This is a genomic window from Kribbella sp. CWNU-51 (assembly GCF_054073265.1).
The window spans coordinates 1-57,671 of record NZ_JBSXMZ010000008.1 but is presented as its reverse complement, the minus strand read 5'-3'; the positions used below and the strand labels follow the sequence as shown (position 1 = coordinate 57,671).

Annotated in this window: 41 protein-coding genes, 1 tRNA gene and 1 other RNA gene (1 of these 43 running past the window's edge); 18 read left to right on the top strand and 25 right to left on the bottom strand. The window is 69.7% G+C overall.

Annotated elements, in window-relative coordinates; translation table 11 throughout:
• From ACXC9Q_RS13430 to aceE, 6 genes are all read right to left on the bottom strand, one after another.
• On the bottom strand, positions 1–849 hold the 5' portion of the coding sequence (locus ACXC9Q_RS13430) for a DUF222 domain-containing protein (RefSeq protein WP_457056813.1). 750 nt of this gene lie to the left of the window's left edge; the window shows 849 of its 1,599 coding nt (coding positions 1–849); its start codon is at positions 847–849; its stop codon lies off the left edge, out of view.
• Between the two features lie 610 nt (positions 850–1,459).
• Positions 1,460–3,079: a LuxR C-terminal-related transcriptional regulator gene (locus ACXC9Q_RS13425; protein WP_457056812.1), complete on the bottom strand. Its 1,620-nt coding sequence runs from the start codon at positions 3,077–3,079 to the stop codon at positions 1,460–1,462.
• A gap of 34 nt (positions 3,080–3,113) precedes the next feature.
• On the bottom strand, positions 3,114–4,199 hold the full coding sequence (locus ACXC9Q_RS13420) for a flavin-containing monooxygenase (protein WP_457056811.1): 1,086 nt from the start codon (positions 4,197–4,199) through the stop codon (positions 3,114–3,116).
• On the bottom strand, positions 4,196–4,501 hold the full coding sequence (locus tag ACXC9Q_RS13415; protein ID WP_457056810.1) for a hypothetical protein: 306 nt from the start codon (positions 4,499–4,501) through the stop codon (positions 4,196–4,198). The genes ACXC9Q_RS13420 and ACXC9Q_RS13415 overlap by 4 nt, the downstream gene beginning before the upstream one ends.
• Positions 4,502–4,600: 99 nt before the next feature.
• Positions 4,601–5,122, bottom strand: a complete 522-nt coding sequence (locus tag ACXC9Q_RS13410) for a GNAT family N-acetyltransferase (protein WP_457056809.1) — start codon at positions 5,120–5,122, stop codon at positions 4,601–4,603.
• Positions 5,123–5,231: 109 nt separating this feature from the next.
• Positions 5,232–8,003, bottom strand: coding sequence for a pyruvate dehydrogenase (acetyl-transferring), homodimeric type (aceE, locus tag ACXC9Q_RS13405; RefSeq protein ID WP_457056808.1), 2,772 nt, complete (start codon positions 8,001–8,003; stop codon positions 5,232–5,234).
• Between the two features lie 254 nt (positions 8,004–8,257).
• On the opposite strand from aceE, the gene ACXC9Q_RS13400 reads away from it, so the two are divergent.
• The 3 genes from ACXC9Q_RS13400 (at position 8,258) to ACXC9Q_RS13390 (ending at position 9,260) form a co-directional block, all read left to right on the top strand.
• Complete coding sequence (locus ACXC9Q_RS13400; protein WP_457056807.1) at positions 8,258–8,701, top strand: DUF3052 domain-containing protein; 444 nt, start codon at positions 8,258–8,260, stop codon at positions 8,699–8,701.
• A 1-nt stretch (position 8,702) separates the two neighbouring features.
• On the top strand, positions 8,703–9,167 hold the full coding sequence (locus tag ACXC9Q_RS13395) for a peroxiredoxin (protein ID WP_457056806.1): 465 nt from the start codon (positions 8,703–8,705) through the stop codon (positions 9,165–9,167).
• Between the two features lie 21 nt (positions 9,168–9,188).
• Positions 9,189–9,260 (top strand) — tRNA-Val (locus ACXC9Q_RS13390).
• On the opposite strand, the gene ACXC9Q_RS13385 is transcribed toward ACXC9Q_RS13390, so the two are convergent.
• A complete protein-coding gene (locus ACXC9Q_RS13385) occupies positions 9,220–10,743 on the bottom strand; it encodes a carboxylesterase/lipase family protein (RefSeq protein WP_457056896.1) in 1,524 nt (507 codons plus the stop codon). The genes ACXC9Q_RS13390 and ACXC9Q_RS13385 overlap by 41 nt on opposite strands.
• A gap of 379 nt (positions 10,744–11,122) precedes the next feature.
• Here ACXC9Q_RS13385 and ACXC9Q_RS13380 point away from each other — a divergent pair, with 379 nt between their 5' ends.
• A complete protein-coding gene (locus ACXC9Q_RS13380; RefSeq protein WP_457056805.1) occupies positions 11,123–21,973 on the top strand; it encodes an amino acid adenylation domain-containing protein in 10,851 nt (3,616 codons plus the stop codon).
• 130 nt (positions 21,974–22,103) lie between these two features.
• On the opposite strand, the gene ACXC9Q_RS13375 is transcribed toward ACXC9Q_RS13380, so the two are convergent.
• From ACXC9Q_RS13375 to ACXC9Q_RS13360, 4 genes are all read right to left on the bottom strand, one after another.
• Positions 22,104–22,640: a hypothetical protein gene (locus ACXC9Q_RS13375; RefSeq protein WP_457056804.1), complete on the bottom strand. Its 537-nt coding sequence runs from the start codon at positions 22,638–22,640 to the stop codon at positions 22,104–22,106.
• A 485-nt stretch (positions 22,641–23,125) separates the two neighbouring features.
• Positions 23,126–24,055 (bottom strand): ROK family protein, encoded by a 930-nt coding sequence (locus ACXC9Q_RS13370; protein WP_457056803.1) that lies wholly within the window; start codon positions 24,053–24,055, stop codon positions 23,126–23,128.
• Between the two features lie 10 nt (positions 24,056–24,065).
• Positions 24,066–24,701 carry a DUF7158 domain-containing protein gene (locus tag ACXC9Q_RS13365; protein WP_457056802.1) on the bottom strand — a complete coding sequence of 212 codons (636 nt, stop codon included), beginning with the start codon at positions 24,699–24,701 and terminating at the stop codon, positions 24,066–24,068.
• Positions 24,698–29,032 (bottom strand): glycoside hydrolase family 38 N-terminal domain-containing protein, encoded by a 4,335-nt coding sequence (locus ACXC9Q_RS13360; protein WP_457056801.1) that lies wholly within the window; start codon positions 29,030–29,032, stop codon positions 24,698–24,700. The genes ACXC9Q_RS13365 and ACXC9Q_RS13360 overlap by 4 nt, the downstream gene beginning before the upstream one ends.
• A 230-nt stretch (positions 29,033–29,262) precedes the next feature.
• Here ACXC9Q_RS13360 and nagZ point away from each other — a divergent pair, with 230 nt between their 5' ends.
• On the top strand, positions 29,263–30,783 hold the full coding sequence (nagZ, locus tag ACXC9Q_RS13355) for a beta-N-acetylhexosaminidase (RefSeq protein WP_457056800.1): 1,521 nt from the start codon (positions 29,263–29,265) through the stop codon (positions 30,781–30,783).
• Here nagZ and ACXC9Q_RS13350 read toward each other — a convergent pair.
• A complete protein-coding gene (locus ACXC9Q_RS13350; RefSeq protein WP_457056799.1) occupies positions 30,764–31,978 on the bottom strand; it encodes an ROK family protein in 1,215 nt (404 codons plus the stop codon). The two genes, nagZ and ACXC9Q_RS13350, sit on opposite strands and share 20 nt — an antisense overlap.
• Before the next feature lie 111 nt (positions 31,979–32,089).
• Between ACXC9Q_RS13350 and ACXC9Q_RS13345 the strand changes: the two genes are divergently transcribed.
• From ACXC9Q_RS13345 to ACXC9Q_RS13325, 5 genes are all read left to right on the top strand, one after another.
• Positions 32,090–33,718 (top strand): glycoside hydrolase family 13 protein, encoded by a 1,629-nt coding sequence (locus ACXC9Q_RS13345; RefSeq protein WP_457056798.1) that lies wholly within the window; start codon positions 32,090–32,092, stop codon positions 33,716–33,718.
• A gap of 18 nt (positions 33,719–33,736) precedes the next feature.
• Positions 33,737–34,870 (top strand): Nif3-like dinuclear metal center hexameric protein, encoded by a 1,134-nt coding sequence (locus ACXC9Q_RS13340; protein ID WP_457056797.1) that lies wholly within the window; start codon positions 33,737–33,739, stop codon positions 34,868–34,870.
• Positions 34,848–35,654, top strand: a complete 807-nt coding sequence (locus ACXC9Q_RS13335; RefSeq protein ID WP_457056796.1) for a zinc ribbon domain-containing protein — start codon at positions 34,848–34,850, stop codon at positions 35,652–35,654. The genes ACXC9Q_RS13340 and ACXC9Q_RS13335 overlap by 23 nt, the downstream gene beginning before the upstream one ends.
• 76 nt (positions 35,655–35,730) lie before the next feature.
• Positions 35,731–36,858, top strand: a complete 1,128-nt coding sequence (locus tag ACXC9Q_RS13330) for a bifunctional RNase H/acid phosphatase (RefSeq protein ID WP_457056795.1) — start codon at positions 35,731–35,733, stop codon at positions 36,856–36,858.
• Positions 36,859–36,893: 35 nt separating this feature from the next.
• The gene (locus ACXC9Q_RS13325; protein ID WP_457056794.1) at positions 36,894–38,327 is read left to right on the top strand and encodes an RNB domain-containing ribonuclease; all 1,434 of its coding nucleotides are present in this window, start codon (positions 36,894–36,896) and stop codon (positions 38,325–38,327) included.
• Positions 38,328–38,331: 4 nt separating this feature from the next.
• On the opposite strand, the gene ACXC9Q_RS13320 is transcribed toward ACXC9Q_RS13325, so the two are convergent.
• Positions 38,332–38,901: a TetR/AcrR family transcriptional regulator gene (locus ACXC9Q_RS13320; RefSeq protein WP_457056793.1), complete on the bottom strand. Its 570-nt coding sequence runs from the start codon at positions 38,899–38,901 to the stop codon at positions 38,332–38,334.
• Between the two features lie 51 nt (positions 38,902–38,952).
• Here ACXC9Q_RS13320 and ACXC9Q_RS13315 point away from each other — a divergent pair, with 51 nt between their 5' ends.
• The gene (locus tag ACXC9Q_RS13315) at positions 38,953–39,438 is read left to right on the top strand and encodes a GNAT family N-acetyltransferase (protein ID WP_457056792.1); all 486 of its coding nucleotides are present in this window, start codon (positions 38,953–38,955) and stop codon (positions 39,436–39,438) included.
• A 1-nt stretch (position 39,439) separates the two neighbouring features.
• Here ACXC9Q_RS13315 and ACXC9Q_RS13310 read toward each other — a convergent pair whose 3' ends face one another.
• Entirely contained in the window at positions 39,440–40,336 is an 897-nt protein-coding gene (locus ACXC9Q_RS13310) for a hypothetical protein (RefSeq protein WP_457056791.1), read from the bottom strand.
• A gap of 57 nt (positions 40,337–40,393) precedes the next feature.
• Positions 40,394–41,551, bottom strand: a complete 1,158-nt coding sequence (locus ACXC9Q_RS13305; protein WP_457056790.1) for an alpha/beta hydrolase family protein — start codon at positions 41,549–41,551, stop codon at positions 40,394–40,396.
• 88 nt (positions 41,552–41,639) lie between these two features.
• On the opposite strand from ACXC9Q_RS13305, the gene ACXC9Q_RS13300 reads away from it, so the two are divergent.
• A complete protein-coding gene (locus ACXC9Q_RS13300; protein ID WP_457056789.1) occupies positions 41,640–41,744 on the top strand; it encodes a DUF899 family protein in 105 nt (34 codons plus the stop codon).
• An 82-nt stretch (positions 41,745–41,826) separates the two neighbouring features.
• Here ACXC9Q_RS13300 and rnpB read toward each other — a convergent pair.
• An RNA gene (gene rnpB, locus ACXC9Q_RS13295) (RNase P RNA component class A) lies at positions 41,827–42,225 on the bottom strand.
• A 9-nt stretch (positions 42,226–42,234) separates the two neighbouring features.
• Positions 42,235–42,597: a DUF952 domain-containing protein gene (locus tag ACXC9Q_RS13290; RefSeq protein WP_457056788.1), complete on the bottom strand. Its 363-nt coding sequence runs from the start codon at positions 42,595–42,597 to the stop codon at positions 42,235–42,237.
• A 44-nt stretch (positions 42,598–42,641) separates the two neighbouring features.
• Between ACXC9Q_RS13290 and ACXC9Q_RS13285 the strand changes: the two genes are divergently transcribed.
• A complete protein-coding gene (locus ACXC9Q_RS13285; protein ID WP_457056787.1) occupies positions 42,642–44,120 on the top strand; it encodes a S10 family peptidase in 1,479 nt (492 codons plus the stop codon).
• A gap of 161 nt (positions 44,121–44,281) precedes the next feature.
• Here the strand turns inward: ACXC9Q_RS13285 and map are convergent, their stop codons facing one another.
• Positions 44,282–45,130, bottom strand: a complete 849-nt coding sequence (map, locus tag ACXC9Q_RS13280; RefSeq protein ID WP_457056786.1) for a type I methionyl aminopeptidase — start codon at positions 45,128–45,130, stop codon at positions 44,282–44,284.
• Positions 45,131–45,183: 53 nt separating this feature from the next.
• On the opposite strand from map, the gene ACXC9Q_RS13275 reads away from it, so the two are divergent.
• Positions 45,184–45,372: a hypothetical protein gene (locus ACXC9Q_RS13275; protein WP_457056785.1), complete on the top strand. Its 189-nt coding sequence runs from the start codon at positions 45,184–45,186 to the stop codon at positions 45,370–45,372.
• Positions 45,373–45,550: 178 nt separating this feature from the next.
• Here the strand turns inward: ACXC9Q_RS13275 and ACXC9Q_RS13270 are convergent, their stop codons facing one another.
• Entirely contained in the window at positions 45,551–46,087 is a 537-nt protein-coding gene (locus ACXC9Q_RS13270; protein ID WP_328522092.1) for a histone H1-like repetitive region-containing protein, read from the bottom strand.
• A gap of 295 nt (positions 46,088–46,382) precedes the next feature.
• On the opposite strand from ACXC9Q_RS13270, the gene ACXC9Q_RS13265 reads away from it, so the two are divergent.
• Positions 46,383–47,129 carry a helical backbone metal receptor gene (locus ACXC9Q_RS13265; RefSeq protein WP_457056784.1) on the top strand — a complete coding sequence of 249 codons (747 nt, stop codon included), beginning with the start codon at positions 46,383–46,385 and terminating at the stop codon, positions 47,127–47,129.
• A 63-nt stretch (positions 47,130–47,192) separates the two neighbouring features.
• Positions 47,193–47,369 carry a hypothetical protein gene (locus tag ACXC9Q_RS13260; RefSeq protein WP_457056897.1) on the top strand — a complete coding sequence of 59 codons (177 nt, stop codon included), beginning with the start codon at positions 47,193–47,195 and terminating at the stop codon, positions 47,367–47,369.
• Positions 47,370–47,385: 16 nt separating this feature from the next.
• Here ACXC9Q_RS13260 and ACXC9Q_RS13255 read toward each other — a convergent pair whose 3' ends face one another.
• Positions 47,386–47,883 carry an NUDIX hydrolase gene (locus ACXC9Q_RS13255; RefSeq protein ID WP_457056783.1) on the bottom strand — a complete coding sequence of 166 codons (498 nt, stop codon included), beginning with the start codon at positions 47,881–47,883 and terminating at the stop codon, positions 47,386–47,388.
• A 90-nt stretch (positions 47,884–47,973) separates the two neighbouring features.
• Here ACXC9Q_RS13255 and ACXC9Q_RS13250 point away from each other — a divergent pair, with 90 nt between their 5' ends.
• Positions 47,974–48,873, top strand: a complete 900-nt coding sequence (locus ACXC9Q_RS13250; protein WP_457056782.1) for an aldo/keto reductase — start codon at positions 47,974–47,976, stop codon at positions 48,871–48,873.
• 377 nt (positions 48,874–49,250) lie between these two features.
• On the opposite strand, the gene ACXC9Q_RS13245 is transcribed toward ACXC9Q_RS13250, so the two are convergent.
• Genes ACXC9Q_RS13245 through pdhA form a run of 3 tightly spaced genes read right to left on the bottom strand, consistent with a single transcriptional unit; the run spans position 49,251 to position 52,602 of the window.
• A complete protein-coding gene (locus ACXC9Q_RS13245; RefSeq protein ID WP_457056781.1) occupies positions 49,251–50,537 on the bottom strand; it encodes a dihydrolipoamide acetyltransferase family protein in 1,287 nt (428 codons plus the stop codon).
• The gene (locus tag ACXC9Q_RS13240) at positions 50,534–51,535 is read right to left on the bottom strand and encodes an alpha-ketoacid dehydrogenase subunit beta (RefSeq protein ID WP_329484885.1); all 1,002 of its coding nucleotides are present in this window, start codon (positions 51,533–51,535) and stop codon (positions 50,534–50,536) included. The genes ACXC9Q_RS13245 and ACXC9Q_RS13240 overlap by 4 nt, the downstream gene beginning before the upstream one ends.
• A 5-nt stretch (positions 51,536–51,540) precedes the next feature.
• A complete protein-coding gene (gene pdhA / locus ACXC9Q_RS13235; RefSeq protein WP_457056780.1) occupies positions 51,541–52,602 on the bottom strand; it encodes a pyruvate dehydrogenase (acetyl-transferring) E1 component subunit alpha in 1,062 nt (353 codons plus the stop codon).
• A 57-nt stretch (positions 52,603–52,659) separates the two neighbouring features.
• Between pdhA and ACXC9Q_RS13230 the strand changes: the two genes are divergently transcribed.
• Complete coding sequence (locus ACXC9Q_RS13230) at positions 52,660–53,244, top strand: TetR/AcrR family transcriptional regulator (protein WP_457056779.1); 585 nt, start codon at positions 52,660–52,662, stop codon at positions 53,242–53,244.
• Between the two features lie 30 nt (positions 53,245–53,274).
• On the opposite strand, the gene panB is transcribed toward ACXC9Q_RS13230, so the two are convergent.
• Complete coding sequence (panB, locus tag ACXC9Q_RS13225; RefSeq protein WP_457056778.1) at positions 53,275–55,335, bottom strand: 3-methyl-2-oxobutanoate hydroxymethyltransferase; 2,061 nt, start codon at positions 55,333–55,335, stop codon at positions 53,275–53,277.
• Between the two features lie 185 nt (positions 55,336–55,520).
• Positions 55,521–57,293, bottom strand: coding sequence for an NAD+ synthase (locus ACXC9Q_RS13220; protein ID WP_457056777.1), 1,773 nt, complete (start codon positions 57,291–57,293; stop codon positions 55,521–55,523).
• Between the last annotated feature and the right edge of the window lie 378 nt (positions 57,294–57,671).

Genomic DNA, 57,671 nt, shown 5'->3' with positions numbered 1-57,671 from the left:
CGTGTAGGCGGCCGCGGGCGTGGTGGCGCCTGCGGGTGCGGTGGTGGCGCCTGTGTGGCCTGGGGTGGTGAGGAGGGTGGTGAGGGCGTCGGCCTGGCGTTTGGTGCGGGGCCGTGGGTCCAAGGCGCCGTCGATGGTTTTGTGGGGTTTGGCGTGGGTGTGGATGAGGGTGCGGAACAGTTCGGCGTTCTCGTTGGCCAGGTACCCGGTGAACGCGACGCCGTGGTCGGCGTTCTTCAGGGTGAGCGACTCGCGGTCGTAGGCCTTCTGCTCGTCTGGTTCGGGGCCGTCGGTGTCGAGCCGGTCGCGGACGAGCCGGCCGGCCCGGCGCAGGTCGAGCGGGCCGTGGGTGCGGCCGAGTTCGACCAGTTGCTGCTCGGCGACCCGTAGGTCGTCGGCCGCGACGGTGGTCGGGACCTTGTCCAGCGCGGACACGATCGCCTCGGCCTGCGCCGGATGCAACAACACCCCCGCACCCGCACCACCCTCGCCCGCACCATCCACACCCGCACCATCCACACCCGCGCCGTGCTCGTCGTCGTGGGCGGTTTCTGCCGAGTGTGGGCTGGGGTCGGGCAGGGCGGCGGCGACGGCGGGGTACTTGGGCAGGGCGGTGGCGAGGTGGACGTCACGGCGGGCCTTGGTGGCGTCGATGCGGTAGCGGAAGGTCAGCAGCCGGGCGGTGGTGCCCGCGCCGAGTTCCTGGGCGTGGCCGGTGGTGTCGAGGCCGGCGATGAGGTGCAGGGCGGAGGTTTCCAAACGGGCGATCTCGGCGTAGGTGGCGTCGAGGGTGGACAGCATGTCGCTGCCGCTCATCGACCACACCGGTCGCTGTCCGAGAATCTCCATACACACACTGTAGGCGGCGCCACCGACAGTTTTCAAACCCGGATGCCCTTGTTTTCAAGGGATTCCGTTCACAAAAGGGTTGTCCACAGCGGTGCCGGGTTGTGGACAACGCGGCCCGGGAGGTGAGCCGTTGTGCTACCCACCCCGAGCGGATGGTTCAGGACCGTTGCTGTCAGCAACGACTGCGCTCGATGAGCCGCCGTCAGCGCAGAACGACCCCCGGCGAACGGCAGGCGGTGGACCCGGCGCGCGAACACGAATCCGGGCGATCGGCGCAGGGGTAGGCGATGCGACACCCAGGTTGTCCCCGCGGATCACCGTCGTTCGTGAACCAGGCCCCACTCACCAAGCTCTGTCGATCATCGGAGTCAGCCGTCGGCTGAGCGTGGGTTGGCCGAGCTGTGAGGGGCCTTGGTGAGTGGCTCACGTCCGGCCGCGCCGTGCGACCTTCGAGGTCCCAGACGCGAGCAAGCCTGGCGATTGTGCAGCATGCCGGCCGCATAGAGCGTCGAGAGCCTTCGCCGGGTTCGACGTCTCGGGGTGCCGGGCGCAGTAGGGCGTACCGGCTGAGCGCACTCGAGGTTGTCATGTAGTGCGCGGCGCAGGGATCTCAGAGGAGGTCGTGGTCGTGGGCGTAGGCGGCCGCGGCGGTGCGGGAGGGGACGTCGAGCTTGCCGAAGATGTTGGTGAGGTGACGGGCGACGGTCTTGTCGCTGAGTACGAGCTGATGGGCGATCTCGGTATTGCTGTTGCCTGCAGCAACCAAGCGGAGGACCTCGAGCTCGCGCCCGGTGAGACCGCCTGCCGTCTCGCGTTGCAGCAGTCGCTCCACCTCCTGCCGGGCCGGGACCGCGCCAAGCTCGCCGAACGTCCGGGCGGCCGAGGTCAGCTCGGCGGTCGCGGAGTCCTCGTCGCCGAGCAGCCGGAACGACCGTCCGACCAGCACCTTCGCCCGCGCCACCTCGTACGGCGCCTGAAGCCCACTCCACTGCTGCGTCGCCGCCCGAGCCTGGGGCAGGGCGTCGTCCGGATCGCCACCCGCCAACGCCACAGAGGCCAGGCAGTACGCCGCCGACGCACGCAATCCCCCACACCCGAAGCTGGTGGCGATCGCAGCCAACTCGGCCGCGGCCGCCGAGGCCTCGTCGGGGTACCCTCCGGCGAGCAGCACCTCCACCGCTCCCGCGAGCAGCCGCGACCGGTGCACCTCGCCACCGGTCTCACCGAGCAAACGCCGTACGGCGGCGACGGCACCGGGCACGCGACCCCGGGCCAGCAACAGCAGGGCTCGACCCGGCTGCGGCTCGTAGCCGAACCCCGCCGCCTGGTCATAGGCCGTCTCGGCCGACGGGAATTCGCCACGGATCCGCAGTACGTCGCCGCACTCGCTCAACGCGAGCCCAGCGGCGGTCTGCGCCCCTGACGCCGCATAGCGACGGCACGCGTCGTCGAACTCCGCCAGCGCCTCCCCATAGGCGCCGTGCAGTCGCAGGATCTGACCTCGATGTACGGCGCACTGCCCGGTGAACGGAACCAGATCCGGCTGGGTGTCGCACCAGCGGGTCAGCGCAGCCGTCCACGCCGACGCGCGAGCGAAGTCCTGCACCTCCTGGCAGCCTTCGATCATCGCGCAGTACACGTTCCCCGCGAAGATCGGCGAGAGTTCACCCGCTGCGACCCCGACCATCGCCTCGTCCAGCAGGGCCAGCCCTTCCGGCACCCGGCCGGAGTACATCAGCAGCCGCCCCTGACAGACCAGCCCCTGCGCGAGCAGGTCGGGATCGCCGAACCGGCGCGCCACCTCGACGATCTGCTCGCCGGCCCGCAACGCCCCGGGGAAGTCACCCTGGTCCAGGCGCCGGAAGAAGTCGTGGATCCGGAGATAGCCCCGCTCCACCACGTCCTCGGGCTGGTCCGCCAGCAACCGTTCGGCGCGCGCCGCCCAGCCGGTGCCGATGGCCACCTCACCCCTGGTGTTGAGGACCAGTGCGAGCCAGAAGGCGAACCGGACCGCGCCCAAGGTGTCGCCGTCGTCGACCTGGAGGCGGTAGCCGCGCTGGAGCGCGCGGATGCAGGCGTCGTTGTCACCGACCAGGTAGGCCGCGGTGGCGAGGGTTTCCAGATCGCCGGCGCTCAGGCTGGCGTTCGACGACAGCCGGTCGTAGGCGGTCGCCCAGTCGCGCCGTTCGAACGCCGCCCGGGCCCGCTCCAGATCGTCGACGATCCCCATCAGATGCCCCTCTCCGCGAGCATGCACGCTGCGCTCAGGCGGCGGCAAGGCTTCGGTCCGCGCGGGAGCTGGCCGCGATGCGGTTGGCGACGTACGCCGCGTCCCGGCCGACCCCCGGCAGCGTCATCGAAGCGAAGGCGTACTGGAAGGACAGACCACAGAAGTACAGGCCTGGGACGTCCGCGGCCACACCGCGCAGCTCGCGCGGCCAGCCGTCCTCGCCCGTGACCGGGGCCTTGATCCAGTCGAATACCTGGCGGAAGCCGGTGGCCCAGACCACGTTCGCCACGTCCAGCACCCGGCCGTCGCCCAGCACCGGCAGGCCGTCCTGGACGCCTGTCACCCGGTCGTGGACCCTCTCGACCCCTCGCGCGAGCAGGTCCGCCCGCTTGACCCTGATCATCGGGCCACCGTGGAAGCGCAGTTCCTCCATCGCCGCGCGGGCGATCGGCGACCGCCGCGTGACCAGATGCCGGCCGATGAACAGGAAGACCGGCCAGAAGAGGCCCTGACCCCGCTGGCCAGGCCGGACCGGGAGCTGTCCGGGGTCGCGACCGCAGAGCACGGTGTCGTGCGTCTCCGCGACCTCGTAGGCGATGTCGCAGCCCGAGTGCGAGGCGCCGACCACCAGCACCGGTCCGGGCTTCAGCTGCCCGGGCCGGCGGTACTCGCTGGAGTGCAGTTGCCGGATCGCCGGATCGAGATCGACCGCGAAGTCCGGCAGGCTCGGTGTCCGGCCGAAGGTTCCGGTCGCGACGACGACGTTGTCGGCCAGGATCCGCTCGCTGCCCACGTCCACGGCCCACTGGCCGTTCACTCGTTCGAGCGTGTCCACCCGGATGCTGGACCGGATCGGCAGGTCGAAGTGGGCGGCGTACGACTCGAGATAGTCGGCAACCTCGTCCTTGCCGGGGTAGTTCCACCGGTTACCGGGGAACGGTAGTCCGGGCAGGCCGTCGTACTTGGCCGGGGTGAAGAGCCTGAGAGTGTCCCACTGGGCCCGCCACTGGTCGCCGACCCGGGCGTTGCCGTCCAGGATGACGAAGGGCTGACCGAGCTTGCGCAGGTGGTAGCCGGTGGACAGTCCGGCCTGTCCGGCGCCGATGACGATGGTGTTCATGCGAGCCTCCGCTCGTCTGGTACGACGCCGCGCGGGCCAGTGCGGTAGCGCAACCACCACAGCAGCATCAGCGCGGACGTCACGACGTAGAAGCCGTGCAAGGCCCAGATCGGCCCCGCCGGCAGGTGCACCACGTAGATGCAGTAGACGGCGTTGCCGACGTTGGCCAGGACAAGGTTCGCCGGGCTGTACGACCTGAGGTCGCGGGTCCGGAGCGCCTTGATCACCATCGGCAGCGCGCTCGACGCGAAGAGGATGGTGGACACCGTCCCCGCGAGCAGAGCAACGCTTGCGCCAGTCATGCCACCGACGCTAAGGATCCGTCCCCGCCTGCCGCGTCGGACGGACTACCCAACCTGCCCAGGCCCGCTCCTACGAGGTTTGTCGTACGCGCGAGGTTGTCAGAGCTTGATCCAGTACCGGCGGGTGGTGCCCAGCCAGGTCTCGCGGATGTCCTCCAGGACACCGCTGTTGCGCTCGATTGTCTTCGCCGACGCGGGGTTGTCGTCGTCGCAGGTGACCAGGATCCGATCCATGCCACGCTTGCGGGCTCGGTCCAGCACCTCGCCAAGTGCCCACGCCGCCAGCCCGCGACCCCGTGCCGACGGACGGACGCCGTACCCGATGTGACCGCCGCCCTCGAGCAACTTGCCGGACAACGCGTGCCGGAGCGTGATCGCGCCAAGGTAGTTGCCGTCCTCAACGATCCACCAGTACGTCGCGTGCACCCGATCGGGGGCGAGCGCCCGGGAGTCGTCGCTCTGCCGGCGCAACCGCTCGACCCACACGGCGAACCCTTCGACCGTGGTCAGGTCGTCGGCCTCCCCCACTCCGGCGCCGTCCTGGGATGCGTCGCCCCACTCGTGCGACGACTCCAGCCAGGAGTCCCGCAGTTCGACGGTCGGCTCGATCAGTTCAGGCATGGTCCGAGGGTAGGACCGGTCCAGGCGACGATCCCACCGAGTTTCTCCGCGGAGAAGACGAGGGCCGCTCACCCCAGTGGGGTGAGCGGCCCTCAGGAAGCCGGCCGAGTCAGGCGCCGGCGCCCTCCTGCTTGACGCCGGCGACCGCGGTCGGGTCGTCGATGCGGTACTTGCGGGCCGCCTCGGCGGCCACCTCCGGCTTGACGTCTCCGCGCTTGGCCAGGATCTCCAGCGTGGCCACGACGATCGACTCGGCGTCCACCTGGAAGTGGCGCCGCGCCGCGGCCCGGGTGTCGGCCAGGCCCCAGCCGTCGGTCCCGAGCGAGGTGTAGTCGTTCGGCACCCAGCGCGAGATCTGGTCCTGCACCGCGCGCATGAAGTCGCTGACCGCGACCACCGGACCCTGGGTGTCCTTCAATTGCTCGGTGATGAACGGCACCTGCTCCGGCTCCTCCGGGTGCAGCAGGTTGTGCTGCTCGGCCGCCACGGCGTCCCGGCGCAGCTCGTTCCACGACGTCACCGACCAGATGTCGGCGGCCACCGAGTACTCCTCGGCGAGGATCTGCTGGGCCCTGCGGACCCACGGCAGCGCGACACCGGACCCGAGCAGCTGCACCCGCGGTACGTCGTCACCCTCGGCGGTCTCGTACTCGTTGAAGCGGTACATGCCCTTGAGCAGGGCCGCGACGTCGAGGTTCTCCGGCTCGGCCGGCTGCGGGACCGGCTCGTTGTACACGGTGAGGTAGTAGAAGACGTCCTCGCCGAACGGCTTGTCCTTGTCCAGACCGTAGCCGTACATCCGGCGCAGGCCGTCCTTCACGATGTGCGCGACCTCGTAGGCGAAGCCCGGGTCGTAGTGCACCGCCGCCGGGTTGGTCGAGGCGAGCAGCGGCGAGTGGCCGTCCGCGTGCTGCAGTCCCTCACCCGTCAGCGTCGTACGGCCGGCGGTGGCACCGATCAGGAAGCCGCGGCCGAGCTGGTCGCCCAGCGCCCAGAGCGAGTCACCGGTCCGCTGGAACCCGAACATCGAGTAGAAGATGTAGAACGGGATCATCGGCTCGCCGTGCGTCGCGTACGCCGTACCGGCCGCGATCATCGAGCCCATCGCGCCGGCCTCGCTGATGCCCTCGTGCAGCAGCTGGCCCTGCTCGGACTCCTTGTAGGACAGCAGCAGGTTGCGGTCGACGGCCTCGTACTGCTGCCCGTGCGGCGAGTAGATCTTGGCCGTCGGGAACATCGAGTCCATGCCGAACGTGCGGTACTCGTCCGGGGCGATCGGGACGATCCGCTGGCCGATCTCCGGGTCCTTCATCAGGTCGCGGAACAGCCGGACCAGCGCCATCGTGGTCGCCACCGGCGAGTTGCTGCCCTTGGCCAGCGGCTTGTAGACGTCGTCGCCCGGCAGCTTCAGCGAGGTCTTCGGCGCCACCCGCCGCTGCGGCAGCGAACCGCCGAGCTGCTGGCGCCGATCCATCATGTACTGGTACTCCGGCGAGTCGGTGCCGGGGTGGAAGTACGGCGGGTTGTACGCGTCCTCGAGGGCGGAGTCCTCGATCGGCAGGTAGAGCCGGTCGCGGAACGCCTTCAGGTCGTCCGAGGTCAGCTTCTTCATCTGGTGGGTCGCGTTGCGGCCCTCCAGCGCCTCGATCGTCCAGCCCTTGATGGTCTGGGCCAGAATCACCGTCGGCTGCCCGACGTGCTCGGTCGCGCTCTTGAAGGCGGCGTACACCTTGCGGTAGTCGTGACCGCCGCGGGGCAGCTTGCGCAGGTCCTCGTCGGACAGGTTGCTGACCATCTGCTGGAGCCGCTGGTCGCCGCCGAAGAAGTTGTTCCGGATGTACTCGCCGGACTCGACCGAGTAGGTCTGGAACTGACCGTCGGGCGTGGTGTTCATCTTGTTCACCAGCGCGCCGTCGTGGTCCTGCGCGAGCAGCGCGTCCCACTCCCGGCCCCAGATCACCTTGATGACGTTCCAGCCGGCGCCGCGGAAGTACGCCTCCAGCTCCTGGATCACCTTGCCGTTGCCGCGGACGGGACCGTCCAGCTGCTGCAGGTTGCAGTTGATCACGAAGGTGAGGTTGTCCAGCTCCTCGCGGGCCGCCAGGCCGATCGCGCCGAGCGACTCCGGCTCACCCATCTCGCCGTCACCGAGGAAGGCCCAGACGTGCTGCTGGCTGGTGTCCTTGATGCCGCGGTGGTGCAGGTACCGGTTGAAGCGCGCCTGGTAGATCGAGTTCAGCGCGGCCAGACCCATCGAGACGGTCGGGAACTCCCAGAAGTCCGGCATCAACCGCGGGTGCGGGTACGACGACAGGCCGTTGTGCGGACCGCGGGACACCTCCTGGCGGAAGCCGTCCAGCTGGTCGGCGGACAGCCGGCCCTCGAGGAACGCCCGCGCGTACATGCCGGGGGAGGCGTGACCCTGGATGAAGATCTGGTCGCCGCCGCCGGGGTGGTCCTTGCCGCGGAAGAAGTGGTTGAAACCGACCTCGTACAGGCTGGCCGCGGACTGGTAGGTGGCGATGTGGCCGCCGACCTCGAGGCCCTTGCGGTTGGCCTTGCTCACCATCACCGCGGCGTTCCACCGGATGAAGGCCCGGATCCGGCGCTCGACGTGCTCGTCGCCGGGGAACCACGGCTCCCGCTCGGGCGGGATCGAGTTGATGTAGTCGGTGCTCCGCAGCGCGGGCACCCCGACCTGTCGCTCCCGGGCCCGCTCGATCAGCTTGAGCATCAGGTAGCGCGCTCGCGCCTTGCCCCGTTCGTCCAGGACGGCGTCGAGCGATTCGACCCACTCGCGCGTCTCGTCGGGGTCGATGTCGGGGAGCTGGGTGGGCATCCCCTCGGTGATGATGGCTGGTGGTTCGTGTCCGGAAGCCACGGTGTCCTGCCGTTCTCTCTGGTTGTCTTCACCGCAATCCTGTCACCTGTTCGGAATGCGTTCTACTTCGCCTTCCACAGGGGCCTGATTACAGTCTCCCGCGCGTGATGTGAGCGGACACGGTCCGTACCCACCACGCGGATACCGGACACGTCACGGATCCCTGGTGCATACTTGCGCGACGCGGTACGTCACGATGGACTATCGCTACTGAAACCTACCCCCGGGCAGACGGGGACCACGGAGGAGGACACGTGAGCGCGACCGCGGACCACGCGGACGGCAAGAGCGGGGTGCCGAACATGGCGTCCCGGCTCGGCCTGGAGGCCGGCTGGGTCGTTCAGGAGATCGGGTACGACGACGACAGCGACGACAACTTCCGCGATGCGATCCGGGAGATCACCGGGGAAGCGTTCGTCGACGACGAGACCGACGAGGTCGTGGACGTCGTACTGCTCTGGTTCCGCGAGGACGACGGAGACCTGGTCGACGCCTTCTTCGACATCCTCACCGACCTGAAGGCCGGCGGGGTCGTCTGGCTGCTGACGCCCAAGGTCGGGCGGGACGGCTACGTGGAGACCAGCGACATCGCCGAGGCCGCTCCGGTAGCCGGGCTGTCCACGACGAGCACGCTGAGCGTGACGGACGACTGGTCGGCGACCAAACTGGTGGTGCCGAAGTCGGGCCGCCGAGGCTGAGGTGGCCGCTGCCGTCGGCAGCCGGGCACCGGACTTCACCGCCCGCAACCAGCACGGCGAGCAGGTCCGGCTGAGCGACTACGCCGGGCGGGACGTCGTACTGGTCTTCTACCCGTATGCCTTCAGTCAGGTCTGCACGAGTGAGCTGGCCGCGCTGCGGGACCGGCCGGAACTGCTCGCGGCGGCCGAGTTCCTGGCGATCTCGTGCGACCCGATGTTCACCCTGCGGGCGTACGCCGACGCGCAGAAGCTCGAGTTCGGTCTGCTCAGCGACTTCTGGCCGCACGGGGCGATCGCCTCGGCGTACGGCGTCTTCGACGCGGACCGCGGCTGCGCCGTCCGTGGCACCTTCGTGGTGGACCGGACCGGTGTCATCCGCTGGTCCGTCGTCAACCCGATCCCGGAGGCCCGCGACCTGGACGCCTACGCCGAGGCACTGGCAAGTCTGGGCGGCGACCTCGGGTAGACTCCTCCGGTCGTTTGATCCGGGCGGATAGCTCAGCGGTAGAGCGCTTCCCTTACAAGGAAGATGTCGGGGGTTCGAATCCCTCTTCGCCCACCTCCAGCAGCGGCAGGGCGGCGAAAGAAAGCCCGGCCCAGAGGCGGCGGGACAGCTCCTCGGGGTACGGCGTGACGGTGAGTTCCAAGCCGACGACCGCGACCAGCCGTCGGGTCACGTCGTACGCCGCCCAGCCTGGATCGCCGGTGTGGGCGAAGGCGGTCCACGCCGTACGGAAGTGCCGCGAGACCTGCTCCGCGGCAGCGAGTGGTTCGGCGTCGAGCAGGAAGCCGAGCAAGGCTCCCTGCGTGGCGCCGAACACCAGCGGAGAGTCGAGGCCGTGGCACGCGCCGAGCCCGGCGTCCGGCCAGGCCAGCTCATAGGCGTACGCGCGGCCTCCGCCGGCGACCTGTGCTTCGGCCAGCCGATGGCTCGGCATCCGGAACAGCCAGTCGGAGTGGACCAGCTCGTAGAGCCGCTCCGCGCCGGCGTTCGGGTAGGCGTCGCGGTAGCCATCCGGCGCGAGCATCCGCAGGGCCGTCGCGGCGTCCTCGTCGGTGAGGTTGCCGAGGCGGCCGTCGGCCGCGAGGAGCAGGCGGTACTCGTCCCGGGTGTGGCCCGCGATCAGATCGACGTCGCGACCGGCGCCGGCGGCCAGGGCGTCGAACGGCGTCCGGGGCAGGACGTCGCCGTCGACGACCGGCGCGAACGGGATCTTCGTGTAGGCGGCCGTGCCCCAGCGTTCGACCTGCGGGACCATCGCGGTGTTCATCGCGTCCCCGGCGGCGACGATGTCGGCCGTCGGGACCCCACGCAGGTCGTCGGCGGTCGGCCTGCGGCCCAGCCGGGCGGCGATCGCCGTCATGAGGTCGGCGGCCAGCGGTGCCGAGAAGTACGTCCCGGGCGCACTCTGCGCGATTGCCCGGCGGAACAGACCGGCCGTGCGGGGCATCGCGAGGAGCGCGGCGATCGAACCGGCGCCGGCCGACTGTCCGAACACGGTCACCTGAGCCGGGTCGCCGCCGAACGCGGCGATGTTCGCGCGCACCCACTCCAGCGCGGCGACCTGGTCGAGCAGACCGCGGTTCGCCGGAGCGCCTTCCAGCAGCCCGAAGCCGTCGACACCGACCCGGTGGTTGAACGTCACCAGGACGACCCCACCCTCGCCGGCCAGCCGTGCTCCGTCGTACGTCGGATCGCCGGACTGCCCGAACTGGTAGCCACCGCCATGGATCCACACCATCACCGGGAGCGCGGCGTCCGTCCCGGGTTGCGGAGACCAGACGTTCACTGTCAGCCAGTCGTCGCCGGCGACCGGGTTCGACGACAGCCCGAAGATCATCGACTCCGGCGGCGGAGGCCCGAACGAAACCGCCGCGCGGACTCCGTCCCAGCCCTCGGCCGCCTGCGGGGCTGCGAACCGCAGCTCGCCCACCGGGGGTTTGGCGAACGGGATGCCACGGAAGACCGCGAGGCCGTTCTCGATGCTTCCCCGCACCAGTCCGGTGGTCGTGCGGACCACGTCCGGGCCCCTGTCGATCATGGGCCTCATGCTCTCGCGTGGCCGCACGATCCGTCGCGGAGGTTTTGGGCCGCGGGCCGTATCGGAACCGGCCGGCACTCGTTGTGATCGGTGTCGGTGATCGATGGAATTCTTAACCATCGGCTGGTGAGAACGGACTCCACCTGGGCCGGTCGCGGCTGGTAGGGTTCACGGCTGTCGGTCGGCGCGATGACGCACCGGGTCCGCCCCGGACACGGCATCGTTCCGGCAGGCGGAAACGGGGCTTGTCGTCGGTGAGAGCGAGACGGGTGTGCCCTGAGCCCGGCTCCGTCCAGTTCGGGAGGCGCGTGTCCGTGGGTCGCCAACTGGCTGGCGCCACCGTTGTTGCTCACCGTGTCGTGGTGGTGGGACCGGAGTGGTGAGGAGCAGTGTGGACCGGCCGGCGATCTCCACCGGGCCGGCCCTGATGATTCCCGCTGGGTACCCCCGCGACCTGCCGAGCGCGCTGCTGCGGGCCGCCCGCGACTTCGCCGGCGCCGGCGTGGTCGAGATCGGCCCGGACGGCCGCGAGACCAAGCTCGACTTCCCGACCCTGCTCGAGCTGGCCGCCCGGATCCTGGCCGGCCTGCGGGCGAACGGCGTACGCGCCGGGGACCCCGCGGTCGTGCACTGCACCGAGCCGGTCGGATTCTTCGCCGCGTTCTGGGCCTGCACGCTCGGCGGCATCCGGCCGCTGCTGATGGCCCCGAGCCCGGACGGCGACCGGACCGAGGCCGGCCGCGAGCGGCTCCGCAAGGTCACCGACCTGCTCGGCTGGACCGTCCTGATCGGCCGGCCGTCCGACCTCCCGAACGACCTCGGCCTGCCCGTCCTCGACCCGGACGCGATGGCCGGCCACGAGCCGACCTCGGACTTCCACCGCCCGGCCGCCGACGACGTCGCCGTACTCATGCTGTCGTCCGGCTCCACCGGTGCGCCGAAGATCGTGCAGCTGACGCATCGCGGGCTCGTCGAGTTCGCCGCCGGTACGCCGGCGATGCTGCCGGTCCGGCCCGGTCAGACCACGCTCAACTGGCTGCCGCTGGATCAGAGCGGCGCCTTCCTGCTGTACCACCTGCTGCCCGTGTTCACCGGCTGCACGAACATCCACGTGAACACCGGCTGGGTGCTCGCGAACCCGCTGCGCTGGCTCGACCTGATGGACCAGCACCGCGTCAACCACTCCTGGTCGCCGAACTTCGGCTACCGCCTCGCCACTGCCGCGATCGCCAGTGAGCCCGATCGGCACTGGGATCTGTCCGCGTTGCGCAGTCTGGTCAGTGGTGGCGAGCAGATCACGGTCCCGGTGGTGTCGGAGTTCCTCCGGCTGACGAACCGGTTCGGCGTCGTACCCGAAACCTTCGTCGCGGCGTGGGGGATGACCGAGACGGTCACCGGGATCACGTTCGCCCGCCCCGGCCTGACGCCGAACGTGCACCGCGTCCGGATCCCACCGACCGGTGTGGTCGAGTGGGTCGACCAGCGGCCCGCGACCGGGAAGGTCGCGGTCGCGCGCCCGGGCAAGCCGCGGGCCGAGGCGCCGGGCGTGCTGAGCCTGGTGTCGGTGGGTGCGCCCGCGCCCGGGACGACCGTGCGGATCGTCGCGCCGAACGGAGCCGTCCTGCCGGAGGGGCGGATCGGTCAGCTGCAGGTCGCGTCAGCGCGGGTGACGCCCGGGTATCTGGGCAACCTGGAGGCCGACCGGGCCGCGTTCCCGATCGGCAACTGGCCGGCCCGCAAGTGGCTCGCGACCGGTGACCAGGGCTTCGTTACCGGCGGGCAGGTCGTCATCACCGGCCGGGACAGCGAACGCATCATCATGTCCGGGAAGCTGTACTACGCGCACGACATCGAGTCCGTCGCCGCGACGGCCGTCGGCGCCCAGCACGGCCTGGTCGCGGCCTGCGGCGTTGCGGACGCCGAGAGCGGGACCGACCGGCTGGTCGTCTTCTACGCGCTCACGCTGGAGTCGATCCCCGGCATGGACCAGGCGATCCGCAGCCTGATCCAGGGCCGGCTCGGTCTGTCGGCCGAGGTCGTCGGCGTACCGCGGCGCGACTTCCCGACCACCCCCGGCGGCAAGATCCTCCGCCCACTCCTCAAACAACGCTGGATCGACGGCACCCTCGAATCCCCACCCGGCGCGTACGTCGACCCCGCCGGAGCCAGCTCCTACTCCGGCCCCGCCGGCGAAGGCCCCCTCGCCGACCCCGCCCAACTCATCACCGACGAGGACCCCTCCGAACGCACCACCGAACTCCCCATCGTCCGCCTGGCCTGGAAACGCACCCTCCAGCAATCCATCCCCACCCCACCCCAACGCCCCACCCTCGGCGCCCACCCCCCTGAGTCGACCGCACCCGAGCCCGAGCCAGCCCCCGAGCCTGACGCACTCACCGCGCCGCCCACGAACCCCGATCCGGCCGACCACACTGCGCCCGACACGGACCACGTCGCCCCCGAGCACAACCCCGAGCCGACCGACGAGCCAACGCCCGCCGGCGAACTGGCACCTGCGGACGACCAGCCAGCGGAGCCAGCCACCGAGCTGACCGGGCCCACGGCCACCGAGCCCGAGCTCGCCGACAAGCCAGCACCCGCCGACGAGCCAACACTCGCCGAAGAGGCAGCGCGAGCAAAGGAGTTGGCGCCTGCGGATGCCCAGCCGGCCGAGCTTGCAGTTGACCTGGCCGAATCCGAGGCGACCGAGCAGGAGCCTGAGGCCACCGAGCTGACCGAGCCGGGTCCTGCAGGACTGACTGAGTCCGAGGCCACCGAGCCCGCACTCGTCGAAGGCGAGGCACCCGAGGACGAAGCGGTCTCGGACGGGCACCAGGGCCTCGATGAGCCCGAGTCCGCCGAGGAACCAGCGTCCGCCGACCCGCAGCCAGCGCGGCAAGCCGCCGAGCAAGAGCCCGAGGCCGCTGAGCCCGAGACCGGGGTCCGGGACGACCAGGCCGAGACCACCGAGCACGAGCCCGACGCCGCTGAGGCCGGGACTACCGAGGACGAGCCAGACGCCGCTGAGGCCGGGACTGCGGAGCACGAGCGTGAGGACGCTGAAGCCGAGGCGGCCGAGGCCGAGCCCGCCGAGGAACCAGCGCCCGCCGACCCGCAGCCAGCGCTGCAAGCCGCCGAGCAAGAGCCCGAGGCCGCTAGGCCCGAGACCGGGGTCCAGGCCGGCGAGACCGAGACCACCGAGCACGAGCCCGACGCCGCTGACGCAGAGTCCATCGAGCACGAGCGCGAGGCTGCTGACGCCGAGGCAGCCGAGACCGAGGGCCAGGCCGCCGAGACAGAGGTGGCTGAGGCCGAGCCCGCCGACATACGAGCGGCTGCCGAGAGTCAGCCTGACGAGCACGCGGCGGAGCTCGCTGGGCCGGACCCGAGCACGGACGCGGAGCCGATCGCGGCGGTAGAGCCGGGCACGGAGATGCGTCCGGAGCAGGTCGCGCAGGTGCAGCCCGAGCCGATCACCGGCCCGGAGTCAGAGCCGGTTGCGGAGGTTGACTCGGAGCCGATCACCGACCGGGAGTCAGAACCCGTTGCGGAGGTCGACCCGGAGCCGATCGTCGACGGGGAGTCAGAGCCGGTCGCGGAGGACGGCCAGGGCCCGATCGTCGGCGTGGAGTCGGAGCCGGTTGTGGTGGTCGAGCCGGAGCACGTTGCCAAGGTGGAGCCGCAGTCGGTTGTCGAGTCTGCCGAGGCGCCGGAGTCTGCCGACGTACCGGAGTCTGCCGAGGCGCCGGAGTCTGCTGAGGCGCCGGAGCGTGCCGACGTACCGGAGCTCGTGGGCGGGCTGGCTGGTGAGTCGGAGGCCGACATTCCGGGCGAGGCTGCGTCAGCGGAGCCTGAGCCAGCTGGGCCTACCGCAGAGTCCGGCGAGCACGCCGAGTCGATCGACGCTGAGCCGATTGGGGAGGTCGAGGCTGACGCCGCCCCTGAGCATGTTGCAGCTGTGGTGGAGCGGCAGGCGGGTGACGTACCAGCTGAGGCCGCGGCAGTTGCCGAGTCCACCGAAGCGACCGCGGACCAGGCTGAAGCGGAAGTAGGCGCCGAGTCCGTCGCGGCGTCCCCGGAGTACACCGAGTCCGAGCCGGCGCGTGAGTCTGAGTCGGTTCCCGGGAACGTCGCGCCGTCTACACAAGCCGCCGAGCCTGAGCCGGTGCGTGAGGCTGCGTCGGTTTCGGAGAGCGTTGCGGCGTCTGCGCAAGCTGCCGAATCCGAGCCGGTGCATGAGACTGGGTCGGCCCGCGAGAGCGTTGTGGCCTCCGCGGAGGTAGCCCAGCCGGAGCCTGCGGGGGTGCGGCAGGGTGTGGTGAAGGCTGCTGTGGTGGTGGAGCCGGTGGCTGTGGTGGGGGTGGCTGGGCGGTTCCCGGGGGCGGAGACGCTGGAGCAGTTCTGGGACAACCTTGTGGGTGGGGTGGAGAGTGTTCGCCGGTTCTCGCCTGAGGAGGTGAGTCAGGCGGGCGGGCAGGTCGGCGACGGGATGGTCGCCGTGAGCGGGGTGCTCGACCATGTCGAGTCGTTCGACGCGAAGTTCTTCGGGCTCAGCGATCGTGAGGCCGAGCTGATGGAGCCGGCCCAGCGGCTGTTCCTCGAGGTCTGCCACCAGGCGCTCGAGCACGGCGGGTACGCCGGCACGTCGAGCCGCGTCGGCGTCTTCGCGGGCTCCGGCATGAACCTCTACAACCGCCAGCACCAGTCCCGCGACTCGCTCGCCACCCGGCTCGCCTACAGACTCGGCCTGACCGGGCCCGCGATCGGCGTCCAATCCGCGTGGTCCTCGTCGCTGGTCGCCGTACACCTCGCCTGTCAGGCTCTCCGCTCCGGCGACGCGGACCTCGCGCTCGCCGGCGCCGCCGCCGTACAGATGCCGCAGGCAACGAGTTACCACCCGGGTCCGGAGTCGATCCTGTCGCCGAGCGGGCAGGTCCGCGCGTTCGCCGGGGACGCCGACGGCACGGTCGGTGGCAACGGTGTCGCCGCCGTACTGCTGAAGCGCCTCGACCAGGCCATCGCCGACGGAGACACCGTGTACGCCGTGATCCGCGGCACCGCGGTCAGCAACGAGGACGCTCCGGCGGGCAACCAGGTCGAGCTGATCGAGCGCGCCCTGGAGCGGGCCGGGTTCGCGGCGGACTCGCTCAGCTACATCGAGGCCAACGCGATCGGCAGCACCACCGGCGACTCCGCCGAAGTCAAGGCCCTCACGACCGCGCTGCGCCGGCACACTGACAAGGTCGGCTTCTGCACGATCGGCTCGGTCAAGCCGAACATCGGCCACCTCGACAGCGCCGCGGGCATGGCCGGCCTGATCAAGACCATCCTGATGCTGCAGCACCGGATGCTGGTCCCGACGATCAACTACACCGCGCCGAACCCGGGGCTCGCCCTCGACGGCAGCCCGTTCGTGATCGGCACCGACGTACGCGACTGGGAGGCGGGTACGACGTTGCGCGCGGGTGTCAGCGCCCTCGACGCCGGCGGCACCCACGCGCACGTGATCCTGGAGGAGGCCCCGCGGCAGATCCGCCGTGGCGACGACGGCCCCGTCGTACTGCCGCTCTCCGCCCCCGACCCGGACGCATTGGCCGACCTGGTCGAGCTGTACCGCACGGACCTCGGCCATGGCACCGGTCACCGCCTTATCGACCTCGCTGGTACGGCGGCGCTCGGCCGCCCCGCGCATCGGCACCGGATCGCGGTCGCGGGCTCGTCCGAGGCCGAACTGGTCGACGCACTTGGCTCAGCCCAGGCAGCCGAGGTGCCGCGCGGTGGACCCGGCCCGCTCGGCTATGCGTTCACCGGACAGGGCGCTGCGCGTCGAGGGATGGCTGCTGGGCTCGCTGCGCGATTCCCGGCGTTCCGGTCGGTGCTGGACGAGTGTGACCGCGTCTACCACGAGGAGACCGGCGGAAGCCTGCTAGAGCTGTTGCTGACGCCTGCTGGTACGTCGGAGGGCGTGTGGCCGACCGAGACCGCGCAGCCGGCGCTGTTCGCGTTCGAGCTGGCGTTGGCGCGGTTGTGGCAGTCGTTCGGCGTGCAGCCGGCGTTGGTCGTCGGTCACAGCGTGGGGGAGTACGCCGCGCTGTGCGTGGCGGGCGCGTTGTCGTTGGCGGACGGCGTACGCCTGACCGCGAAGCGCGGCCAGCTCATGCAGCGTGGCACGGTTCCGGGCGCGATGGTCGCCGTACGCGCGGACGCCGACCGGGTCCGCGAACTCGCGCAGACGACCGGTGTGGAAGTTGCCGCGGGCAACGGTCCGCAGTCGTTCGTGCTGACTGGGTCCGAGGTGATCGTCGGGCAGCTCGCGGCGCAGCTGGATCGGCTGGAGGTCGCCTGGCAGCGGCTGGATGTGGATCGGGCGTTCCACAGTTCGTTGGTGGATCCAATACTGGCCGACTTCGCGGAGATCGTCCGGGAGATCACGCTCAAGCCCTTGCGTACGCCGATGGTGTCGAGCTGGTCCGGCGATCTGCTCGAATCCGGGACTGTGCTGGACGGCGATTATCTGGTCGGGCAGTTGCGGCAGCCGGTGCTGTTCGGCGACGCGGTCGAGGCGGTGACGGCGGCCGGTTGCCGGCGCTTCCTGGAGCTCGGGCCGGATGCGGTGCTCAGTCCTGCCGGACGCCGGATCGCGCCGAACAGCACGTGGATCCCGGCGCAACGGCTGGGCCAAGACCCCGTCCTCGCGACGATGAACGGCCTCGCCGAGCTGTACGAGCAGGGCACGGAGATCGCCTGGTCGAAGGTGTACCCGGACGGCGGCCGCGTGCCGCTGCCGACGTACCCCTTCCGCCGCGTGCACCACCCGGTCGACGCCTCCGTGACGGTCGTCGCTGGTACGACGTCTGCCGGGGACGCGAGCACTGGTGGGGCGCGGCAGCCGAATGCTTTCGAGCGTGCAGCTCGCGCGCAGATGGTGTTCGCCCCGCCGTCGAGTGCCGCGGTGAAGCGGATCCCGCTGGACCCGCCGGACGAATCGGCTCCCGCCGAGGTCGAGCCGGTGGATGATGTCGCCGAGCGTTCGCCGTTCGCGCTGCCGGCCGAGACACATCAGATCGACGCGGACTATCTGGCCCAGGCCGGCTCGCTGTCCGGCGACGAGGTATCAGCCGAACGCTACCGCGATGCGCTCAACGCAGTCCTCGACCTCACCTGCGCCGAACTCAGGCTCGATCCCTACGACCTCACCGTCGACCACACCTTCGCTGAACTAGGCGCAACCCCCGCCTCCATGGCGCCAGTCATCACCCAGATCAACAACCGCTTCACCGTAGAACTAACCCCCGACGAACTCTTCGCCACCTACACCACGCCCCACAAACTAGCCACAGCCGTAGCCATCCACACCGCAAACGTTGCCGAGAGCACCGAGTCGGTGAGCGTTTCTGCCGAGCCCACAGGCGTCGCTGCGGAGGCCGAGGACGGTGCGACGCCGGAGGCCGCCGCGCAGTCCGACGACAACGCCGCAGACGCGGCCGCACCTCAGGTCGAGGGTCGTCCTGCGACCACCGTACGCGCGCAGGACGACCCCGCCGCCCGGGACGCCCGTGCCGCAGCCGAGGCGGGTGCTGCGACAGCCGACCGTCCCACCACGCACGCCGAGGACGGTGCGACGCCGGAGGCTGCCGCGCAGTCCGACGATGGTGCTGCGGAAGCGGCTGTCGCGCGGGTCGAGAGTGGTGCTGCGGCGAGGACCGTCGTTCGGGCTGAGGGCGGTGTCGCGGGAGAGCGTGCCGAGCAGGTCGTGGATGGTGGCGCGGAAGCGGCCGCCTCGCGGGTCGAGGGCGGCGCCGAGGGTCGCGCTGGCTCGCAGGCAGAGGACGGTGCTGCGGCCGACGAGGCAGTCGGCGAGATAGATGCCGGGACGGCCGCGGAAGCTGGTTTGCAGACGCCCGCGGAGCCGGTGGAGCAGGGTCTGTCGACAGCGGAAGTCGCTGCTCGGACCACCAATGGTCCGGTGGCCGAGGCTGACGCGGAGGCGGAAGCTGCTGCGGAGGCGGCTGGTTCGGAGGTGGCGGCTGACGCGGAGGTGGCGGCTGGTTCGGCGGCGGGGGCTGGGGCGGCGGGGGTAGTTGCCGATGCGGCGGTCGGTGATGGGGCTCGGGGTGAGGCGGGGGCGCGGGATCCGCGGGCTGCGTTGGCGGTGCTGGGGTCCGGGCTGGCTGAGCTGGCGGCGAAGGTCGACGAGGCCGCGGCCGCGACGAGTGAAGCCGAGTTGCCTGGGAGCGGGATGGCCGCGCTCATGTCGCAGCAGCTTCGGGTCGCAGGTCAACTGGTCGACGGCGTCACCAAGCTGATGCGCGAGCAACTCGCACTCCTCACACCCGAGGTCACTGAGGACATCGACACGGATGTGACCTCAACTGAGCCCGTCGCACAACTGGTCGACGCCGGCGACACCGCACCCGCTGCAAACAACCCCGGTGATGCCGCGTTCACTGCAGATAAGCCCGGCGAAGACACGTCCGCCGCCGGCCGGACCGGCGAAGGCGCGTCCGCAGACGAGGCCGGCGTATCGCCGGAGTCCGAGCCAGCGGTCGATGAGTCCGTCGTACCGGCCGCCGAGCTGAGCGGCGATGAGGCCGTGGTGCAGTCGACGGAGCTCGGCGGTAGTGAGCCCGCCGCGGCGTCGGCCGTGGTCGGCGGCGATGAGTCCGGCGTAGCTGCGATCGAGCAGGCCGTTGAGGAGTCCGGCGAAGGTGCGTCCGCCGCCGGGTCCGGTGAAGCTGCGTCGGCCGCCGGGTCCGGTGAAGCTGCGTCGGCCGCCGAGTCCGCCGTACGGCGGGAGTTCGAGCCGAGTGGTGAGGAGTCGTCGGCGACCGCTGAGGAGGCGGGCGAAGGTGCGGCCGGCGCCGACGAGGGTGGCGTTGCGGCCGAGGGTGAGCCGACCACCTACGAGCCCGCTGTGGCGGGTGGGGACGGGGCTGGCGGTCGGGTGGGTCGGGCTGTCGACGAGGGTGCGGCTGAGGGGGAGGTGTGGCGGCGGGATTTTGGGTATTGGAGTTTGGCGTTGGCGGGGGGTGAGCCGTTGGTTCTGTCGTCGGATCGGGGGCGGCCAGCGGGTGAAGGAGCGGTTGCCTCGGTCAAGAAGGAGTTGGCGGACGAGCTCGGGGACGCGGTGTTCGTGTTCAGCCGGGAGCGCAAGGTCAGCCCGCTGATGACGATGCTGGCGGCGGTCGGGACTGTGCTCGGCCGGTTCGCGGCGCAGGACGACGTCACGATCGGGTCGGCGTTGATCCGGCCGCAGGGGGACACCTCGACGACGATCCGGCGGCCGCTGCCGCTGCGGATCGATCTGTCCGGGGAACCCGACCTCGGCGAGCTCGCGCAGCGGGTGCGCGACGTGACCACCGGCGCGTTCGACCACGCCGGCACCAATCTCGCCCTACTGCAACGCGACCCGCTCTTCCAGATCCTGGTCGAGTTCGAGGACGGCGACGACGAACTCCCGGACTCCATCGACCTGCGGCTGCGGCTGACCCACCACGGCGCCGGCATCACCTGTACGGCGGACTACCGGTCCGGGCTGTTCGACCAGACCACCATCGACCGCCTGCTCGCCTACCTGGAAGCAGTGTTGCGCCGGGCAACGACCCAGCCATACCTGCGTCTGCCTGAGCTCATGCTCCCGATCGAATCCGATCTGGAAACACTCCGCGAGCTCGAAGGCGACCTCGAGCCCACCGGCCCGGTCGGTCGGGTACGACGCGATGCCGTCGTCGCCGGCGAACTCAGCGGACTGCACACGCTCTTCGAGCAGCAGGTCGCCCGCACCCCCGACGCGATCGCGCTGATCCAGGGCGAGCGCGAACTCACGTACGCCGAATTGGACCGCCGGTCCAACGCGGTCGCGTGGCAGCTGATCGACCTCGGCGTGAAGCCCGGGCAGCTGGTCGCCGTACGCGTTGCCCGAGGCACCGAGTTGGTCGTCGCGGTGCTCGCCGTACTGAAATCCGGCGCGGCATACCTGCCGCTGGACCCCGGCGTACCGGAGTCGCGCTGGGGGTTCATGATCCAGGACGCGTCCGCGGTCGCGTTGGTCGGTGACGACGCGGCGCTGGCCGATCGGCTCGGGCTGCGGCTGGTTCCGGTCGCCGCGACGGATGGCGACCCGCGGGCGCGACAGGCGCCGCCGGTGCGAGCCGCGGCGGATGACGTTGCCTACTGCATCTACACGTCGGGCTCGACGGGGAATCCGAAGGGCGTCGTGGTCCCGCACCGCGGCCCCGTCAACCTGGTCCGGCACTACCTGCGGACCCGGCGGTCGCTGCGGACGTTGCAGTGGACGTCGTTCGGGTTCGACGTGCACGTGCAGGAGATGTTCACCACGCTCGCGTCAGGCGCCGCGCTGGTGCTGATCGGCGAGGACGACCGGTACGACCCGGACGCGGTGATCGCGGCGCTGCGGGATCACCGGGTCGAGCGGTTGTTCATGGCGTTCAGCCCGTTGACGGCGTTGCTCGCGACGATGCGCCGGCTGCCCGAACTGCCCGCGTTGCGCGAGATCGTCGCCGGTGGTGAGGCGATGGTGCTCACGCACAAGGTGCGGGACTTCCTCGAGGCGCATCCGGAGTGCAGGCTGTTCAACGAGTACGGGCCGGCCGAGGCGTCGATCGTGACCACGATCCACGCGGTCGACCCGGCCGAGGACCGGCCGTCGATCGGGCGTCCGGTCGAGGGCGTCGTCGTACGCCTACTGGACGAGGCGCTGCGGCCGGTGCCGGTCGGTGCGGTCGGCGAGATCCACCTCGGTGGTTCGGCCGTTGCCCAGGGCTACATCGGGCGGCCGGAGGAGACCGAGCGGGCGTTCGTGCCGGACCCGGGTCATCCGGGCGGGCGGCTCTACCGCAGCCGTGATCTGGGTCGTTGGCGCGTGGACGGGACGCTGGAGTACCTCGGCCGCGCGGACGACCAGGTGAAGATCCGCGGTCACCGCGTCGAGCCGGGCGAGACCGAACACGTGCTGGCCGACCAGCCTGGTGTGGTCGACGCGGTGGTGGTCGCGTGTGCGGACCCCGGGGGAGACACCTGCTTGATCGGGTACGTCGTCCTGGAGGACAGTGACCCGGCGGTGCTGGCCCGGTTGATGCTTGACCTGGGCAAGGAACTCCCGATCTACCTGGTCCCGGCGGATCTGATCCCGATCGAAGAGCTCCCGCTCGACGACAACGGCCGGCTGGACCGCGATCTCCTCCCCGAGCCGGAGTGGCTCAAGGCATAGCAGTACCGCGTGACTCGAGCCCTCGCAGTACGGCGGTCAGACCTGTTCTGCACCGTGGACGGGGTTGTGGCGGTGGAGGCCCTCCCGCAACCACCGCCCACCGTCCACGGTGCAGAACCCGCGACGATCCTCATCCCTCCTGAGGATCGATCGCACTCCGCACCCGTCGGCGGAACAGTGATGAGGCACTGATCACGCAGACGAGCAAGGAGTAGATCGCCAGCGCCGCCCCGGCACTGCCGGCCGTGGATCCGACGCTGTCCGGACTGGATCCGTTCCCACCGGATCCGAGTGCTACCACCGCTGTGACCACGACCAGCGCGATCAACGGGCCGCTCCACCCGAGCACACCCATCCGCATCCCGTGCCCGTCGTCACTCGGTACCCGCAGGGCGCCGTGCAGCGAGGCGAGACCGCAGGCGGCGGCAACGTTCAGCAGCAGCAGGCGGGCGGCGACGTCCTGGAGCGACGCGCCGGCTGGGCCGGTCGCGTCGTACCCGAGCGCGTACAGGTCGACCGGGACGATGATCGCGGCGGCGCCGACGGCGGCGAGCTGGAACACCCGGGGTCGCCGGATCGAGTCGCGCAGGACGTCGTACTTCGACGTTGTCGTGACGACCAGAGCGGTGAAGAAGAGCGCGAAGAGGGGGAGTACCGCGACGTCCATCGGGACCGAGTCTCTCTGGTCGAGCGTTGCCCCGGACAACGCTGGCGGACGGTGGTGCCTCTTCTGCTGTACTCGGTGGTGCTGCGAGGGCGGCGGGCGAGTTTCCTCGCCCGTCGCTCACGCGTTCGGTTGGTCAGGCCCCCCTCTACCAACCGCTTCCGGCCGATCCAAGGCCCCCCTTGACCGACCGTGGATGACGTGCCCCCACCCCATCCATCCGTTGCATCGCGTGGAACGGGGTCGTCGTTACACGGATTCGGGTGATTGGGTAAGAATTGCGCAAAGGTGCGCGAGACAACCTTTTCCGAGCGCAAACACTGTGTGCCAAGTCTGAGAACCCCGGCTCGCGGGTCGGGGCGGCCGAGGTGAGGGGGATAGGCGGGGGGTGGAGGGGGCGGCGTGGGGGGTGAGGGTCGGCCGGAGCGGCTGGTGGTGCCGGGGCGGGGGGCGGTGGAGTGGGGCCGGGGCGGTGGAGTGGCGCGGGGCTAGGGGAGGGTGGACCAGGCTTGGTGGGCGGCGCCCAGGAGGCCGGCGTTGGCTAGTTGGGCGGGTTCTACGGTCAGGTCGGCGACGAAGGGGAGCTGGGCCAGGCGCTTCACCCAGGCTTGGACCGGGTCGAAGAGGACTGGGCCGGCCTTCGCCACACCGCCGCCGATGACGACTGTGGTGAGGTCGACCGTGACCGCGGTGGCGACGATGCCGGCGGCCAGTGCCTGGGCGCCGTCGTCGAAGATCGCCAGCGCCAGCTCATCGCCGGAGGCGGCGTCGGCGGCCAGTACGGCGGCGTCCACGTCCTCGTCCGCCCGCCAGCCGCGGCGCTTCGCCCGGGCAACCATCCGGGGCCCGCTCGCGTACGCCTCGACGCACCCGTACGACCCGCACGCACACGCCTCGCCGTCCTGGTCGACCACCATGTGACCGATGTGCGCGGCGTTGCCGGACTGCCCGATCAGCGGCTTGCCGTCAACGACCAGCCCACCGCCGACCCCGGTCGACACCACGATGCCGAGCAGCGTGTCGACGTCCCGCCCGGCCCCGGTCCAGTACTCGCCGAGCGCGAAGCAGTGCCCGTCCACTCCCAGCGTCACCGGTACGTCGCCGGCCAACGCCCGTACCCGCTCGACCAGAGGGAAGTTCCGCCAGCCGGTGATGTTCACCGGCGAGACCAGCCCGTGCTCCTGGTCCAGCGGTCCGGCCGAACCGATCCCGACCGCCAGCGGAGTGGCGTCGCCCCGGACGCGTTCGATCAGCTCGGCGAGCGCGGCGAACACCTTGTCCGCACCGCCGGGCGGCGTGAGGATCCGGTCGCCGGTGCGGATCGTGCCGTCCGCGGACACCAGAGCGGCGGCCATTTTCGTGCCGCCGATGTCGATCCCGAGGACCGTGCCCTGATTCATCTCTGCCTCGTCGCTCATGGTCCCCCAGTCAGTGCCGGTGCAGGTTGTCAGGTTGGCTGCTGTCGCCCGGGTGCTCGAGCCCGTGGACCAGCTGGACTCGGTCGTGCATGGCAGCGTTCAGCCAGCGGGCGAACGCTTCCAGCCGGGCGCTCTGCAGAAGCTCGCGATGCCAGTCCGCCACCGGTACGGCAGGATCGGCCGGCGGCTCCTGCCCGAGGACGTCGGCCGCGTACGCCAACTGCTCCGCCGGGATCCGGACGTCCGCGGTCACCAGGGCAGCGACCCGACGTACCGCCTCAGAACCAGCCAGCGCCGCTGCCGTGATGGACCCGACGGCGATCGCGGTCGACACGTCGATCGGATCCGGCTCGCCGGCCGGCGCGAAAGGAGTCGCAGGAACGGCGTCCGCGCGGCGGCGGAGCTCGTCGAGGCACAGTTGCTCGGTGAGCACGACCTGCGCGACCCACCGGGTGAGCTGGCGGCCTTCACGACTGTCGGGCCGGGGGAGCACGCAGGCGGCGTCACCCGCACGCAGGACCGCGAGCCGATCGTCGAGCAGCTCGCGGAGCACAGGTTCCCCGTTGAGGTACGCCATCACCTCCGGCGGCGCCACCGGCGCGTGCCTGTGCCCATGACCGTGGCCCATGGTCAGAGCCGCCGTCATCGGATCTCCAGGCGGACGGTGGGTGCGTACTGCGCGCGGCCGAACCACATCACCTTCGGCAAGACCCATGCGTGCGCCGGCGTCGCGTCGGCGGGTGCGTGGATCGGCACGGCGACGGTGACGGACGACTTCGGAGGTACGACGACCGGGCGGACGGGGTCAGGCAACCAGGACCAGGTCCCGTACGGCGATGCCAGCTGGAGCTCGGCGCGGATCTCGGCGGACGTGTTGTTGGTGAAGACCAAGTCCAGCGTCTCCGACGTACCGGGTGTCAGCCGGATGTCCTGGGTGGATGGCGCCACAGTGAGGCCGGTGGGGCGGCCGGGCTCGTTGTCGGGTGCACCAGAGCCGTGATCCGGCGCCTCGGACGGCGGCATGCCGAAGCCGAGGGTGGCAGTGAGCTCCGGGCTCTCGCCGACGAAGACCGTGACGACGTCCTCGACTGCTGTCACACCTGCGCCGCCGGCGAGGTCGTCGGTCTGGGTGAGTACCCGGGCGGCGACGAAGTACTGGCCTGGTGCGCAGTTCTCCGGTGGGGTGACGTTCGCGAGGTGGCGGACGTAGCCGCCGGGCTCGAGGTGCAGTTGACGATCGGATTGATCTGTTGTCCAACCATCCGGGAGCTGGATTGTCAACAATCCTGCGGCCGGGCTGTCGGCGTACTGGTTGGCGATCACCATCGAGAGCTCGATCCGCTTGCCGGCGGTCCGCGCGACCGTGGGGGAGACGGACAGGCTGACCGGGAGGAAGCCCAGCTGGGCGGGTCCACGGTTGTGCAGCCAGTAGCGCGCGTACGACGGCTGGGCCAGCTCGGCCGGTTGACCGAGTACGGCGGGGTTGGCGGGCTCGGTGTGGTCGAGGCCGAGGACGAAGGTGTCGACGGCGGAGCCGGGCAGGTCGATCGTGAGGTTGCCATCGGCAACGTCGATCGGGGCGCCGCGGTTCTCCAGCAGGTCGGCGTGGTGGGCGGCGGTGATCGGTAGTGCCGAGGAGATCGTTGCCGTCGAACCCAGACCTGTTGCTTCGATCAACCGTACGGTGACACCGTCCCGCGGGTCGGCCGGGACACCCGACCCGCGGGCGATGGCATTGCCGGCCGGCTTCACGGTGGAAACCAGCACGTCTCGCTCGGGCGTGACCTGCAGCAGGCTGTGCGTGGGTGGCAGGGTCCCGTCGTGTGCGGTGGTGGTTGCCGCTAGCAATGGCGAGGAGAACTCCTGGCCGCGGCTCGGCAGTTGCTGCTTGCGCCAGTCGCCGTCACCACTGGTCAACGCGTACCGGAACTCGTGCGTCCAGTGCTGCAACTGGAACGCCGACCCGTCCGGCGCCGTACGCCGTGGCGGGTCGATCCAGATCCCCGACGGCCAGCCGGTGCACGACCGCAGCAGTGATGCGTGCAGAGCGCCGGTCGCGTCGACCGCGAATCCCGGCAGACCGTAGGTGAGCAGTGCGACGGTCCGATCCTCGAACTCCTCGACGACGCCCTCACCAACCACGGTCGCGCTGATCCGGGCCTGTCCCAACTCCACGACAGCAGCCGCAACAGCCTCCGCCGTGGGCAGCACCACGGCCGGAATAGCCCGCACATCCCGCACATCCGCATTCGGCTGCCAGACATCCGCCAACGCAGTCCGCGGCGGAACAAACACAGCGCCGCCTGCGGCGGCGGAAGTGGTGGTGGTTGGCTGTTCTTCCTCAGCGTCCTGCAGTAGTGAAGCTGCTGTGCCGATCAGGATGCGGAGGTCGGGGAGGTTGGAGTCGACCTTGAGGTGGCCGTAGCGAGAGCCACCGGCCAACGACGTGGTGGCGGTTACGCCTACTCGGGCCAGGGCGCCGACCAGGTCGCGAACGTCGGCGGGCTCGGAGTCGTCGGGGACCACGATCTCGGCGATCGCGAGGGGGCGGGTGCCTACGTGGTTGCCGTCGGCATCCAGCAGGTCCACCCGCGCGGTGGTGCCGAGGCCGAACCAGGTATTGGCAGGGTTGTCCAGGGTCCAGGGCGCGGCGGCGCTGTCGACGTCGATCAGGCCGAAGCCGCGGCCGACGACTGCGCCGGCTACCTCGCTCAGCGGCAGCGCGCCTGGTACGTCGGCGGGGAACTTCACGCGGACCAGGCGGTCCGACTGCGCGTGGTCCAGGATCCGCGTGGTGAACTCGACCCGGTCCAAACCGTCGTACAGCGTGACGACCGCCTCGTAGGAGATCCCGTCGACCTCGCCGCGGCTGATCACCCGGCTGCCGAGCGGCCCCACCTGCGTGAACACCTTCGCCGGCGCCGCACCCGACCCGACGACCGGACCCGACGGGATCAGATGCCACGGGCCCTCGCCGAAGCGCGGATGATCCGGGTACTCCTCGTACACTCGCAGTTCGTTGCCGAGCCCCTTGAGGACCTCGCGCCCCGAAGCCTTCTCCACGATCGAGCTGACCCCGCCGCCCCGCGACGGATCCACAGTCACGCTGAAGTAGGAGTTCTCCACCGTCTCGCCCGAGCCGGGTCCCCAGACCGCGGCCGCCGTACCAGCGACCAGGCCGTAGCTCCGCCACCCCAGCGACGGCACGTCCCGCGCGAGGAAGGTCAGCTTGTCGCCCTCGACCACCGACGGCACCTCGGCCCCGTCGGCATCGACGATCCGCCACGGCCCCTCACCCGGCACCGCAACGCGAGGCAGATCGGTCCGCGTGAACGACAGTGTGTTCGTGACGACCACGGCCGACGACCCGAAGGCAGACGACCCGACATCAGACGACCCGAAGGCAGCCGATCCGAAGGCAGCCGTGTCGATCCGCGCCGCGAAAGCCGACAACGACGCGGTACGCGCGGCATCCGACAAGTCATGCGCCTCACGCCACCCGGTGACCAGGTCGATGTAGACCTGGTCCGACTCCGACCCGGTGATCGCGTCGTGGTGAGCGCCGTACGCGAGCTGCCGCCACACCTTGTCCAGCGAGGCTTCCGCGAACCGGCCGAACCCGAGCAAGTCGGCGTACGTGCCGAGCTTCTCCGCGTCGACCGCCGCGACCTCGGCCGCGCGCTGGGCCTGCTTGGTGTCGATGTACGACACGTCCTTGCCGGTGTAGATCGGGTTCATGTCCCGCGACTGCGGCGACGGCCGGCGGCCTTCGGCGGCCAGCTCGGCGCGGACCCGGTCCATGAAGTGCTTCGTCGTACCGCAGACGAACTTCGGCCACGCGTCGCGCGCGTTCCAGTCGTGGTGCAGCGCGGTGATCCAGTTGTTCGGCGGGGTGTAGTCACCGCCGACCGGCAGCAGCGTGTTGCGCGTCGCCGCGACCGTCTTCAGTGTCGCGAAGAGCTGGTATGCCGTGTCACCCGCGGCCTCGACACTCGGCGCGTTCTGCAGCTCCCAGCCTGGGCCGTAGTGGTCCGGCATGTAGTGCGTCAGTACTCCGTCCCCACTCGGGCTGATCCACTCGAACTCACTGTGGAACTGCATCACCGCGGCCGTGCCCGCCTTCGGCTCACTCCAGGCCTGCCGCAGCGGTCCCCACTGGTGGAACGGTCCGCGAGCCCACGCCGAGCCGGTCAGCCCAGCCTTGGCGAGGTAGCCGGGGAACTGCGGGTCGTGCCCGAACACGTCCAGCTGCCACGCGTTCTGGGGGTCGCCGCCGAGGATGTCGCGCTGGTAGCCGACGCCGTACACGATGTTGCGGATGGTGGTCTCGGCGCCGGTCAGGTTCGTGTTCGGCTCGTTGTAGGTGCCGCCGATGATCTCGACCCGGCCCTCCGCGATCAGCCGGCGCAGGACCGCGCGGTTCTCCGGGAAGGTGTCGAAGTACGGCTTGAGGTAGTCGAGCTCGGCCAGCACGAAGCAGTACGCCGGATCGCGCAGCGCCAGCTTGAGATGCGCGTCGACCAGGCTGAACGCGTTGTGCGTGTAGACCGGTCGCGTGGTGCCGTCGGGGCCCTGCAGGTCCCAGCTGGTCGTGTACGCCGCCTGCGTGTTCCACCAGACCGGGTCGTAGTGGAAGTGCGAGACCATCACCATCGTCCAGCCCGGTTCCGCGATCACCACCGTGCCGCTGTCCGACGCGACGTCACGCCCCTCGGCCGACACGATCACGGTCGCCGGGACACTCGTGCCGTACGACGAGCGCAGCAGCCCGTCGATCTCGAGCGGCACCTCGACCCGGACCGGCCCGTCGCCCGGCGGCAGGTCCGCCGCACCGGAGAGGCCGTCGCCGCTCACCCGCACCGACAGGGTGCCGTCGCCACGAGCACGCGTCAGCTCGACCCGCAGCAACTGGCGCGGATCGTCGTCGCTACCGGCGAACAACTCGGGCGAGGAGACGTGGGTGATCAGTACGGTCACGATGTCGGGCTCCGTCGAGAGCGGTCAAGGTCGAGAGACAACGTTATCCGTAGTCGGCCCGGACAGCGAGGGGACAATTTCAGGAATCCCCGCAAACCCGCAGGAATACGCCCGGGAAACGCCTTGACAACGCCTGACAACGATCGCCCTGACTCCCGTTGTCAGCTGCTGGACATTAGCTCTGGGTGATGGGGTGGCGCCCGGACCGCGCGCCGGGAGAGGGTAGGGGGATGAGTGAACAGTCCAAGACCTTCCCCGCCCCGCCGCCCCAGTCGGTGGATCGTGATGCCGCCGGTGCCCTGATCGTCGGTCTCCCCGGGACGACCGCGACCGACGAGCTACGCCGCGCCGTCGCCGGCGGACTCGGCGGGGTCATCCTGTTCACCCGCAACGTCGTCGACGCCGACCAGGTCACCGCGCTGACCGCGTCGCTGCGGGCCGAGCGGCCCGATCTGATCATCGCGATCGACCACGAGGGTGGCGAGTTCAGCCACCTCGCACCGGCGAACCGGTGGCCGCTGGCCTCGCCGCGGCTGCTCGGCGATCTGGACGACGTCGACCTGACCCGGGCGTCGGCCCGGGACGCGGCCGCGACGCTCGCGAGTCTCGGCATCGACCTGATGCTCGCGCCGTCGGTCGACGTGAACAGCAACCCGGCGAACCCGGTGATCTCGACCCGGTCGTTCGGCGCCACCGCCGAACTCGTCTCCCGCCACGGCGTCGCGTTCGTCGAGGGCGTGCACGAGGCCGGGATCGCCGCCTGCCCGAAGCACTTCCCGGGCCACGGCGACGTCGCCGTCGACTCCCACGTCGGCCTGCCCCGGGTCGACCGCTCGGTCGCGGAGGTCTCGGCGGTCGAGCTCGCACCGTTCCGGGCGACGATCGCCGCCGGCGCCGACGTGGTGATGAGCGCTCACATCGTGGTCTCGGCGTACGACGATCAGCCGGCCACCCTCTCGCATCGCCTGCTGACCGGGCTGCTGCGCGAGGAGCTCGGCTTCACCGGCGTGATCACCACGGACGCCCTGGAGATGCAGGCGATCACCAGGACCCGTTCGATCGAGGACGCCGCGGTCGCCTCGATCGGGGCCGGGGCCGACCTCGCCATGATCGCGGTCGGATCCGCCGATCCGCAGGTGCTGACCGCTCGCGTGGTCGATGCCGTCAGCAACGGTACGCTAGCCGCCGAGCGGGTCGCCGACGCCGCCACCCGGGTCCGCGCCCTCGCCGCCACGCTCGCCCGGCGCACCCGTCAGCCCGGTCTCGACGGTGCACCGATCCGCGAGGTCGCCGCCCGCGTCGTGGCCGGCCAGACGTTCCCCGCCCTGGGCGCGTCGACGTACGTCATCGATCTGACCCAAGGCCTGCACCCGGCCTGGAACCCTTATTTCAGTGGGCTTCTGGAGATCTTCACCCGGGTCGCGCCGGGCTCGGACGGCGTGGTCCTGCGCGGCGAGCATCGCCTGACGGACACCCATTCACCGGCCGGCAACGCGATCGCGGAGGCGGCGAAGGCAGCCGCCGGCCGGCCGTTGGTGATCGCCGTGCAGGACGCCGTGCGTACGCCGTGGATGCGCGAGGCACTCACGCACTTGTTGCAGGGCCGTGACGGCGACACCTTCGTGCTCTGCACTGGCATTCCCGAGGACCGGGCACTGGTTCCGGGCGGTGTTCCCACGGCCACCACGTCGGGTCGCAACGTGATCGTGCTCGAGGCGGTCGCGAAGGCGCTCACTCGGGACGGCAGCTGAGCTGCAGGTCCAGCGCCTGGTGCTCGACGTAGTTGAGGGCGTGGCGGACCGCGCCGACCGAGACGATCGCCTCGCCGAGCGACGAGACGGCGACGCGCGGCGGCGTACTGGTGAAACCGGCCAGGTGCTTCTCGATGTCCGGGAGGAGCGCCTGGGCCGCCTCGGCGACCGCACCGCCGAGGACGACCAGCTCGGGATTGAACAGGATGCCGAGCGTCGCCACCACCCGGGCGGTCCGTCCGGCCACGTGCTGAAGGATGCCTAGGGCAACCGCATCGCCGGCCTCGGCGGCGGCGAACACCAGCTCCGCGGTGACCGGCCGGTCACCGGCGAGCTCGCGCAGAGCGGTCCCGACGGCCGGGTCGGCGACCGCCGCGGCGCCCTGTTCGCGGGCCATCCTGGCGATGCCGTGGGTGTCGCCGACGCCCTCGACGAGCTTGAGGTAGACCATCTCGCCGGCCCCGCCGCGACTGCCGTGCAAGAGCCGGCCCGAGTCCATCAGCCCGGATCCGAACCGCTCACCGGCCAGCAGTACGGCGAGATCGCCGACATTCCGCGCGACGCCGAGCCAGTGCTCGCCGAGCGCGGCCAGGTTGGCGTCGTTCTCCAGCAGGACCGGCCAGCCGTGCAGGTCGGTCAGCCGCTTGGCCAATCCTGCGTCGAAGCGCCGCCAGAACTCGTCGTCGACCAGGATGTTCCCGTCCCGGTCGACCGGCGCCGCGACTCCGACACCGGCCGCAAGCACCTGGTCATTGGCGATCTCCGCGGCGGCGAGCGCCTCGACGACCGTCTCGTGCACGATCTCGGTCCGCTCACCGGGGCGCTGCACTCCGGCCACCGACCGCCCGGCCTTGGCGATCGTCTCGCCGCGGAGATCGCTGACCAGGACCGTGGTCCTGGCCGCGCCGATGTCGATGCCGAGCACGAAGCCCGCGCGGCTGTTGAACTCGAACCGTCGCGACGGCCGGCCCACGGAGGCGTCGTTGCGGCCCGGATCGTGCTCGACCACCCAGCCCATCGAGATCAGGTCGTTGCAGACCGCGTGCACGGTCGCCCGGGTCAGACCGGTCGCCTCGATCAGGCCGGTCCCGGTCATCACCCGGGCGCGGGTCAGCACGCCGAGCACCTTCCCCGCGTTCACCCGGCGCAGCATCGGCGGCGTGGCCGTGGGCGGTGTAGCCGGTGGTTTCGCCATGAAAAAGAAGCCCCTTGACCTGATCGTGAATCCGCGCGCAGAATACTGCAGAATCTAAATTTAGAGCCTATATAAACAACCGCGCAAGACTGACACTCGAGTGAGGCGACCGTGACCAGTCCGCAGACGACCGACCCCGACTGGTGGCGGCAGGCCGTCGTCTACCAGATCTACCCGCGCAGCTTCGCCGACTCCAACGGCGACGGCGTCGGTGACCTGCCGGGCATCATCAGCCGCGTGCCGTACCTGGCGGAGCTCGGCATCGACGCCGTCTGGCTGAGCCCCTTCTACCCGTCCGCCCTGGCCGACGGCGGGTACGACGTCGACGACTACCGCAACGTGGACCCGCGGCTCGGCACCCTGGCGGACTTCGACCTGCTGGTCGAGGCGCTGCACGCGGAGAACATCAAGCTGATCGTCGACATCGTCCCGAACCACACCTCTGACCGCCACGAGTGGTTCAGCGAGGCGCTCGCGGCCGCGAAGGGCACGCCCGCCAGGGACCGGTACATCTTCCGCGACGGCGAGGGCGACCAGCCGCCGTCGGACTGGGACTCGGTGTTCGGGGGATCCGCCTGGGCGCGGACCGACGACGGGCAGTGGTACCTGCACATGTTCGCGGCCGAGCAGCCCGACCTGAACTGGGAGCACCCGGAGGTACGCGCGGACTTCCTGCAGACACTGCGGTTCTGGTCGGACCGAGGCGTCGACGGCTTCCGTGTCGACGTCGCGAGCGCGCTGGTGAAGGACTTGTCCGAGCCGTTTCCTTCGAAGGCAACCCTGCCCCGGCAGTCCGAGTCGAACGGCGAGCACCCGCTGTGGGACCAGGACGGCGTCCACGAGATCTACCGCGACTGGCGGAACGTGCTGAACGAGTACGACCCGCCCCGGTCGGCCGTCGCCGAGGCGTTCGTACCGGCGGCCCGGCGGGCCCGGTACGCCAGTGCGGACGGGCTCGGCCAGGCGTTCAACTTCGACCTGCTGCAGGCTGACTGGGAGTACGACAAGTTCCGTCGGGTGATCGAGGAGAACCTCGCGCTGGCCGAGCAGAACGGGTCGTCGTCGACCTGGGTGTTCTCGAACCACGACGTGGTCCGGCACGCGACCCGGTACGGCCTGCCGAAGAACCCGAAGGGCGGCTGGCAGGACGGCAAGGACTGGCTGCTGAGCGACGGAACCGACCCGACGAACGACGTCGCGCTCGGACTGCGCCGGGCCCGGGCCGCGGTCCTGCTGATGCTGGCGCTGCCGGGATCGGCGTACCTGTACCAAGGTGAGGAGCTCGGTCTGCAGGAGGTCGGCGAACTGCCGGCGGCGAACCTGCAGGACCCGGCGTACTTCCGCTCCAAGGGCGCCGAGAAGGGCCGCGACGGGTGCCGGGTGCCGATCCCGTGGACCGTCGGCGGACTGTCCTTCGGCTTCGGCTCCGGTGGCTCGCACCTGGTGCAGCCGAAGTGGTTCGGTGCGTACTCGGTGGAGGCGCAGGTGGGCGATCCGGACTCGACGCTGAGCCTGTACCGCAAGGCCCTCGCCGTACGCCGGGGTCTGCAGGCCAGCAACTCACTGAGCTGGGTCGACGGCACCGACTGGGTCCTGCACTTCACCCGTCCCGGCGGCTGGCAGTCCGTCACGAACTTCGGCGCCGCGCCGGTCGAGCTGCCCGACGCCGCGGTGGTCCTGTCGAGCGGTCCGCTGGAGGGCGACAAGCTCCCGAGTGACACCACTGCCTGGCTGATCTGATGCGGCAGGATGGGGGTCGTGACCCCCACGCTTGCTGATGTGATCGCCGTCCTCGACCGGCTGTACAACCCTGCCTGGGCGGAGTCCTGGGACGCGGTCGGGCTGGTCACCGGCGATCCGGAGCAGCAGGTACGACGGATCCTGTTCGCCGTCGACCCGATGCGGACCGTGGTGGACGAGGCGATCGAGGGCGACTTCGATCTCCTCGTCACCCACCACCCGCTCCTGCTGCGCGGGGTCAACAGCGTGGCCGCGACCACGCCGAAGGGCCGGGTCGTGCACGACCTGATCCGGAGCAACACCGCGCTGCATGTCTGCCACACCAACGCCGACAACGCGAACCCGGGCGTGAGCGACGCGCTCGCCGCGGCCCTCGGCCTGCGGGACACCCGGCCGCTCAAGGCGCTGCCGTCCGAGCCGATGGACAAGCTCGTGGTGTTCGTGCCGGTCGACGAGACGCAGGCGATGATCGACGCGCTGGCGAAGGCCGGCGCCGGACAGATCGGTGACTACGACCGGGCCGCCTGGAGCGGCGTCGGCGAAGGCACCTTCCGGCCGCTCGAGGGCGCGAACCCGGCGATCGGTCAGGTCGGGGACATCGAGGTCGTTCCGGAGAAGCGCCTGGAGATGATCCTGCCGCGCCGCAAGCGCCGAGGTGTCGTCGAGGCGCTGATCACCGCACATTCCTATGAAGAGCCGGCCTTCGACCTCTACGAACTGGCGCAGGTTCCGAGTCAGCGGGGCGGCGGCCGGATCGGCGTACTCCCGGAGCCACTGCCGCTGAAGGACTTCGCACGGCTGGTCGCCGAGAGCCTGCCACGGACGGAGCAGGGCGTCCGGGTCTCCGGGGATCCGGAGCGGACGATCGAAACCGTCGCGGTGGTCGGGGGAGCGGGGGACTCGGAGTTCGAGCGAGTCCGTGCCGCCGGCGTCGACGCCTATCTCACGGCCGACCTCCGCCATCACCCCGCGACCGAGGCCCGCGCGTACGACGAGGGTCCGGCGCTGATCGATGTCGCGCACTGGGCCAGCGAGTGGCCGTGGCTGCGGGACGCGGAGCGGCTCCTGGTCGAAAGCTTGGCAGCGCAAGGCAGTACCGTGGACACTCACATCTCGACGCTCCGCACGGATGCGTGGAACCTGCGGCTCTGATTCCGCGGCACAGACAACTGAACGAGCTAAGGAGCCGATCCTGAACGCCGAGCCCGCCGTCCAACGCCGGTTGCTGGACCTGCAGGATGTCGACCTGCAGCTGGATCAGGTCGCGCACAAGCGCAAATCGCTGCCCGAGCACCAGGCCCTGACGGAACTGGTCGCCGAGAAGACCGTCGTCGATCACGACCTGGTCACCGCCGACACCGAGGTCAGCGACCTGCAGCGGGAGCAGAAGAAGGCCGACACCGACGTCGAGCAGGTTCGGCAGCGGAAGGCGCGCAACCAGCAGCGGATCGACTCCGGTCAGATCAGCTCGCCGAAGGATCTGGAGAACCTGCAGCACGAGATCGGCTCGCTGGACCGGCGGATCTCCGACCTGGAGGACGCCGAGCTCGAGGTGATGGAGAAGCTGGAGGCCGCCGAGGCGGTCCAGGCCGACCTGCGCACCCGCGCCGAGACGTTCGCCGGCCGGCAGACCGAGCTGGAGACCACCCGCGGCGCCGCGCTGAAGGAGCTCGACGAGCAGCGCGCCGAGCTCGGCGACAAGCGCGCCACGATCGCCGCCGAGCTGCCGGACGCCCTCGTCACGCAGTACCAGCGGCTGCGCGAGCACAACGGCGGCATCGGCGCCGCGCCACTGGTCGGCAAGCGCTGCATGGGCTGCCGGATGGAGCTCGCGCCGTCCGACCTGAACCGGATCAAGGCGGCCGCACCGGACGCCGTACTGCGCTGTGAGGAGTGCGGACGGATTCTCGTGCGTACGTCGGAGAGCGCGGCATGAGCGAGCGGAGCGAGCTCATCATCAAGCACAGCGTGCCTCGTGTCTCATCCGCGCCCGGAGCGAAGCGAGGACGTGGATGAGCGGTCTTACCCATGTCATCGTCGAGGCCGATGGTGGCTCGCGCGGGAACCCGGGACCGGCGGCGTACGGCGCTCTCGTTCGCGATCCCGTGACCGGTGAGGTGATCGCTCAGGACGGGAAGACGCTCGGGATCGCGACGAACAACGTGGCCGAGTACTCCGGTCTGATTGCGGGACTCGAGCTGGCCGCGGAGTACGCGCCGAACGCGTCGATCGAGGTGCGGATGGACTCCAAGCTGGTCATCGAGCAGATGGCCGGCCGGTGGAAGATCAAGCACCCGGACCTGCAGCCGCTGGCGATCAAGGCGCAGGGCCTGGCGCCGTTCGGGACCGAGTGGACCTGGGTGCCGCGCGCACAGAACGCCGCAGCCGACGCACTCGCGAACATGGCGCTCGACGGCGTGCCGATCCCGCTGAAGCCGGAGGCCCCCGGTCCGGGACCGGCGGTGACCCAGGAGCCGTCGGTCCTGCAGAAGGCGTTGCAGGGCTGGGGTGCGCAGGCCGAGCCACCGACGCAGCTGATCTTCCTGCGGCACGGTGAGACGCCGCACACCGCCGAGAAGCGGTTCTCGGGTTCCGGTGGTGACGACCCCGGGCTGAGTGAGACCGGCCGGGTGCAGGCCCAGGCGGCCGCGGAGTATCTGTCCCGGATCGGTGGCGTCGACGCGCTCGTGGTGTCGCCGATGCGGCGTACGCGGGAGACGGCGGCCGTGGTCGCCGAGCGGCTCGGGCTCGACGCGGTCGTGGACGACGGCTGGCGTGAGGTCGCGTTCGGCGACTGGGACGGGCACACGTTCGCCGAGATCCAGCAGAAGTGGCCGGACGCCATGAACGCGTGGCTGGAGTCGACCGCGGTCGCGCCGCCCGGCGGCGAGTCGTTCGACACCTGCGCGCGGCGGACCCGGTCCGCCCGGGACGCGATCCTGGCCAGGCATCCGGGCAAGACCGTGGTCGTGGTCACCCATGTCACGCCGATCAAGCTGATGGTCCGGTCGGTGCTGCAGGCCCCGATGTCGTCGCTGTTCCGGATGGAGTTGCGCCCGGCAACGCTGACCGAGATCCACTGGTACGCCGACGGCCTCGCGTCACTCCGCTCCTTCAATGTGCAACCCTCGCTAGTCTGACCTCAGCACAACGCTGAGAAGGACGGAGAGCTCACGTGCCGCTGCAAAGGGTGCATTTCGCCGAGGACGTTCCCGAGGTGTTCCGGGCGTCGTTGCAGGACATCCGGCGTGAGCTCGAGGTGCCGGCGGAGTTCCCGGCCGAGGTGGTCGCGGCGGCGCTGCAGGCGGTGAAGAGTCCGCGGCTGCCGGAGCTCGACCGGACCGACATCGAGTTCGTGACCATCGATCCTCCGGACTCGATGGACCTCGACCAGGCGCTGCACATCGAGCGGACCGGCGACGGCTACACCGTGTACTACGCGATCGCCGACGTCGCCGCCTTCGTCCAGCCCGGTGACCCGATCGACGCCGAGGCGCGCCGCCGCGGCGAGACGCTCTACGCGCCGGACAAGCGGACCCCGCTGCACCCACCGGAGCTGTCCGAGGGTGCGGCGTCGCTGTTGCCCGACCAGGTGCGTCCCGCGGTGCTGTGGACGATCACGGTCGACACATCCGGCGATGGCACTGGCGTGGTGTGCGAGCGAGCGCTGGTGAAGTCGCGGGCCAAGCTGAACTACGCGGGCGTGCAGAAGGACCTTGACGCCGGCAACGCGTCAGAGTCCCTGCAGTTGCTTCGCGAGGTCGGCAAGCTCCGCGAGCAGCGTGAGCTCGAGCGCGGCGGCGTCAACCTGCCCATCCCGGACCAGGAGGTCGTCACCTCCAACCACGGCTGGGGTCTGGAGTTCCGCGCGCCACTGCCGGTCGAGGGCTGGAACGCGCAGATCTCGTTGCTCACCGGGATGGCCGCCGCGGAGCTGATGATGAAGGGCCGGATCGGCATCCTGCGCACGCTGCCCGAGTCGCACGACGACCTACGGCGCAAGCTGGGCAACACCGCCAAGGCTCTCGGGCTCGCCTGGCCGGACGGGACGTCGTACGCCGCGTTCATCCACGCACTGGATCCGAAGGTGCCGGCGCATGCGGCGATGCTGGCGGCGTGCACGGTGCTGTTCCGCGGCGCCGGGTACACGGCGTTCTCGGGGAGTGTGCCGGCCAAGCCCGAGCACGCCGCGATGAAGGCGGAGTACGCGCATGTCACCGCGCCGCTGCGGCGGCTGGTGGATCGGTGGACCGGCGAGATCTGCCTCGCGCTGTCCGCCGGCGCCGAGGTGCCGGCCTGGGTCCGCGAGTCGATGGACGAGATCCCGAAGGTGATGGACGAGGCCGACCGGCGGGCGCACGCGTACGAGCGCTCGATCGTCAGCATGGTCGAGGCCGGATTGGTGGCCGAGAAGATCGGCTCGGAGTTCGACGGCGTCATCACCGACGTCGACGAGCGCGAGAACACCCGCGGCATCGTCGCGCTGACCACGCTCGCCGTCGAGGGCCGCATCACCGGTACGGCGCCACTGCCGCTCGGCCAGCCGGTGCGCGTCAAACTCGTCGAGGCCGACATCACCAAGCGGACGATCGCCTTCAAACTCGCCTAGCCCGTTAGGTTCTGGCCAGGTAGTCGTCGACGGCCGCGGTTGTGCGGTTGAGGTCGCCGGTCGCGAGCAGGTCGATCAGCGCGCCCCGCAGCATCGCGAGCACCCCGGTACGCCGTGCCTCGGCCGCGGCGGATCCTGGATCCGGCTGACTGGCCTTGAGCAGCTCCAGCCAGTCGTCGACGGTCGAGCGGCCGAAATCCGCCCACGGCCCTTCCGGTGCGACCAGCGACCGCCCGTACGCCTCGACCCAGAACGTCATCAGCGGCCGCCGCTCCGGCGCGGCCAGCCAGGTCCACAGCTCCCGCGCGACCACGGTCAGCCCGGGCGGTTCGTCGTACCGCTCGTCGAGCTGGCGGAGCAGTTCGAGCTCGTCGACGCGGGCGCGGGCGAGCAGGGCGCGGATCAGGCCGTCCTTGCTGTCGAACAGGAACAGCAGCACCCGCGGGCTCGAGCCGATCGCGGTGGCGAGTGGACGCAGCGACAGGTCGGCCAGCCCGTGCGTGAGCGAGTAGGCGTAGGCGCGCTCGAGCAGTTCCAGCTGGCGCGCGGAAGGGGCTGGCTTCGTGGTCGGCACAGGGCTAGTATCGCTCACTGAAACAGTCGTGTCAGTAGAACGGGCAGGGTGATGACGAAACTGATCAGGAAGCTGGGGACGCCGGGGGACCTCGGGTGGGTGGTGCAGTCGCATGCCGAGATCTACGGAGCCGAGTACGGGTGGGGTCCGTCGTACGAGGTGCTGATCGCGCAGATCGTCTCGGCGTACGCGTCCGAGCATGACGACGAGCGTGAGTCCGCCTGGATCGCCGAGGTGGACGGGGAGCGGGCCGGGAGCATCTTCTGCGTGCGCGGTCCGGATGAGACGACGGCCCAGTTGCGGCTGCTCCTGGTGACGCCGGCCGCCCGCGGCCGCGGCCTTGGAGCGGAGTTGGTCGACACCTGTCTCGCGTTCGCCCGCGCGGCCGGCTACAAGCGGATGGTCCTGTGGACCAACGATCCGTTGGTCGCGGCTCGGCATATCTACCTGTCCCGCGGGTTCCGCCTGACCGGCTCCGAACCCCACGAGATGTGGGGCCAGAGCCTGGTCGGGCAGACGTACGAGCTCGACCTCTGAGCTACTCGCCGTTCAGCGGCAGCGTGTCCGTGGTCAGCGAACGGAAGTGGATCGGGTCGGTGAACGGCCACGGCACGCGGTAGCGGCTCTGGATGACGGTGCTTGTCCCTGCCGCGTGGCCGACGGCGTACTCGTAGGCGTTGCCGGTGTCCTTGTCGATCCCGACCAGCAGCGTGCCGTACTGACCGCAGCGGGCCGTGAGCAGTGTCTCGAAGCCCTGCCAGGTCGACGCGCGGACCTTCGTCACGACGGGTCGCATGGTCTTGGCCACCGGGATGCGGACTGTGTAGAGCGCGCCGCCGCGGGTGTTCATGAGGAGCGTGTCGTAGCTGCTCGTCTCGCTGATCACCGTCATCGCCTTGACGGCGCCGAACCCGGGCGTGGTGCCCAGCGCAGTCCAGGCCAGGCCGGCGCTGTTCGTGAACCAGCGCAACAGCGTGCCGTCGTTGCGGAGCGCGTACTCGTAGTGCCGCGTGCCGTTCGGCGACTTCGCGCTCTCGTACGCCACGAAACGGTCCCAACCGCCACCGATCCGGCTGAGCTTGACGTCGTACGGCGTTGGAGTCCCATCCTGCGGGAGCTTGTAGGTGAAGCGGTACAACGCAGCTCCGATCACGAGGTTGCCGGACGCGTTCATCGGTGGGACGGCGTCGGTGTCCACGAAGATCGGCCCGCTCATCCGGACCTGCGCCATGGGGAGGACCTTCTCGGCCAGCGTCTGGTCCAGGAACCGCCGCGGCGGCGACGTGGCGGACAAGCTCTGCAGGCGCTGGTTGCCGGCCGCGGTGAACGAGCCGACGTCGATCGAGCAACTGTTCGGGGCCGCGGCGTGCGCGGGGGTGTGGACCATCGCCGCGAGGACGACGGAAAGTACGGCGGCTGACAACGTCTTGACCATCAGCACTCCTGTCAGGTGGGTCGGTTACCCCACTCGATGCAGCCGACGGCCGGAAAGTTAGGACGCGCAGGCGGGGGCGCCGGGAGCCGGAGTGTTGTAGAGGGCGTGGGACAGGAAGGTGGTGACGTAGCCGTTCTGCACGGTGAGGGCGTGGCGCGGGCCGACACTGCCCAGCGGCAGGAACTTCCGCAGCGGGTACGCCAGGTAGTAGGCGCCGTAATCGGTGAAGTTGAAGTGCCGGCTGCCGGGGACGGTCGCGCACCACGACGTACCAGTGCTTGCCTTGAGCAACGACAGGGCGCGGTTGCGGTCCGCGTCGTTCTTGGCGTCCGGGCCGCACACGCTGGTGATGCACGAGTCGTCCGCGCCGAGCAGCATGATCGGCGCCCGCACGCCCTTGGTCACCACGTCACCGAACTGGCTGCCGTCCAGATCGACCGCCGCCGCACAGCGCGGATCGAGCCGGCACGCCTCCAGTGACGCCGCGCCGCCGAACGAGTGGCCGACGTACGACGTGCCGAGCCCGGTCTCGACGCTGGTCGGCAACTGCTTGGCCAGCATGCCGGCGGCGAAACGCGCGTCGGCGGCCCAGGTGCCGACGAGATGATCGCCGACATTCTCCGCCTGCTCGCTGCTGTCGCCGAGGTTCGGCGGGTTGGCCGCCTCCTTGCTCCCGATCGGCTGCCCGCCGAGCACGGTGAGGTTCGCGCTGTACGTCGGTGTCACGCCGGCGACCAGGTAGCCGTGACTGGCGAGATCCTCGGCGAGGCTCGCGTACATCGGCGCGGACAGTCCCATCCCGGGCATCAGCACGACGACGGGGAAGCGCCCGGGCGCGATGGCGACGCGATCCAGCGCGCGATCCTCCAGGGTGTCGAACGGTCCCTGGAACAACGACAGCGGCGCTTTCAGGTGTAGTCCGCTCCAGAGGTCCGGGGCGTACTCGACCTTGCGTCCGGTCGTGCCCTTGGCGACCGGGTACCAGAGCCAGACCGAGAGCTTCCGCGGCCCGTCGGCGAACGGATCGCGGCGCGGTGTGTCGGTCCACTCGAACCCGCGCCGCCCGACCTGGAAGGTCCCCGTCGGCTCGGGCAGCGATACCGGCTCAGACCGTTTCACCATGATCCAGCCCGCGTACCCGGCGCCCGCGAGCAGGGCGACGAGCACCAGGATCACGATCCCCGTGCGCATCCGGCGGAGTCCTCTGCGCGCCATAGTCCAAGCGTGCCACCACAGAGGTGTCGAATCCGGGAATTCGGCTCCGACGTCCCCGGTATCAGTGCTGATCGATGGAGGACCTGTGATGAACCTTCCGGACCTCCACGGCCTCAGCTGCTTCCTCCGCGTCGACGGAGCCATCCACCACACCTACTCCACCTACGGCCGCGGCCCCGACGCCCCGCCGTAATCATCGAGTCGTTGGAAACGGCTCGTGGATGCCGCACGAGCCAGCCGAAACCACGACTGGGTGGTGGACCACGGTGGTGAGAGGAACGGGTCGGTCTGTAAGCCGGATTCTGTGGTGGCGATCATCCATCTACGGTGGCCGTTGCCGGGCACCTCCAGCGGCCTACCCGCGAGCTCGGGCGGGCAGCCCTCGAACGCTCGCGCGGGCGGTGGTTGCCCACCGTCCTTCTTGGCCTTGCTCCACGTGGGGTTTACCGAGCCTCCGCAGTCACCTGCGGAGCTGGTGGTCTCTTACACCACCGTTTCACCCTCACCCGCACTCCTATGAACCACGGGGTTCATCGGAGCCGCTGGCGGTCTGTTCTCTGTGGCACTGTCCCGCGGGTTGCCCCGGGTGGGTGTTACCCACCACGCTGCCCTGTGGAGTCCGGACTTTCCTCGGCGCCCGCTGTCGCGGGCGACGCGATCGCCCGACCGACCCGTTCCTACTCTCAGGATACGGCCTGCGCGGTCACAGCCGGCCAGCGGCCGTCAGCGCCCCGCTCATAGCGCCGTACGTCGACCACCGCGTCCAGGTTGAGCGGTCCGTAGATGTGCGGAAACAACTGGTCGCCCACCGGCTCTTCACACAGGGCGGACACCAGGCGCTCGGTGTCGATCACGAGCAAGCACAACGGCTCAGTCACGTCGGCGTACACGAAGTTCGCCACCATAGCCACCTGCTCCGGGCGGGACGCGTGGATGAACGTCGCACCGTCGTCGAGGCTCGTCCCGCGCGTCGACCACCGATAACAACCGGCCTCCCGAGCCGCCTCCCACTGCTCCACGAACGCGATATGCAGAATCGTCGCCATAGTCCCCACGCTAATGGCTGAACGCTTGGATTAGGGTGCTCGACATGGCCAAGGATGAGAGCACCGAGTCCCCGTCCAGTACGGCAGAACCGAAGAAGCCGGTGGACGATCTGGTGACGACGCAGCACTCGCTGACGATCGACGGGCGCGAACTGAACTACACCGCGAGTACCGGCCGGATCGTGCTGCGGCAGGAGGTGCTCACCGACGGCAAGTTCGACGGGCATCAGCCGAAGGCCGAGGTGTTTCTGACCGCCTACACGCTGGACGACGCGGACGCTGCCGACCGGCCGGTGACGTTCGCGTTCAACGGTGGACCGGGTTCGTCGAGCATCTGGTTGCATCTCGGGCTGCTCGGTCCGCGCCGGGTCGTGTCGGGTGACGCGGGTCAGCTCGCGCCCCCGCCGTACCGGCTGGTCGACAACGCCGAGACATTGCTGCGGCACAGCGACCTGGTCTTCATCGACCCGGTGTCGACCGGATACTCGCGGGCGGTGGAAGGGGAGAAGCCGGGGGAGTACCACGGGTTCACCCGCGACCTGGAGTCGGTCGGCGAGGTGATCCGGCTGTGGACCTCGCGCAACGGGCGGTGGATGTCGCCGAAGTTCCTGGCCGGCGAGTCGTACGGTACGACGCGCGCCGCCGGGCTGGCGTCGCACCTGCAGCAGCGGTACGGGATGTACCTGAACGGGGTGATGCTGATCTCCGCGGTGCTCGAGTTCGGCACTCTCGACTTCACGCCGGGCAACGATCTGCCGTACACGCTGTACCTGCCGTCGTACGCCGCGATCGCCCACTACCACGGTCTCATCCCGGACCGTTCTCTGGATGAAGTGCTGGCCGACGCCGAGCGATTCGCGGCCGGGCGGTATCCGAATGCGCTTGCCCAGGGCAACCGGATCCCGGCCGACTACCGGGCCGAGGTGGTCACCCGGCTGGCCGCGCTGACCGGGCTGAGCGAGGACTACATCGACCGGGTCAACCTGCGGATCGAGCACATGCGCTTCTTCGCCGAGCTGTTGCGGTCACGTCGCCAGGTGGTCGGCCGGCTGGACGGCCGCTTCGTCGGCTGGGACGCGGACTCCGGTGGTGAGAAGCAGGGCAACGACCCGTCGTTCGCCGCGATCATCGGGCCGTACACGGCGGCGCTGAACCACTACGTGCGGATGGAGCTCGGCTACCAGAACGACCTGCCTTACGAGATCCTCAACTTCGAGGCCGCGAAGAACTGGTCGTTCAAGGAGTTCGAAGGCCAGCAGATCACCGTCGCCGAGAAGCTCGCGGAAGCGATGCGCGCCAACCCGCATCTGAAGCTCCACGTCGCATCGGGTCACTACGACGGCGCCACGCCGTACTTCGCGACCGAGAACACCCTGGCCCGCCTGCAGCTTCCCGCCCAACTGGTCGCGAACATCGAAACGAAGTACTACGCAGCCGGCCACATGATGTACGTCCACGACGAATCCCGGCTGCAACAGTCCGAGGACCTCGCCGCCTTCATCAACTCGGCGTCCAACCGGTGACCATGGCGCTCACCAGTGGGCACAGCGGGCTGTGGGTTGTTGTGGGTCCGGGAATGGGTGGACTGGGGAGGGAAATGTCCCTTCACGGGGGTAAAACCCTCCCCGGACTGGCCCCGCGATGTTGGAAGGACGCGTAGAGGACTGCTCGTACGGCGTGATGTTCAGGGCAGCGTGAGGACTTCGGCGCCGGTGTCGGTTACTACCAGGGTGTGTTCGAACTGGGCGGTGCGGGACTTGTCCTTGGTGGTGGCGGTCCAGCCGTCGTCCCACAGGTCGTAGTCGTAGGTGCCTAGGGTGAGCATCGGCTCGATGGTGAACGTCATGCCGGGCTCGATCACGTCGTTGAAGCGCTCGTCGTCGTAGTGCGGGATGATCAGGCCGGAGTGGAACGATGTCGCGATGCCATGGCCGGTGAAGTCGCGGACCACGCCGTACCCGAAGCGCTTGGCGTAGGACTCGATCACGCGCCCGATGATGCTGACCTGGCGTCCGGGCTTGACCGCCTTGATGCCGCGGTTCAGCGCCTCCTGCGTGCGCTCGACCAGCAGCCGGCTCTCCTCGTCCACATCGCCGACCAGGAACGTCGCGTTGGTGTCGCCGTGCACGCCGTCCAGGAACGCCGTGATGTCGACGTTGACGATGTCGCCGTCCTCGAGCTGGCGGTCGTCGGGGATGCCGTGGCAGATCACCTCGTTCACCGAGGTGCACAGCGACTTCGGGTAGCCGCGGTAGCCGAGCGTCGACGGGTACGCGCCGCGCTCGATCAGGTACTCGTGGCCGACCCTGTCGAGCTCGTCGGTGGTGACTCCCGGCTTCGCCGCCGCACCGACCGCCTGCAGCGCCTGCGCGGCCAGCTTGCTCGCGACCCGCATCTTGTCCACCAGCTCGGGCGCCGTCACGTACGAACCGTCGTACGGCGTCGGGGCCGGCTTGCCGACGTATTCGGGGCGCGGGATGGAGGCGGGTACTTCGCGGCGCGGCGAGATGATGCCGGGAGTGAGAGTCGACATGGTGAGATCATTCTAGTGAGCTGCGACAAGACTCCCAGGAGGTGGTCATCCAGATGAGCGACGATCACAGCAACGAGTGGTACTACAACACCAAGACCGGCAAGGTCGAGCCGTACTCGGGGGCGAAGTCGGGCGACCGGCTCGGCCCGTACAGCTCCCCGGAAGAAGCGGCGCGGGCGCTGGAGAAGGTCGAAGAACGCAACGAGGCCTGGGACAACGACCCCAAGTGGGACGACGACTGACAAAGCAACACACCACAGCCCGCTGCGCGGGATGGTTGTAGTGGTGGGACGACGACTGACAAGCACGTCACCCCGCTGCGCGGGATGGTTGGGGTTGGTTATGCAGCAAGGGGCACCACCGGTTGTCGGTGGTGCCCCTTGGTGTTTGGTGTCAGTTGACGTCGCGCGGACGTCCGGTTCAGCGGGTGACCCGCCGGGCCGGGGCCTTGCGGGCCGGGGCCTTCTTCGCGGCGGCCTTCCGCACCGGCGCCTTCTTCGCCGCGACCTTGCGCGCGGGCGCCTTCTTGGCGGCGGTCTTCCTGACCGGGGCCTTCTTCGCCGCGACCTTCTTGGCCGGGGCCTTCTTCGCGACAGTCTTCTTCGCGGGCGCCTTCTTGGCCACCGTCCGCTTCGCCGTCGTCGTCTTCTTGGCGGTGGTCTTCTTCGCCGGCGCCTTCTTCGCGACGGTCTTGCGGGCCGGAGCCTTCTTGGCCGGGGCCTTCTTCGCGACAGTCTTCTTCGCGGTGGCCTTCTTGGCCGGGGCCTTCTTCGCCACCGTCTTCCTGGCGGCGGTCGTCTTTGCCGCACTCACCTTCTTCGTCACTGTCTTCTTCGCTGCGCTGACCTTGCGCGTGGACGTCGTCCGCGCTGCAGTGGTCTTCTTCGCGACAGTCTTCTTGGCGGGAGAAGCCTTTTTGGCTGTCGCCTTCCCTGCGGCTGCCTTCTTGGCTGGCACTCTGCCTCCTTGGTGCGGCTGAGGAAAACCACGGTGGATTCCTCGTCGTCATGATGATGACAACACTTGGTGCCTACGTAAAGCACCCGAAACGTCCGCAGGTTAAGGCGTGTGAGCCGCAAAGCGGTGGGCAAATGCCGAAAATCCTTGTGCAGAAGGGATTCCGTCGCGGTCCGAGCATGCCTGAGGTGCTCAAGAATTTCTTGGCGACACGCGCACAAACTGCGTGCCGAACGGTGCAATCGGCGAGTGTTGTCGTCGGCAACGTCCTGCGAACGTGAGGTGGTACAGACCGATGCGGACTGCTCGAGACGACCTCGAAGACACCGTCACACTGCCCGTCGACGTGACGCGCGTGGTGAGTATCGTGCCGTCGTTGACCGAGTCGATCGCGGTGACAAACGCGTCGCTGATCGTTGGTGCGACCGACTACTGCACACATCCCGCGGACCTCGACGTACCGCGTGTTCGCGGCACCAAGAATCCCGATCTCGAACGCATCCGCGAACTCGCACCCGACGTCGTACTCGCGAACGCCGAAGAGAATCGCGCCGTCGATCTCAACGCGTTGCGCGCGAGTGGAATCGCGGTCTGGGTGACCGCACCGACGACGGTCGCCGAATCACTCGACTCACTCGACCGCATGCTGTCCGCGATCATCGGCGACGTGCCGGCCTGGCTTCGTGATGCGCGGACTGTGTGGAGTTCGCCGTACGACGGAATGCGCCGAAGGGCCGTGATACCGATCTGGCGGCGGCCGTGGATGGCGTTGGGACGGGACACGTTCGCGGGTGATCTGTTGTCCCGGATCGGCGTCGACAACGTGCTGAGTGATGCCGGTGAACGTTATCCGCGGATCGACCCGGACGGGTTACCCGACTACGACATCGTGGTGTTGCCGGATGAGCCTTATGCCTTTTCACCGACCGATGGACCGGAGGCATTCACGCAGCCCGCGAAGTGTGTGTCCGGGCGCCATCTCACCTGGTACGGGCCGTCGCTGGTCGAGGCTCGGTCGCTGCTCAGCGCGCAGCTGCGGTGATGTGCGCCACGGTCACTGCCGTCTCAGCTAGACGGTTAGGTATGCCTCACCTACACTCACTGCGTGCCGTCGATGACCGCGAAGAAGAAGTGCTGTAAGGACAAGCCGAGGTGCAAGAAGTGCCCGGTCGTCCTGATGCGGCTGGCCAAGGCCGGCTGCGCCGAGCGGCTCGATCGCGTGCACTACGACGTGGACAAGAAGGTCCCGAAGAAGGTGCTGAAACAAGCCCGGCAGCGTTGATCAGGAGAGGGGTGACTCAGGACGCGCGGCGCAGGGTGATGGCGTCGGCGGCCTGGCGGAGCAGACCGGGGATGGTGACGTGCGCGGCCTGACCGGTCGCCTCGAGGTCGTCGCCGTACCACCAGCCGTGTGCGCTGATCGTCTGCAGCTCGAGCTCTTCCTGGTTGGCGAACGTCACGTCGACGCCGTCCACCGCGACCGCGAAGAACGTCTGATGCTGGATGATCGGGCACCCGCCCCACTCGAACTCGATCGTGTTCGTCGCCACCGGCGCGCCGAGCGCGTCGACCGGCATCCGGATGCCGACCTCTTCGAGCAGTTCCCGGCTGGCCGCCTGTGCGATCGTCTCGCCGATTTCGACGCCACCACCGATGGTGAACCAGTACGGCGTCTGTGGCTTCAGCGGATCCCAACCGTGCAGCAGCAACACCTTGCCGTCCGGCCGGACGGGCAGCACGCGCGCCGTCGTACGCCGTACGACGGCGCCAGGCGGTGGCAATCGGGATTCGCTCACACAACAAAACGCTAGACGACAAAGGCCGTTCCGCGTCGTCCAGTGCGGCGCGTCTCACACTGGTTGCCGCGGACACCTAGGATCAGATGCATGGCAAGCATCGGCCTCGGACTGGCGGCACTCGGGCGACCTGGGTACATCAACCTCGGACATGACGAGGATCTCCCGCCGGGGCGGGCGGTCGAGGATCTTCGGCAGCGCACGCATCAGCTGCTCGAGCAGGCCTGGCATGCAGGTGTTCGGTACTTCGACGCCGCGCGTTCGTACGGTCTTGCCGAGAAGTTCCTCGGTGAGTGGCTGACGGCGGAGCGCCGTCCGGAGCTGACCATCGGCTCGAAGTGGGGTTACACGTACGTCGCCGATTGGCGGAACGACGTCGACACCCACGAGGTGAAGGATCACACTCTCGCGACCTTCGAGCGGCAGTGGCCGGAGACCCTTCGAGCACTTGGTGGACCGCCCGACTACTACCTCGTGCACAGCCTCACGGCGGACAGCCCTGCGCTCGGCGACCAACAGCTGCTTGATCGACTGCGGCAACTCGCGGACGACGGCGTACGTGTCGGATTGTCGACGAGTGGACCGCAGCAGGCGGAGACGCTGCGCAAGGCGATCGATCTCAGGGGACCGTTCACGGCGGTGCAGGCGACCTGGAACGTGCTGGAGACCTCAGCAGGGAAAGCGCTGGCCGAGGCGCACGACGCCGGCTGGTTCGTGGTGGTGAAGGAAGCTGTCGCCAACGGCCGTCTGACGGCGAGGGCCGGAGAGACGCCGTTCAACGAGTTCGCCCGTCAGCACGGCATCGCGCCCGACGCGCTGGCCATCGGGGCCGCCGTACAGCAGCCGTGGGCCGACATCGTGCTCAGCGGCGCCATCACCGCCGAACAACTCGAAAGCAACCTCGCCTACCGCACTGACGGCCCTCTGGCCGAGTTCGTCCAGCAACCCGAGGAGTACTGGACCGAACGCTCCGCCCTGCCCTGGATCTAGTGTCCTGAGTCGGAAGTTCGACGGCGCTTTCGGCGCCCAGGCACGCACCTCGCGGCACTTGCCCAGCGCCCACGATGCTCCGCATCGAGGCCACTGCTCAAGCACCCCGATGCACGCACCTGAACACCGAAATCTCTCGCCGAACTTCCGACTCAGGACACTAGTGCCTCGCCACGAAACGGTGAGGTCGTTCCCGCACGTGGCTTCCGCCCGGGGCAATTTCGGGGGAGAACCTCGCAGCTGCACCCTTCTACCCACCGCATTCCGGGGGTGAAGGGACCAGATCAGGGGTGAACCCCGCACCTAGCCGCCGGGGCCGGCTTCGAGGCGGTGGATAAGCCGGATACCTCCCCACTCTTGCTTGACGTGGATCTGGCTCAGATGGTGATGAGCCACGGGTTCTGCAGCAGGTCGGTGAGGTCGGCGAGGTAGCGGGCGCCGGTCGCGCCGTCGAGGATCCGGTGGTCCGCGGACAGGGTGTACCGGACGCGGGTCCGGGGACCGATCGTGTCGTCGTCGAGGACGACCGGTTCGCGGCGGACCGCGCCGACGGCGAGGATCGCGGCCTCGGGCGGGTTGATGATCGCGGTGAACTCCTCGATCCCGAGCATGCCGAGATTGCTGACGGTGAACGTGGCGCCGGTCATTTCCTCCGGCCGGAGCCGTCGCTCCCGCGCCCGTACGGCGAGATCCGTGCTCGCCGCGGCGATATCGCTCACGCTCCGCCGGTCCGCGTTCCGGATCACCGGGACCAGCAGACCTTCGGCGGTGGCGACCGCGACGCCGATGTTGATGTCGGGGTGTCTGAGCAGTCCGTCGTCCACGAGGGACGAGTTCACGTCCGGGTGGTCCCGGAGCGTCAACGCACAGGCGCGGACGATGAGATCGTTGACGCTGATCTTCGGCCGGCCGGCCTGTTGCAGGCGCTGGTTGAGCTCGCGTCGCAGTGCTACCAGATCCTCCACATCGGCCACGGCGGTCAACCTGAAGTGCGGGATCTCCCGAGCGCTCTCCGCCAACCGCCTGCCACTCGTCCGCCGCAACAACCCCAACGGCTCAACCACCCCGGAGACCGGGGATGAAGCTGCAGGGAGTGGCGAAGCGGAGGCCGCAGGGGTCGATGGACTGGACGCCGCAGGAGGTGCCGAGGGCGGTGGAGTGGGGGCCTCGTGGGCCGTGGAGGGTGGCACGGTTGCGGTGGGCGTCGGGGCGGGTGGTGATGCGGCTGCGGTCGGTGTTGGTGTGGCGGCTGCTGCGGCTGCGAGGACGTCGGCGCGGATGATGCGGCCGCCGAGACCGGTGCCGGTCACGTGCCGCAGATCGACACCGTGCTCGCTCGCGTCCCGCCGAGCCAACGGCGACGCCACCGGCCGATCTGCGGCACCTGCGCCGTCGTCCTGTTCCTCGGGTACAGCGGCTGTCGCGTCCTCCGCCGTGGTGAGGATGGCGATGGGAGTACCGATCGCGGCCTCGGCGCCCTCCTCGATCAGCACAGAAGTGAGGGTGCCAGGCTCGTACGCCTCGTACTCCATCACCGCCTTGTCGGTCTCGATCTCGGCCAGGATGTCGCCCGGCTGGACCTCGTCGCCGGGGTGCTTGTGCCAGGTCGCGATCACGCCGGACTCCATCGTGTCCGACAGTCGCGGCATCAGGATCTCGCTCATCGTGCTTCCTCTCGGCGCAGACGGCCGACAGCCGACAACGTCTCCCGGATCGCCGTCGCGGCGTCGTCCGCGGACGGCAGCGCAGCAGTCTCCAGGCTCTTCGCGTAGGGCAGCGGTACCTCCGCCATCGCCACCCGCCGGACCGGCGCATCCAGTTGGTCGAAGGCCCCGTCGGAGATCGTCGCCGCGATCTCGGCGCCGATGCCGTACGTCAGCCAGTCGTCCTCCAGCACGACCGCCGCGTGCGTACGTCGGACCGACTCGACCACCGTCGGACGGTCCAGCGGCCGCAGGCTGCGCAGGTCGATCACCTCGCAGTCGATGCCCTCGGTCCGGGCGAGCTCCTCGGCGACCTGCAATCCGACCGCGGCCATCCGCGAGTACCCGATCACGGTGATGTCCGTCCCGGGCCGGGTGATCGCGGCGCGGCCGATCTCGGCCGGCTCGTCGTGGTCCGGCACCTCGCCGCGGGTGTTGTAGAGCGCGAGGTTCTCCAGGAAGAGGACCGGGTCGTCGTCGCGGATCGCGGCCAGCAGCAACGCCTTCGCGTCCGCGGGGTTGCTCGGGGCAACGACCTTGAGTCCGGGCACGAACGCGTAGTACAGCTCGATGTTCTGCGAGTGCGTGGCGCCGAGCTGCTGGCCGCCGCCACCCGGGGTGCGGATCACCAGCGGCACCCGGCACTGGCCGCCGAACATGCCGTGGATCTTCGCCGCGTGGTTGACGATCTGGTCCAGTGCGAGCAGCGAGAAGTTGATCGTCATCAGCTCGACCACCGGCCGCAACCCGAGCATCGCCGCGCCGATCGCCGCCCCGGTGAAACCCTCCTCCGAGATCGGGGTGTCGCGCACCCGCTGTTCGCCGAACTCGGCCAGCAGTCCCGCGGTGATCTTGTACGAACCCTCGAAGATCCCGATCTCCTCACCGATCAGGAACACGTTCTCGTCGCGCAGCATCTCCGCCCGCAACGTGTCCCGCAATGCCTGCCGGTACGTCATCTCGGTCACGCGTTCACCGCCGTGAACAGTGGGTGAGCAGGCAGCCGGCGAGAGTCGTTGGCGACCGGCGTCGCGTAGTTGTAGTCGAACAACGTCCCGATGTCCGGCGGCGGACTCGCCTCCGCGAACCGGACGGCAGCCGCCACCCGGGCCACCGTGTCCGCCTCGATCTCCTTGGCCAGGACCTCCGTCAGTACGCCGGACGCCCGCAGATCGTCCGCCAGCGCGAACAGTGGATCCGCCGCCCGGAGAGCAGCTGTCTCCTCCTTCGTCCGGTACGCCGCCGGGTCCACCACCGAGTGACCGCGCAACCGCGAGCTGACCGTCTCGAGCAGCATCGGCCGCCCCTTCCGAGCCGCCGCGATCGCCCGCTCGGCCGCGGCCCGGACCGCGACCACGTCGTTGCCGTCGACCCGCTCGCCCTTGATCCGGTACGACGACCCGCGCTTGTACAGCTCGGGTTCGCCCGACGACTTCTCCACCGTCGTACCCATCCCGAGCTGGTTGTTCACGACCACGTAGACGATCGGCAGCTGCCACAGGGCCGCGAGATTGAGTGACTCGTGGAAGGCCCCGATGTTCGTCGTACCGTCTCCCATCTGGCACAGGACCACTTCCGAGCCGCCGCGGTACGTGATCGCGAGCGCGGCGCCGGTGGCGAGCGGCAACTGGCCGCCGACGATGCCGTAGCCGCCGAGCAATCGCGTCTCCAGGTCGAACAGGTGCATCGACCCGCCCCAGCCCTTGGAGACGCCGTCGCTGCGGCCGTAGAGCTCGGCCATCACCCGGCCGGGCTCGATCCCGCGGGCCAGCGCGTAGCCGTGCTCGCGGTAGTTGGTGAACAGGTAGTCGTCCGGGGCGAGCGCGCGCATCAGCCCGACGACGGTCGCCTCCTCGCCCAGGTTGAGATGGCAGTAGCCGCCGATCTCGGCCTCGGTGTACGCGCGGGCGGCGCGCTCCTCGAAGCGGCGGATGAACAACATCTCCCGGTAGTACTCGAGCAGGAGATCCGGCGGCGTGGTGCGGCGCCGGGAGCGACTCCGGGATGTGGCAACGTCAGGGGACATCGTCTGTCCTTAGGCGGAACGACGGATAATGACACTGGATAGTATCATTCTTATGAGGTGAGAGATCACGTGAGCCAGCAGGAACGGCGCAAGCTCGGCCGGCCGACGGGTGCGGAGCGGGAGCGGCGGCGCGAGGACATCCTCGACGCCGCGGTCCGGCTGTTCCTCGCACACGGGTACGGCGGGGTGCCGTTGGATCGCTTGGCCGCCGAAGCCCAGGTGACCAAGCGCACCATCTACACCTATGTCGGTGACAAGGCGGAGGTCTTCGCCGCGGTGGTGGCCAGGTTGAACACCCAGGTCCTGCCGTCGGAGGAACCGGACAGTCTCGAGCAGGTCGCGGTCCGGCTGGTGACGACGCTGCACTCGGACGAAGCGATCGACCTGCACCGACTGGTGATCGCGGAGGCCCGGCAGTTCCCCGAACTCGCGTCGGCGTTCTACGCGAACGGCCCGCGCCGCTACCTCGACGTACTCACGGAACTGCTCGACGGTGATGCGGTCACGGCCGAGCACCTCTTCGGTCTACTGCTCGGCGAACCGCACCGCCGCCGCCTGCTCGGCCTCGACCCCGCCCCCTCCCGCCCTCGAGCAAAGGAACAGGCCCGCGCCGCCCTCAAAGCCCTCGGCCTGGCCCGCTAAGGAGGTCAGCGTGCGCGTCTGCTGCCTCGGCTAGAAGGTGTGTTCGTCGGCGGGGAAGGTGCCGGAGGCTACTTCGGCGGCGTAGGTGGCGGCTGCGGAGGTGAGGATGCCGCGTAAGTCGGCGTACCGCTTGACGAAGCGGGGCATCGTGCCTGAGCGGAGGCCGGCCATGTCCTGCCAGACCAGGACCTGGGCGTCGGTGTCGCGGCCGGCGCCGATGCCGATGGTCGGGATCGAGACGCGCTTGGTGATCTCCGCGGCGACATCGCCCGGCACCATCTCCAGTACGACGGAGAACGCGCCCGCCTCGGCCAGCGCGACCGCGTCGTCGATCAGCCCGGCCGCCTGGTCGCCACGACCCTGGACCCGGTAGCCGCCGATGCTGTGCTCGCTCTGCGGCGTGAAGCCGATGTGCGCCATCACGGGGATGCCGGACTGCGTCAGCTTCTCCACCATCGGCACCATGTTCCGGCCGCCTTCGAGCTTCACCGCATGCACGCCGGCTTCCTTCATGAACCGGACGGCGGTGTGGAAGGCCTGCTCGGGTGACGCCTGGTACGAACCGAACGGCAGGTCGGCGACGACGAGCGCCCGCTCGACCGCACCCGCGACGGCCCGCGCCAGCGGGATCAACTCGTCGACGGTGACGCGCAGCGTGGTGTCGTACCCGAAGACGTTGTTCGCGGCGGAGTCACCGACCAGCAGCACCGGAATGCCTGCCTGGTCGAAGATCTCGGCGGTGTACTGGTCGTACGCCGTCAACATGGCCCACTTCTCGCCATGGTTCTTCATGTCGCGCAGGTGGTGGACGCGGTAGCGCCGCGGCCGCTTGCTGCCCTCACCCGGACCATTGCCGCCGGCCGGCCTGTTCTCCGCCGATGCGGGCGAACCGCCGAGCGCGGGCGAACCGCCGAACGCGGGGGAACCGCCGAGCTCGGACGGCGCACTGCTCGCCGTCGCCTGGGCCCGACGCGCCGCGCGGTGTGATGCGCCGGGCTCGTTGGCGACCTGGCTCGGAGCGTCCTGCTGGACGTCCGCACGCCGCCGAGCGCCGAGCCGCTTGGGCTCCTCGCTGACCGGCGCGTTGCTCTCGTACTCCGCGCTCGGATCCGACAGGTAGCCGTTGTCCTGCTTCTGCCCCGGCTCCTGCTGGTAGGACTCGATCGCCTCCGGCATGTACGCCGTGATCGTCGGAGTGTCCACCGGGTAGTTCGGCGGGGGAGTGGCGGGCGACGCAGGTCGTGGTTGCGGCGGCTGCGGCTGCGGCGCCTGGTTCTGAGCCGGCGCAGGTGGTGGTGTCTGCGGCTGCGGCGCCGGGTTCGACGGCTGCTGCGGGGTCACCCCGTTGCTGCTCGGCCCATTGGCGTGTCCGTTGCTTTGGGCAGGGGTCTGTGGCGGAGCAGGACTCGGCGTCGGGGCCGGACTGCTCCAGTTGGTGCTGCCGTTCGAGCTGTGCGGTGCAGCGGGCCGCTGCGTCACACCATTACTCGACTGCGGCGGTGCCGGCGGACGCTGCTGCGCCGGCGGTCCGGCCGGCGGCTGCGGCTGGCGGCTCGGCGGCGTGCCGTTGCTGCCCGGTCCGAACGGACTCGGTCGGCCCTGTGATGGCGGCGGCGTCGGCTGGGCCGGCGGCTGCTGCGGCCGGAACGGGTTCTGCTCCGGGTACGCCGGCTGTCCGTACGTCGGCTCGTCAGCAGCCGACTGCTCACGCTCGGAGTAGTACTCCGGCCGGTGCGGGTGGTCAGCCTGCGGTCGGCTCTGCGGCTGGTCGCCGTACGGCCGGCTCGGCGGGTGCTCGCCGTACTGCCGCTGCTGGGGTTGCTGCGACGGTGGCGGTGCGGCGGGCAAGTACGGCGGCTTGGGGACGTACGGCTGCTGCGGCACCGGGCCGCGCTCGTACGACCGTGGTGCGTTCGGCAGGGACGGTGACGGGTCGAGGCCGAGCCCGTTGGGCCGGTCCCGCCAGGTGTCGTTGTCGTAGTCCGAGCGGCGGTGCTCCTCGGTTGTCCGGTTCTTCGGTCCGGTCCCGTACGGCGACGGCAGCTCCTCGTCGTCACCCGGGGTACCGGCCGACAGGAAGTTGTCAACCATGCCTTCATCGTCCCACCGTTGCGGAGGGTGAGCGCCACCGCCTGTGGGTGAGCGATCGCTCACATCGTTGAATTCCTTCCCTGCCCGACCGCCGCGGTCGTCAGCAGGCAGGCCGGAACGGCCGGTGGGCTCCTCAGGGGTGCCCCACGGGGTGTCGGTGGATGGGCGGTACCGCCAGGAGTCGCTCAGTGCTCGGCTGCCTTCCGTGCGTCCTCACGCCATGCATTCGTGATCGGCAGTCGCCGGTCCCGGCCGAAAGCCTTGTGGGTGATCTTCGGGCCCGGCGGGTACTGCCGGCGCTTGTACTCCGCCCGGTCGACCAGCTGGATCACCTTCGTGACCAGCTCGGTGTCGAACCCGGCGGCGACCAGCTCGGCACTGCCGCGGTCCTGCTCGACGTAGTCGTCCAGCATGTCGTCGAGCAGATCGTACGGCGGCAGTGAGTCGGTGTCCTGCTGTCCCGGGCGCAACTCGGCCGAGGGCGGCTTGGCGATCGAGTTCGCCGGGATCGGCGGCTGCCGGCCGCGGTCTATCGCGTCCTGGTTCCGCCACTTGGCCAGCCGCCAGACCAGCGTCTTCGGGACGTCCTTGAGCGGTGCGTAGCCGCCGACCGCGTCGCCGTAGATGGTCGAGTAGCCGACGGACAGCTCGGATTTGTTGCCGCAGGCAAGCACCAGGTGGCCGTCGGCGTTCGACAGGCCCATCCAGACGACCGCCCGGACCCGGGCCTGCAGGTTCTCCTCGGCCAGCCCGGTCAGGCCGAGCGTGTCGAGGAACGGCTGCACCATCGGCTGGATCGGTACGACGCGGTAGTTGAGGCCGGTGCGGGCCGCCAGATCGGCGGCGTCGTCCTTGGAGTGGTCGCTGGAGTAGACGCTCGGGTTGGAGATGCCGAACACGTGCTCGGGGCCGACCGCGTCACAGGCGATCGCCGCGACCAGCGACGAGTCGATGCCGCCCGAGAGTCCGAGCAGGACGGACTTGAAACCGTTCTTCTGGACGTAGTCGCGCAGGCCGGTGACGATCGCGCCGTACATCTCGGCCTCGTCGGACAGCCGCGGCGCGACGGCCGAGTCCATCGGCTCGTACGGCTCGAGGGCGTCCTCGTGCAGGACGGTGTGGACGATCTCGATGCCTTCGTGGGTGCCGGACGGCGTACCTGATGCGGCCGGGAGGTCGAGGTCGACGACCATGCTGCCCTGCTCGAACTGCGGGGCGCGGGCGAAGACCTTGCCCTCGGCGTCGGCGATCAGCGAGTCGCCGTCGAAGACGAGCTCGTCCTGGCCGCCGACCAGGTTGACGTAGGCGAGCGAGCAGCCGGCCTCGCGGGCGCGGCGGCGGACCAGGTCACCGCGGACGTCGTCCTTGTTCGCCTCGTACGGCGAGCTGTTGACGACGAGCAGCAGACCGGCGCCGGCGGCCTTGGTGACGGCGACCGGGCCGCCGTCCTGCCAGAGGTCCTCGCAGATGACCAGGGCGACGTCGATGCCGTGGATCCGGATCACCTGCAGGGTGTTGCCGGGGACGAAGTGCCGGAACTCGTCGAAGACGCCGTAGTTCGGCAGGTGGTGCTTGACCGCACTGGTGACGACCCGGCCCTGATGGATCACCGCGGCCGAGTTCGTCGGGGAGCCCTTGGGGCGGCCGAGCCGGTCGATGCCCATCGCCGTACCGCCGGCGCGGTCGAGGTAGCCGCAGACCACCACGATGTCGCCGAGCCCTTCGTCGGCCAGCCGCCGGGCGAGGTCGTGGATCCGCGCCTGCGACGCGTCCACGAACGACGCCCGCAGCGCCAGGTCCTCCACCGGGTAACCGGTCAGCCCGAGCTCCGGGAAGGCCACGACGTGGGCACCGCGCTCGACAGCATTACGGGTCCACGCGACGATCTTGTCCGCGTTCCCGTCAATGTCACCCACGGTCACATTGAGCTGAGCAAGAGCTACCCGAAGCTGAGGCACGGGAGCACATTACTGGTTCCCCCGGCTCTTACCCACGTCCGTCTCCCGCCTCTTACGTACGCCGGATGTACGCGCGCACCAACCGCAGGTTGTTCTCGACCGGATCCAGCGCGTCCACGGTCAGGTGTTCATGGGTCAGGGCCGGGAACTCCACGCGCATCCGCTCAACGTGATCCCAGCCGACCTCGTGCCATCCGGGGATACCCCGCGCGCGGCCCTCCAGCCGTCGGCGATGCGCACCTGAAGGTCGCGTCTGCTGTCGTCCCTGGTTCCTCTGGACCGGGGAGGGTTTTACCCGGCGAGATCAGGGGGTGGTCGCAACGCGGTGTAGGTCGTCGATGAGGAGGGTAGCGAACATTTCGCGGGGGGTGTGGTAGC

Coding starts and splice junctions, on each gene's coding strand:
- ACXC9Q_RS13425 (WP_457056812.1), bottom strand. CDS start 3,079: ATGGGGATCGTCGACGATCTGGAGCGGGCCCGGGCGGCGTTCGAACGG.
- ACXC9Q_RS13420 (WP_457056811.1), bottom strand. CDS start 4,199: ATGAACACCATCGTCATCGGCGCCGGACAGGCCGGACTGTCCACCGGC.
- ACXC9Q_RS13415 (WP_457056810.1), bottom strand. CDS start 4,501: ATGACTGGCGCAAGCGTTGCTCTGCTCGCGGGGACGGTGTCCACCATC.
- ACXC9Q_RS13410 (WP_457056809.1), bottom strand. CDS start 5,122: ATGCCTGAACTGATCGAGCCGACCGTCGAACTGCGGGACTCCTGGCTG.
- ACXC9Q_RS13385 (WP_457056896.1), bottom strand. CDS start 10,743: ATGATCGACAGGGGCCCGGACGTGGTCCGCACGACCACCGGACTGGTG.
- ACXC9Q_RS13375 (WP_457056804.1), bottom strand. CDS start 22,640: ATGGACGTCGCGGTACTCCCCCTCTTCGCGCTCTTCTTCACCGCTCTG.
- ACXC9Q_RS13370 (WP_457056803.1), bottom strand. CDS start 24,055: ATGAGCGACGAGGCAGAGATGAATCAGGGCACGGTCCTCGGGATCGAC.
- ACXC9Q_RS13365 (WP_457056802.1), bottom strand. CDS start 24,701: ATGACGGCGGCTCTGACCATGGGCCACGGTCATGGGCACAGGCACGCG.
- nagZ (WP_457056800.1), top strand. CDS start 29,263: ATGAGTGAACAGTCCAAGACCTTCCCCGCCCCGCCGCCCCAGTCGGTG.
- ACXC9Q_RS13350 (WP_457056799.1), bottom strand. CDS start 31,978: ATGGCGAAACCACCGGCTACACCGCCCACGGCCACGCCGCCGATGCTG.
- ACXC9Q_RS13335 (WP_457056796.1), top strand. CDS start 34,848: ATGCGTGGAACCTGCGGCTCTGATTCCGCGGCACAGACAACTGAACGA.
- ACXC9Q_RS13330 (WP_457056795.1), top strand. CDS start 35,731: ATGAGCGGTCTTACCCATGTCATCGTCGAGGCCGATGGTGGCTCGCGC.
- ACXC9Q_RS13315 (WP_457056792.1), top strand. CDS start 38,953: ATGACGAAACTGATCAGGAAGCTGGGGACGCCGGGGGACCTCGGGTGG.
- ACXC9Q_RS13310 (WP_457056791.1), bottom strand. CDS start 40,336: ATGGTCAAGACGTTGTCAGCCGCCGTACTTTCCGTCGTCCTCGCGGCG.
- ACXC9Q_RS13305 (WP_457056790.1), bottom strand. CDS start 41,551: ATGGCGCGCAGAGGACTCCGCCGGATGCGCACGGGGATCGTGATCCTG.
- ACXC9Q_RS13300 (WP_457056789.1), top strand. CDS start 41,640: ATGAACCTTCCGGACCTCCACGGCCTCAGCTGCTTCCTCCGCGTCGAC.
- ACXC9Q_RS13290 (WP_457056788.1), bottom strand. CDS start 42,597: ATGGCGACGATTCTGCATATCGCGTTCGTGGAGCAGTGGGAGGCGGCT.
- ACXC9Q_RS13285 (WP_457056787.1), top strand. CDS start 42,642: ATGGCCAAGGATGAGAGCACCGAGTCCCCGTCCAGTACGGCAGAACCG.
- map (WP_457056786.1), bottom strand. CDS start 45,130: ATGTCGACTCTCACTCCCGGCATCATCTCGCCGCGCCGCGAAGTACCC.
- ACXC9Q_RS13275 (WP_457056785.1), top strand. CDS start 45,184: ATGAGCGACGATCACAGCAACGAGTGGTACTACAACACCAAGACCGGC.
- ACXC9Q_RS13265 (WP_457056784.1), top strand. CDS start 46,383: ATGCGGACTGCTCGAGACGACCTCGAAGACACCGTCACACTGCCCGTC.
- ACXC9Q_RS13250 (WP_457056782.1), top strand. CDS start 47,974: ATGGCAAGCATCGGCCTCGGACTGGCGGCACTCGGGCGACCTGGGTAC.
- ACXC9Q_RS13245 (WP_457056781.1), bottom strand. CDS start 50,537: ATGAGCGAGATCCTGATGCCGCGACTGTCGGACACGATGGAGTCCGGC.
- ACXC9Q_RS13240 (WP_329484885.1), bottom strand. CDS start 51,535: ATGACGTACCGGCAGGCATTGCGGGACACGTTGCGGGCGGAGATGCTG.
- pdhA (WP_457056780.1), bottom strand. CDS start 52,602: ATGTCCCCTGACGTTGCCACATCCCGGAGTCGCTCCCGGCGCCGCACC.
- panB (WP_457056778.1), bottom strand. CDS start 55,335: ATGGTTGACAACTTCCTGTCGGCCGGTACCCCGGGTGACGACGAGGAG.